This window comes from Chryseobacterium sp. AG844 (assembly GCF_003182335.1).
Lineage (GTDB): Bacteria > Bacteroidota > Bacteroidia > Flavobacteriales > Weeksellaceae > Chryseobacterium > Chryseobacterium cupriresistens.
In genome coordinates this window covers 57,672-115,342 of sequence record NZ_QGTV01000012.1, presented here as the reverse complement: position 1 = coordinate 115,342, position 57,671 = coordinate 57,672, and the positions used below count along the sequence as shown (strand labels likewise).

Genomic DNA, 57,671 nt, shown 5'->3' with positions numbered 1-57,671 from the left:
TGATCAGCATATTGTTCACTCTTTTTATTGTAAAGAAATACAATTCAATTTGATAATTCTGGTTCTTATCAACACATAAAAACACAATTTAAAAAAAGAAAGCTATTCCAGATGAAATATGAACAAATTCTTTTTAAGACACTCCTAATTTTAACAGTTTTAATGGCTGAATGTTATCCATCACAAACAGTTACCGTCCGAGGAATAGCCAGAGATTCTTTAAATAATCTTATAGCAATTAGCGTAAATGATACAATAAGAAAGTTTAGAGACAAAGCATTTGAAAATAAAGATTGGAAAGGGTATGATGCCCTAGCTAATAATAAAAATCTTTTCACAATACCTGATTCTGTGGGGAATTATGTCATAACAGCAAAAGTTTCAGATACGCTGTATTTTTCTAAAGAGAAGCATGTCACCCAAAAATATAAAGTTGCGGATATAATAAGGGATAATATTCAGGTCCTTTTAAAACGGGCACCATGTATTCCTAATAAAGAATGTGATCAGAAAACCCCATCAAAGTTATATATTTTCGTGGGGAAAAAAATAAATGTTACTTCTGTAGACACATCGCAATATTGTGGTGACATGATGGACAGCGAATATAAAGCTGAATATAAAATTGAACAGGAGTTTTCTGAACATTATCCCTCTTCAACAATTATTTTTACATCTTATGACCACAACAGCAAGTATGAATTTGATTTTAGAAACTATGATCATGTATTGATTTTTGTAGGGGAATACTGTGGTGATTTAATTCATTTGAAATATCAGTTTTTTCCTTTATACAAAACAGCTGAAGGAAGATGGGCAACCCCAGTGAAGCCTAAAGCAGAACAGATATACCAACTTGACCAATATACACCTTCTAAAATAGACTTTGATCAATCTGTCAATTTTGATTTGCCTTATAATTTAACTGAAGAGCAAATAGCTCAAGTAAGAACATATAAGTTTCCTGAAAAATATTATGATATTAAGGATCACAAAGCAATTCCAATAATGGGAAGATATGCAGAAGATTTAGTGAAAATCTGGAAGGAGATTTGTGAGAAAAATAAAGAATAGATTAACAAAAAAGAAAGTAAGCTGGGTGCTGGAAGATGGAAGTTATTAATGAACGGAGTACAACTAGAAGTCTAATCATGTAAATTCAGGTTTATTGGGTAAGTTCGGATGTTTTAATCAAAAAAAATAGTAATGATCTGCACAATAGTGACTTCCAGCTTCCCTCACCCTGCTTCCAGCCTATAACAAGGTTAATTATTGTTAAACATATAATCAGAGTGGTCAGCATATTGGTCACTCTTTATATTTGTATTATTTTTGTGCGATGCGTATTTTTAAAATCTTAGCTGTAATTATTATCCTTTTGGGGGGAGCTTATGCTGCTTCCATGTACTATTTTGTGGACGAAAGTAAAAACTTTACGATTGAAAAAGAGATCGATTATCCTGTAGATAAGGTTTTTTCCCAGTTTAATAATCTTCAGAATTTTACAAGATGGAATAACTTTTTTACCAGCTCACCATCCATAGATATTGATTATTATACGCCTTACGAAGGACAGGGAAGTGCCATCAGCTATGCGGATCCTAAAAAGGATACTGATGGAGAAATGTTCATCAGATATGAGAACCTCAATAAAACGTTGAAATACCAGCTTTTTGAAGATAAAAACGAAAATCCGACATTGGTTGATGTTAAATTCAAACCAGTTTCTGCAGAAAAAACAAAAATTATCTGGTATGTTCACACCCCCAAATTAGCGGTCTGGAGAAGAGTGCAAAACTTCTGGACTGAAGACCGTTTTGCTGAAAATATCAACAAAAGTATGGTGAATCTTAAAAATTCTTTAGGAAATAAAGTAGAAAAAGATAACCAGATGGCGGCTATCAAATATGATAGTCTTATGGTGGAAAATGAAGAAGACAAACTTTTGTTGGGAATTAATGTAAGTACTTCAAACAAGAAAGATGCTCTTTACAAAAATATTGTCATGAATTATAATAAAGTCTATAATTTTGTGACGATGGATCTCGGGAAAAGAGACGATGAATTCGGGTACCCGATCCTGATTACTGACGCCGATAATTACAAAGACAAAGAGGTTTCTTATTTCCTCGGAATTCCACTTTCCAAGAAAATCGGAGTGTCTGATAATAATTTCAATTTCAGGTCCGTAAATCCGTCTCAAAATTATGTAATTTACTACAAAGGGAGCTACGAGGGGCGAATTCGGGCCATTCAGCAGCTCATTCAGAAAGCCAAAAAAGACGAGATGCGCTTCGGAGATATCCGTCAGACCTTTATTGAACGTCCTATGGAAGGTCAGGAGGTGAATGTTAAGCTCTCATTATCAGTGTATAAGTGATTTTTTTTTAATTTATTTTTTCTTAAGTTTTTTTAACGGTTTCAGACTGTTCTAACTCGGTTTTTTTTATTAAATTTGAAGATTAATTCTACAAATAAATTTTAATAAATAGATAAACTGTAATAATGGACAGATTTTCATTCCTAAACGCAGCTCATTCTCAATTAATTGAGGATTTATACCAACAGTACTTAAAATTCCCGGACTCTCTTGAACCATCATGGAAAGCTTTCTTTCAAGGCTTCGATTTTGCTTTGGAGAACTACGGAGATGACGATAACACTCAATTTATTCAGGCTTCAGCCAATGCTGCCCCGGCAGTTCAGCAACAGATTTCTCAGGCAGTATCCAACGGAGAAGTTCCTGAGCATATCAAGAAAGAATTTAAAGTAGTAAACCTTATTGAGGCTTACAGAACGAGAGGACACCTTTTTACAAAGACTAACCCGGTTAGAGAAAGAAGACATTATACCCCTACTTTAGACATCGAAAACTTCGGTCTTTCTAAAGAAGATTTAAATACAAAATTCAACTGTGCGGTTGAAACCGGAATGAAAGAGCCTGCTACGCTGGCAGACCTTATCAAGCACCTTGAAAACATCTACTGTGATTCTATCGGAGTAGAATACATGCACATCAACAACGTTGAGGAAAAAGATTTCATCAAAAGATGGCTTCAGGTAAATGAAAACCACCCAAGTCTTTCTGCCAACGAAAAAACAGAAATCTTATTAAAATTAAATCAGGCGGTAGCTTTTGAAAACTATCTTCACACAAAATTTGTAGGACAAAAAAGATTCTCATTAGAAGGAGGTGAAACATTAATCCCTGCTTTAGATCAGCTGATCTCAAGATCTTCTCAGTTAGGAGTAGATGAAGTAGTATTAGGAATGGCTCACAGAGGTAGACTGAATGTTCTTACCAACATTTTCGGAAAATCTTACAAGCAGATTTTCTCAGAATTTGAAGGAAAAGAATTTGAAGAAGATGTATTCTCAGGTGACGTTAAATATCACTTGGGATCATCTAAAAAGATCAAAACAGCTTCCGGAGAAGAAGTGTCTATCAACCTTACTCCGAACCCGTCTCACCTTGAAACGGTTGCTGCCCTTGTAGAAGGTATCTGCCGTGCAAAAGTAGATGACAAATACAAAGATTATTCTAAAGTATTGCCAATCATCATCCACGGTGACGGAGCTATTGCAGGACAGGGAATTGCTTACGAGGTTGCTCAGATGATGACGCTGGAAGGATACAGAACAGGAGGTACTGTTCATATCGTTGTCAATAACCAGGTTTCATTTACAACCAACTATATGGACGCAAGATCTTCAACATACTGTACAGACATTGCGAAAGTTACAGAATCTCCTGTAATGCACGTAAACGCTGACGATGCTGAAGCGGTTGTTCATGCCATCCATTTTGCTGCTGATTTCAGAGCGAAATTCGGTAAAGACGTTTATATCGACCTTTTAGGATACAGAAAATACGGTCACAACGAAGGAGATGAGCCAAGATTTACTCAGCCTAACCTCTATAAAACCATTTCAAAACACCCGAATCCAAGAGAAATTTATAAAGATAAATTGCTTAAGGACAGCATTACTTCAAACGATGTAATCGCTAAAATGGAAACGGAATTTAAGGCTCTTTTAGATAAAGATTTTGATGCTTCTAAAGAGATTGAGAAAAACGTTATGGATGTGTTCATGGCTGAAGATTGGGTAAATTATCCAATTGGTAAGAGAGGAGCAGTTCAGTCACCGGTAGACACAAAATATGATCTGGCGAAACTGAAAGAACTGGCGCTTAAAATGTCTACACTTCCGGCAGACAAAAAGTTCATCAATAAAATTACAAGACTTTTTGAAAACCGTATCAAAGCTATTGAGGCCAACTCATTAGACTGGGCGTTAGGAGAGTGGTTAGCCTATGCAACACTTCTTGTAGAAGGTCACAATGTAAGAATCTCCGGAGAAGATGTGGAAAGAGGTACATTCTCTCACAGACATGCTGTAGTAAAAACAGAAGATACAGAAGAAGAATACATCCCGTTAAGACACGTTTCTGAAAACAGATTTGATGTATTCAACTCTCACCTTTCAGAATATGGTGTACTTGGTTTCGACTACGGATATGCAATGGCTTCTCCAAATACATTAACCATCTGGGAAGCTCAGTTCGGAGATTTCGTGAACGGTGCTCAGATTATTGTTGACCAGTATTTAGCAGCTGCAGAAGAAAAATGGAAAATCCAGGACGGATTGGTGATGTTATTGCCTCACGGTTCAGAAGGACAGGGAGCAGAGCACTCTTCAGCAAGATTGGAGAGATTCCTTACCCTTTGTGCTAATGAAAACATGGTAGTAGCCAATATTACTTCACCTGCCAACTATTTCCACTTATTGAGAAGACAGTTGAAATGGGCGTTCAGAAAACCATTGATCGTAATGAGCCCTAAATCTCTGTTGAGACACCCTAAAGTGGTTTCTCCGCTTGAAGATTTTGCAAACGGTGCATTCCAGCCGGTATTAGACGATCCTGCTGCAGAACCTAAAAAAGTAGAGAAATTAGTTCTTTGTTCAGGTAAACTGTACTTCGAATTATTGGCGAAGAAAGAAGAACTGAACTGTGAAAACATTGCTTTGGTAAGATTCGAGCAGTTATATCCGCTTCAGACAGATGCTATTGAAGCGATCTTCAACAAATATGAAAACAGAAAACAACTGGTGTGGGCTCAGGAAGAACCTGAAAACATGGGGGCATGGTCTTATATCCTGAGAAACTTCAGAGATACAGGAATCCAGGTAGTTGCTCCGGTACCAAGCGGTGCTCCGGCTCCAGGTAGCCACAAAATGTTTGAGAAAAACCAGAATGCAGTGATCAACAGAGTTTTCGACAGAGATGATGCTCCTGCAAAAAGACCCGTTACAGCTTAATTTAAATAATAATCAATTAAAAAATAAAAAATACTCGATATGTCAGTTTTAGAAATGAAAGTTCCTTCACCGGGCGAATCAATTACAGAAGTTGAAATTGCAACTTGGCTTGTAAAAGATGGTGATTATGTAGAAAAAGATCAACCTATCGCCGAAGTGGATTCAGATAAAGCAACTCTTGAATTGCCTGCAGAACAAAGTGGTGTTATCACTTTAAAAGCAGAAGAAGGTGATGTGGTACAAGTAGGTCAGGTAGTTTGTTTAATTGATATGGATGCTAAAAAGCCGGAAGGTGCTGCACCTGCTGCTGAGGCTCCAAAACAGGAAGAGGCTCCGAAAGCTGCTGAACCTGCTAAACAGGAAGCTCCAAAACCTGCTGCTCCGGTAGCTGCGCCACAAACTTATGCAACAGGAGCTCCATCTCCGGCTGCTAAGAAAATCCTTGACGAAAAAGGAATGGATGCTGCTCAGGTTTCAGGAACAGGAAGAGACGGAAGAATTACTAAAACTGATGCTGAATTAGCAGCAGTGCCTGCATTAGGAGGAAGCCCTCTTACTGCAACAGGTTCAAGATCTACTACAACTACTAAACTTTCAGTTTTAAGAAGAAAAATCGCTCAGAGATTAGTTTCTGTGAAGAATGAAACAGCGATGTTAACTACTTTCAACGAAGTTGACATGTCTGAAATCTTCAGATTGAGAAAACTATATAAAGAAGAATTTGCTCAGAAACATGGAGTTGGACTTGGTTTCATGTCTTTCTTCACAAAGGCTGTTACAAGAGCATTACAAATGTATCCTGATGTAAACGCATCTATCGATGGTGATTTCAAAGTAAACTATGATTTCTGCGATATCTCAATTGCGGTTTCAGGTCCTAAAGGATTAATGGTTCCTGTATTGAGAAATGCAGAAAACATGTCTTTCAGCGCTGTTGAAGCAAACATCAAAGATCTTGCTACTAAAGTAAGAGATGGTAAAATTACAGTTGATGAAATGACTGGTGGTACTTTCACCATTACAAACGGTGGTACTTTCGGATCTATGATGTCTACACCAATCATCAACCCTCCTCAATCTGCAATCTTAGGAATGCATAACATCATCCAGAGACCGGTTGCTGTTGACGGACAGGTAGTAATCAGACCAATGATGTATGTAGCCATGTCTTATGACCACAGAATTATCGATGGTAAAGAATCTGTAGGATTCCTTGTAGCGGTAAAAGAAGGTATCGACAACCCTGTTGAAATTTTAATGGGAGGTGACGAAAGAAAAGGCCTTGGATTATAGTTTTTAATAAAATTATAACATAATATATGATCTCGCCTTAAAAAAGGCGAGATTTTTGTATTTATTAAGAAAATACTACAATGATGTTTTCAAAAATGACTTCCAATATCAAAGTTTCAGTAATCCCTGAATATGATAGTAAAAACAGTTATCCATCCGAAAACCGTTACGTTTTTAAATATAATATCACGATAGAAAATGACGGAAGCTTTCCTATCAAAGTATTGAAAAGAAAATGGTTGATTTTTGATGTCGGATTCGGGTACACAGAAATTATAGGCGACGGGGTGATCGGATTGACTCCCGAGATAGGAACCAATGAAAATTTTGCTTATTTTTCCAATGTGATGCTTCGTTCCGGAGTAGGGAATATGAGCGGAAAATACCTGGTTAAAAACATGGAGACACAGGAAACTTTTGAAATTGATATTCCAAAATTCAATCTGTTGTCTGAAGTGTTGAGTAATTAATAACAGATCTTCTGTACCAAGTACAGGTTTTTACAAAGAACCCGGGTTCTATTGTTTGTAGGATGACTAAAGCTTTTTAATTTTTGCTTTCATATACTCATTTACTTCATCATTACTGGTGAGGAAGAGTTTTTCAAATGCCAGTAAAGATATTTTGGCACATACCTCCGCATCAGCTCCTGCTCTGTGATGGGTAAAATCAATTTGATGATATTCTGCTAATGGCTTCAGTCCATATTTAGGAAGATAATTCCATGATTTCTTGGCAAGCTGAATACTGCAAAGATAGTTCAAGTTGGGAGTAAACATTCCGTAATGCTGCAGGCATCCCCTTAAAACAGAGGCGTCAAAGCCTGCATTATGAGCAATCATAAGACTTCCGTACATCATATCCTGAGCTTCATACCATATTTCATCAAAGGTAGGGGCATCTTTTACATCCTCCGGCTGAATTCCATGCACTGCAATGTTAAATTTACTGAAATAGGGAAAACTCGGCGGTTTGATCAGCCAGGTCTTTGTTTCTACAATTTTAGAATCCTGTACGATACAAATCCCCATCTCACACGCTGAACTTTTCTCGTGTGTTGCCGTTTCAAAATCTATTGCACAGAAATCCATTGTCTTAAAATTATAATTTATTGCGGGGTTATGGGTTATTTTTTGTTGTTGGTTCTCTGGTTTAAGGTTTTGAACTTAAGATTAATTAAAGTTATAAATTTTTACTCTAATAAATTCTTAGTTCACGATAGGTAAGAAAGTCGTAATTTTCAATCAATCCCTAATCCCTGTTACCTATTACCTGCAACCTATAACCTCTCATCTGCCACCTAAAAAATGCTTAAAAATCAGCCATTTTGATTGATAAAAATCCTTCTTCTGATGGCTTTGACGAAGTTTCCAAGTTCCCGGAATGTGACTATAAAACGCAAAGTGAGCTCTCAATACAGCCCACAGATGGGAAATGTCATACTTAACTCCAAAATATACTCCGGCAATACCATCTAAACATAATCTGAAAAAAATCACCCAGATTACCTGTGAAAAGGGAAGATTTTTAAGCAGCATAGAAAGATTGTTTCTCATGTTTAAATAAGTTTTCTGCGCACTCTGCTTGTTGAGTGTTCCACCACCTACATGATAAACTTTGGAGTTTCCTGTATAATAAATCTTTTTTCCTGAATTAATAAGCCTCCAGCAAAGATCAATTTCTTCCTGATGGGCAAAAAATCTGGCATCAAAACCATTCTGCTCCCAAAAATCTTTTGAACGGATAAAAAAACAGCATCCTGATGCCCAGAAGATCTCTGTTTCATCATTATACTGGCCTTTATCTTCTTCCAGATCATCAAAAACCCTTCCTCTACAGTACGGATACCCAAGATTATCTATCAATCCGCCGGCAGCTCCGGCAAATTCGAAATAACTTCTGTTATGAAAAGATAAAATTTTGGGCTGTACTGCGGATATAGCTGGATTGTTTTCTAACAATTCCAACACAGGTTCTGTCCAGTTTTCAGTAACTTCTACGTCGGAATTGAGAAGACAGTAATATTCATGTCTGATGGATTTCAGTCCTTCATTATAGCCGCCTGCAAACCCATAGTTCTTATCATTTTTAATAATATGTACTGTGGGAAAATTCTTTTGTAGAAACTCAACAGAATCATCCGTAGAAAGATTGTCTATCACATAGATGTCCGCATTCTGAGAAAATTGAACTACACCCGGAAGAAATTTCTCAAGCCAGTTTCTGCCGTTCCAGTTTAAGATGGCAACTGCCAGTTTTTTCTGCATGTCAACCTATTTTTTTTCGGAATCAAAGTTTTTGATAGAGTCCTGATATTTCCATTTTCTATGTGACCAAAGGTAGTTGTCAGGATATTTGTGTAAAGTGTTTTCCAATAATTTATGAAATTTTCTCACGACCTCATTTTCTGTAAACTTTTCACCATCCGGATATATTCTGTGATAATTAACCTGATAATAACCCCGTTTTACCTTTTTCATTTCACAATAGATGAACACAAGGTCCATTCTTGTGGCAAGCCTGTCATAGCCTATAAAAGCAGGAGTACGTTGATTTAGAAATTCTAATCCGTAAGTGACATGAGCATGGTGAGGCGTTTGGTCAGCGACAAACATATACGCTGAGTCACCGTTGTTTTTAGATCTGAAAATATTCAGAATAACCTCATTGGCTTCCAATGCTTCGTTTCCAAATTTGTTCCGGACTTTCTTCATCTGATTCTCCCAAAAATCACTGTTTACTTTTCTGTAAACCGGGTGGCAGTGCGCCTGAGGAATAATTCTTGCCAGTGCATTGATCCATTCCCAATTGAAAACGTGGCCTGCCAAAAGAATAATATTTTTACCTTCTTCTTTAGCTTCGTGAAATAAATGCTGATTGATGTGCTGCATTCTCACTCTGGATTCTGTTTCAGAAATGCTGAAAGATTTAATCGTTTCTACCAGATAATCTGAAAAGTTAAGGTAGAATTTCTTTCGGATCTTTTTAATTTCTTCTTCAGATTTATCCGGAAAAGAGTTTCTAAGGTTTTGAGTAATAACCTCTTTTCTGTATCCCACAATATAATAATTCAGGAAGAAGATAACATCCGAAAAAACATAGAGTATTTTCAGCGGAAGCTTTGAGATCAGGAATAATATTTTGATTAGAAAATTCATAAAACACGCAAATTTAGTGATAATAAAATTATGGTTCTATTTTTGCTGAGGGATATATGTTATTTTTTTACTTTTATATTATGAAAAAATTGATAATATTCGCTTCTCTGGGATTAAGTGCTTTTGCTTTTTCACAAGAAGTAAAGAATTCGCCTGATAACGGAAAACAAAAAACAGCTCTTATAGTGCCTGCAGAACAGGCAAAATTAGAGGCTCAGAAAAAGGCAGCTGAAGAAAAGGCTAAGCTTCCTAAACCTTATGACCCAAAAGCAGATGCTCAGGCTGATATTAATAAACTGGTTGCTCAAGCTAAGAAAGAAGGAAAGAATGTGATGATCCAGGCTGGTGGAAACTGGTGTATCTGGTGTCTTCGTTTTAATAATTACGTACAGACTACTCCTGAACTGAAGGAATTAGTAGATAAAAACTACGAATATTATCATTTGAATTATTCTCCTGAGAATAAGAATGAGACAGTTTTCGGGAAGTATATCAATGTAAAAGAGCAGCAATTTTATCCATTCTTTATTATTTTAGATAAAAATGGGAAAAAAGTTCATATTCAGCAAAGCGATGTTTTAGAAGAAGGAAAAGGGTATAGCTTGGAAAAAGTAAAAGAATTCTTAGAAAAATGGAAACCTAGTTAAAATATTAACCCCCTTTCAAATTTTGAAAGGGGGTGTTTTTTAATTGCTTTCACATAATTCTACATGTATTGCTCCTCTTCCATTAGCATCATAACATGCCGCACCTCCGGAATAACTAATGCAAGAACTGCATGAACTAACATATACCATAGATCCATCGGAGCAAGAAGATGCGCATGATTTTCCACCTGAAATTGATCTCAATTTTTCACGGGATAATTTTTTGAAATTTTTCATAATGTTTTTATTTTGTTGATTAACAGAAATAAAAGTACAATATTATTTTTAAAATTCTCCATTTTGGGATTAATTACGTTAATTTCTTTATCCAGCTTAATTTTTTCTCTGAATAAGGCGGATATTTGATATTCGGTTCTCCCCAGCTTGCTTTTTCAAGAACTGCTTTTGGGTGTGAAAAGGTTTCGAAACCATATTTTCCATGATAATTCCCAATCCCTGAATTGCCCACTCCTCCAAAAGGAAGATGATCATTGCTTAAATGCATCACGGTATCATTGATACAGCCTCCTCCGAATGACAATTTACGGGTGAAGTTTTCTTTTTCTTCCGAATCATTGGTAAAAAGATAAGCGGCCAGCGGTTTTTCAAGTTCTAAAACAGAATTAAGAGCTGCATTGTAATTTTGAAAACTGATGACAGGCAGGAGCGGTCCGAAAATTTCTTCCTGCATAATGTCATCATTCCAGTCTATATGATTCAGAATAGTGGGTTCTATATAGAGTTTTTCTTCATCAAAATTTCCTCCTGAATAGATTTTTTCTTTATTGATAAGATGTATAAGGCGCTGAAAATTCCTTTGGTTGATAATTCTTGTATATTGTTCAGAGCCATGATCGTATTTGAATTCTTTAATATATTTTCTGAGCATTTCCAGAAACTGCTCCTGAATGGTTTCTTCCACCAGGAGGTAATCGGGAGCTACACACGTTTGTCCGGCATTGAGGAATTTTCCCCACACAATTCTTTTGGCAGCCATTTCGAGATTGGCATTTTTTGTAACAATAGCCGGAGATTTTCCACCCAGTTCCAGGGTTACAGGAGTTAGATGCTCTGCAGCTGCCTTGTACACAATCTTTCCGACTTTCGTGCTTCCGGTAAAGAATATTTTATCAAACCTTAGTTTTAAAAGAGCTGTGGTTTCATCAATACCACCTTCATACACATACAGATATTCAGGCGGAAAGTTTTCATTGATGATTGCTGCCATTGCTTTCATTGTATTCTCTGCTATTTCACTAGGCTTCAGAATACAGCAGTTTCCGGCAGCCATTGCTGCAATAATGGGAGAAAGTGATAGCTGATAAGGATAATTCCAGGCTCCGATGACGAGTACACAGCCAAGCGGGTCAGCGTAAATTTTACTGCTTCCCAATTGGTTGACAAGATTGGTTCTGACTTTTTTAGGCTTTGAAAGGGATTTTAGGTTCTTAAGATAATAATTGATATCATTCAGAATAAAAGACAATTCGGTAGTAAAAGTGTCAAATTTTGATTTTCCAAAATCCTTGTTAATAGCCTCATACAGCATGTTTTCATGAAAAATAATAAGGTTTTTAAGCTTTTCAAGATACATTTTCTGGAAAGCAAGGCTTTTGGTCTGCTGTGTTTTGAAAAAATCTCTTTGCTTCAGTAGAATACTCTCAATTTCCATCGGTGACTTTTATAATATTGAACGTTCTTATTTTCGGGATCGTATAGGTTGGAAATTTATTAATAATATTTAAATATTGATTTGAATAAAATCATCTTATATTATTTTTTAATTAATATAGTGATAAATATTATAAAAATCATTATTTGGTGATAAAAATTTTGTAGTTTTATTTATATAAAATGTAAGGATGAGAAAATTACTCTATTTATTCCCTGTATTCTTTTATTATTTCAGTTACGCACAATGTACAGGCTGCGGTGTTCAAAACCCTACCGATCCCAATTATCATTTTCCTGATAATACAACAGTCTGCTTTACTTCCGATATGACATTCAATAATCCGACGTTCGGGACAAATGCTAAGATTTGCATTGCTTCCGGTGTTACCTTGCAGTTTCAGAATAGTATAAGCGGAGCGGCCAATGCACCTGTAAGCCTTGAAGTGCATGGAACACTCAATTTTAATCAGACCATAACGAGTGTTGCCAATCTCAATGTTCATGTTTATGATACCGGGAATATAGCAGTAGGCGGAGGGAATGGAAATCTCACCATAGACGGACAGATCAATGAAATTGTCAATGAGGGACTTATAGAAATGGGAGTTTTGCAATTAGGGGATAATTCCACCAATAAGATTGATAATTTTGGAAATCTGAATATTAACGGAAACCTGAATATGAGCAGCTCTGCTACCACTTTATTCCGGAATGAAGGAGGCGGATTGATATTTATTGGCGGTAATTACGGGAATAACGAACAGAGTGTATATGTCAATTGTGGAACCATTATCTCTCAGAACGGATTTAATATTAATGGCGGTAAAATTATCAATACTGGAATTTTTACAGTTGGGGGAGATATTAATTTGTCCGGAAGCAGCAGCGAAATTTTTAATTTTGGACTTTTTACCTCTACGGGAAATATGAATAATGCCCCTGCTGATGCTGTTATTTATAATGAAGGAGAACTGGCGCTGAACCAGTATCAAGGGGGAAATGCTGCCATTCAGGGACCTTCTTCATCCACAAAAAAAGGATATATAGTGTTGCAAAATCCTATTCAGGTGGGAAATGTGGCTGTGGGGCCCAATCTTGATTTCAGAAGAACAACAGGTGTTTCTGACCCAGGCACGGTTTTCATGAACAGTAATCCAAGTTTTCTGACGAATGTTACCTATGATTGCGCTTCTACCAACAGCTGTAGTGCGCCTCTGATCATTAATCCCGGATTTTGTCCTGCCATTAATGGAGATTTTCCTCCAATGGCGGTAGATGATACCTATACTATTGCTGCAGGAGGATCTTCTGTGGGAATTGTACTGGGTAACGACTTTGAAACGTATGGCGGAGCACAGGCAACCCTTTCCAATGTTATCTTATCTCAGGTATCCACCTCAAATCCCAATATTTCATTGAATACTACGGATGGACATATTCTGGTAGCTCCGGGAACGCCTCCAGGTAATTATACTTTAGTCTATCAGATCTGTCAGACTGCTTCTCCGTCAAATTGTGACACGGCAACGGTAACCGTTACGATTCAAGGGACTGTACCTTGTTATAAACCTGCAGTTACAGCAGGAACTGTTCTTTCTCCGGATTTTGGAATTACTTCATTAGGCAGGGCAGATAAAGGAGGAAACAACTGGCCGGGTGTACGAAAAGGAGCGTGGGCTGTACTGGAATCAAAAAATAAAGGTTTTGTTCTTAACAGACTTACTGATGCTCAGGTAGCAGCCATTCCACAGGCAGATCTTAAAGAAGGAATGATGGTTTACAATACGACTCAAAATTGTCTGCAGGTTAATATTGACGGAACAGCTGCAGGCTGGAAATGTTTCAATACCCAAACCTGCCCGGATTAACCAAAAACTGAATCGTTATGAAAAAAATAGTCTTAATCATTACAATAGCGGCTTCCGGAATTTTGAATGCACAGGTTGCTTTAGGGAAAACTGTTTTAGAATCGGCTTCATCATCTATTGAATTCGGGAGTGAGAACCGCGGGCTTGTTCTTCCCTGGGTAACTAATACCTCGGGCATTCAGAATCCTGTGAATGGTACTCTGGTTTTTGATACTTCGGATATGAAGGTGAAAGTGTATCAGAATAACCTTTGGAAAGATCTTTCCGTAGATACAACAGGTACTGCGGATACAAGTCTGCAGGATAGTCTGGCAGATCAGCCTGATGCAAAAGTTTCCGTAGGCGCACCATCTTCCGTTTCAGGAATTCTTGTGCTTGAAGACAGTAATAAAGCCATGATTTTACCGAAAGTAGCTTCTCCTCACCTCAATATTATTTCTCCTGCAGCCGGTATGATGGTTTATGATACCCAGAAAAAGCAATTAGCAGTTTTCAACGGAACAGTCTGGTCTTTTTGGGGAGAATAATTCTACATGATATTTCGTACCGCAATTTTTACAGGATGATACAACAGCAGCCCAATTGCAGTAATAAGAGCCAGCCAGAACAGACCCGTGAAAATTTCCATATTGGAAAGAAGAATAGACTGAGCGGTTATTTTAGCTTTAAAAGCACCGGCTGTCATGGATAAAGAATCGTTAACCTGTAGTTTGGAAATATTGGCTCCAAAGATTTGATTCCACTGGTTATAGAAGACAGGATTCGTATCTGTGAGATTAGCGCTAAGACTGTCGGAATGTTTTAATGTTAAAAATAACATCAGATTTTGCATCAAAGCATAACCGATAGCGGTTGTCCAGAAACGGGTGGTGGTTCCCAGCGCGGTAGCATTGGATACATATTCTTCCGGTGTTCCTGAAATTAAAAAGAAAACAAGCGGCGTAAACAATAATCCTTGAGCAGCTCCCTGTAGAAATAAGGGCGGACAGATGGTAGAAAGGGTAGTGTCAGGATAAAAAGTATAGGTAAACCATGCACAGTCAATGGCCAGTAAAAGAAATCCTGTAAAGAAAACAAACCTTGAGGAAATTCCCCGAACCAGACAGATTCCTGACAACAAAATACCCAAAAGAGTTCCTGCCACATTCCAGTACTGGATGTTCACAATATAATCCCAGGGCCATTTCCATACGGTAGCCATGATGCTGTAGACATTATTCAACCCGGAACGGATCAGATAAAAAATGAAAAACAGGATCATTCCCGCAATGACATTTTTGGAACTGAAAACTTCGAAATGGAACAACGGTCTCTTGGAATTTCTTTGTTTCAACATAAATAAACCTCCGGAAAGAAGAAATATAAACAGACACATGATAATGGTATCAGACTCGAACCACATCAGTCTTTTACCATAAATAATGGCATAGCCGCCAGCCTGCAGGCATACCCAAAGAAGAAACCAGCTTGTAATATCCAATTGATACAAAGGTTTTTTAGGAAAAAAACGGTTTCTGTTGAACAGAGCAATACCGATGATCAGTACAAACACATGGAAGTAGACCATCATCAGAACCATATGTTGGAAATCATAATCTTCAATACTTGATTTTAACAGGGAAGTCGTAATAGTTCCTCCGGTCAGCATAATCGTATACATAAAAAGATATGCTAAGACTTTGGCGTGCTTTGTTTTTAATTCTGCAATAATTAAAGGCAGGAAAATAGCACCTTCCAGCAACCCGAAAATTCCTTCCAAAAACCGGATCACCAGTATAATATGATAATCATTGGTGACTGATAAAACATAAAGAATAATCACGGAAATGGAAGCCATCAGCAAAACATAGTATTTCACGCTGAAATAGGCCATAAACCTCTGTAATACTAAAAGGGTAACCACAAATGTCCCGTACATCAAAATCATTAAATACTGGATGTCATCTGAATCGACATCCATAAAAGAAGATGTGAAGGCGCTGTTCGAATGTAAAAGCGACAACAACATCAGGTGGGGAAACAATGCCAGTATAAGAAGTGGCAGTTTCAGCCATTGTGGTACCCATTTATGATAAACTGTATTATGTTGCATAATTTTTATGGTGGATAAAAAGCAAAAAATCGTTTTTCTGCTGTTTAATCTGAATGAAAAATGCGAAAAGACAAAGGGCAAAAGGGTGTAAAAGTAAAAGGTAAAACGGCCAATATGCTCGAAGAAAAAATTGGCAGATTTGCTATTTTGCGGTTTGCCTTTTCGCTAAAAAAATAATTTAATTTGAAAATTTGAAAATGAGAGAATTTGAAAATGGTAATAACACATGATATTTTTATACTCTATAACCCTAAAATGCTCCCACTTTCAAACTTAAATCTTCTTCGCGCTCACCAGAACATTCATTCCGGAAAGCAGCTTTTCATTGTTTTTGTTATTATCCAGAATAATTTTTACAGGAAATCTTTGTTCTATTTTCACAAAATTTCCGGTGGTATTATCCGGTTTTACCAAAGAAAACTGAGAACCTGATGCAGGAGAAACGGAAAGAATTTTCCCTTTAAACTCAACATCGGGATAAGCATCCGCAGTAATAATTACTTCCTTGCTCTGATCAATCTGTCCAAGTTGTGTTTCTTTGTAATTGGCAATGATCCATTTCTCTTTGCTGACAATCTGTACCAAGGCCTGGCCTTCTTTAATCAATTGCCCTTCCTGAATGGTCTTCTTTCCGACCCATCCGTCATAAGGAGCCATAATTACAGTATAAGAAAGATAAAGCTTCGCATTGTTAAGATTGGCAGAACTCTGCTGGATCTGGCTTTTTACGGGAGCCACTTTGGTTTGTTGTTCGTTCGCTCCGGCTTTTACTGCATTTTTCTGCTGTTCCAATGCTAAAAGATTGGCTTTTGATTGTTCATAAGAAGCTTTTACATTTTCAAATTCCTGTTCGGTAGCAGCATCTTCTGCCAAAAGGTTTTTATATCTTTTAAAATCCTGTTCCGTTCTCCAGATATCAATTTTTGCAGAGGCAATTTTAGCATCAATAATCTTTGTATCACTTTCTTTGGTGCTGACACCGCTTTCAATGGTACTGATGGTTGCCCTATTAGCGTGAAGATTCGCTTCAGCCATGTGTACCTGATTGACAAACTCTCTGTTGTCGATGACAATTAAAGTGTCGCCTTTATGTACAAACTGATTTTCGTTAAACCGTATCGTTTTGATGAAACCTGATACCTTACTGGATACAGGCGTGATATATTGCTCAATCTGTGCATCATTCGTTGTCACATTCTTTCTCGAAAAAAGATAAAAACTTATCATTCCCGTGATACCGCTAATGATCAGAATCCAGGCCAGTAAAGTAATGGACTTGTTGATTCTTTTTTCCTTTTGTGTCAATTGTTTCTGTGCCATAGTTTTTATAAGTTCCCAATCGTATATTGGAGTTGGTAGTATTTAAGTTGTCTGTTGATTTTAACGGAAATAAGATTAGATTCAGCTTCCAGATAAGCATTGTCTGCGTCTATCAGTTCAGTGATGAGACTTAGCTTATTGGCATATTTTGTTTTTACAATGCGGTAGTTTTTCTTAGCCTGATTAATCGCTTCTTCAGCAATTTTTACCTTCTGGTCTGTCTCTTCAAACTTTTTATAAGCCTCATAAACATTGTGTCTTACATTTTCCTCGTTTTCTTCAATCTGAAGTTTGGCAAGATCAATATTTTCCCGTGCTTCCTGCATTCTGTATTTATTTTTGTACAGATTTTCGATAGGATAGGTAAGATTTACCCCCACCATTCCCAAACGATACGCATAAGGTTCCGGGGGGAAAAACATCATGTTCGGATACTTTAGGAAATATTCTCCGCCAGCGGTAATTTTGGGTAAATAATTGGCTTTGGTAATCTTTTGATCCAGTTCCTTAAGAGAAAGATTCTTATGGGTGATTTCAACAGACTCATTTTTGTTTAAAGCTGTTTCTGTAAGCTCATCAACATAAGGAATAGCAGCATTGTCTGAAATAAGATCTTCTGTATTGACGTGCATTTCCTGATTTTCCGGAAGCGAAAGAATTGTTTTCAGTTTGTGCTCTGCAATCTGAATATCGTTATCCAGTTCCGTCCAGCTCATTTTATGGTTGGATAGCTGTAGTGAAGTTCTTAAGACTTCATTGACCGTTACAACACCATTAGCTTTCAATGCTTTTACCTGCCTGATGTTGACGGAATCTTCCTTCATTTTATCATTAATAAGGCTCTGCTGCTCTTTTAAATGATGGATCTGTAGAAAAGCCGTAATGATGGACATTTTAAGCTGTCTTTCGTCAAGATGGGTTTTTAAAGCAGAAATTTCAGTGTCAATAGCCGCTTTCCTTTCTGTATTTTTAATTTTTCCTCCCATGTACACCGGAATGGAAGCGGATAATGTAAAATCATACATTCCATTAATCACATCGTACTTGGTCGCTTTATTAAATACGCCATTCTGATGCTGGAACAGGTTGGTTACCTGATTATAGCTCGTATGAAATTCAATATCCGGGAGTTTCTCCATCTTGAGGTCTTTCTCTTTGGTCACGGACATTTCCTGTTTCAGATGACTGATCTGTATGTTTTTATTATTTTTCAAACCAATCTCTACAGCTTGCTGTAAGCCGAGATGCTGGTAATCGATCATCTGTGAATGTAAAAAACTGCTCAATAATAAGCACAACGCAATGCACATATACCGGCATGCGTTAAATATGATATTCATAAATTAATTAAAGGATTTTTGCTAAAATGATTTTGATGCAGCAAAGTTACGATGAGAAGCTACAGACCCTATTTGTGAAAACAGAAAAATATTTGCTCATTTACGCCAATTTAAAAATTCTTCTTACCTTTAGAGTATGAACGACAGCCATTTTAAAGCGGTAGAAGAAGATGATGCCGAATTTTACATCTATCATGTGCTCACAGGAAATGTTACCACAGAGATTCATTATCACAGTTCAGCACAATTAGTCTATGCAGAAGGCGGTATTGTGCATGCTTTTACGGATCAGAAACACTGGTATCTTCCTGCCAGATGCTTTATGTGGATTCCTGCCGGTACACCGCATTATATTTTTTCAACCAGCCCCAAAGTCGATTTGTATAACTTTTATTTTAAGAAAGAAGAAAATGAAAGTGGCTTTTTTGATGAAATCAATATTTACTCTGTCAATAATCTCCTTCGTGAGATGATTTTCTATACTAAAGACTGGGATGGAAAAATCACAAAAAATGATACCTCAAAATATTATTTTCTCAAAGCTCTTAAAGGAGTTTTACAGGAAAAGAAACATAAACATCTGGCATTTCCGATACAACACCCTTTTCCAAAAGATGAAACATTGCTGAAGATTGCAAGATATATTCATGCTAACCTTGAGAAACCCCTCACGATTGAATCTACGGCAAAAGAATTCGGAATGAGTACAAGAACCCTTTCCAGGAAATTTAAAGAGATTCTGGGCATGAATTACGTTCGCTTTCTGAGAGCGTTGCGAATTACCCGTTCCCTTGAACTAATGCTGGAAGGGAAATACAATATGTATGAGATTGCCATGATGGTAGGGTACAACAGCCTCTCGTCTTTCAGTAATATCTTCAAAAAGGTAATCGGAATGGCACCTACGGAGTATCAGCATAAATTGAGAGGGGATAAGTAGTGAGTTGGAGGGTTTGAGGGTTTGAGGGTTACGGGGTGCGTGTTACGAGGTAACGGGTTTTATAGTGCGGGATAAACTTTCTTGCCTGTTCTTACAGGTAAGGTTGCGAAAAGCTTATGTAACGAGTAATAGCAGTTAAGCTTTCCTACATTCCCCTTCTCTGAAGGGGTGGATTTTTGCAAAGCAAAAAGACGGGGTAGTTCAATAAAAAACCACCTCAATAAATTGAAGTGGTCTTGTATTGTGAGAAATTCTCAGTTGCTTATTAAGCTTCTTCAGTTTTAGCTTCTTCTTTTTTAGGAGCTGCTTCCACTGGAGCATCAGATACGATATCAAACTCGTAGTTGTATTCAACATTTCTGTGAAGTCTGATAAGAGCTGCGAATTTACCAGTTCTCTTGATCGTGTTACCAGGAATCTTGATGTATTTTTTCTCTACAGAAACACCAGCTTTTTCTAAAGCAGCAGATAAATCAGCATTGTTGATAGATCCGAATAATTTGTCACCAGCACCTACTTTTGCAGGGATCGTGATAGAAGTTTTCTTCAATTGCTCAACTACAGCGTTAGCAGCAGCGATTAATTTAGCTTCTTCTTCTTTTCTAGCTTCTAATGTAGCTTCTAAAGCAGCTTTGTTTTTAGGGGTAGCTAAAAGAGCAATTCCTTGAGGAATTAAGAAGTTTCTAGCATAACCTGGCTTTACATTTACTGTATCAAACTCAAGTCCTAAGTTTTCTACGTCTTTTTTTAGGATAATTTCCATTGTTGTTGTCCTTTTTTAGATTTTAGGTTGTATCTAAAATCAAGTTAGAATTAATGATGTATTCAGCAACAAAAGAAGAGGAAAAACCTCTTCTCTTATTTATTTTTGTCTTATTTCAATAAGTCAGCTACGTATGGTAGTAAAGCAAGGTGTCTTGCTCTTTTGATAGCAGCAGAAACTTTTCTTTGGTATTTTAAAGAAGTTCCGGTGTATCTTCTTGGTAAAATTTTACCTTGCTCGTTTACAAATTGTAATAAGAAATCAGCATCTTTGTAATCAACGTGCTTAATTCCGTATTTTTTGAATCTACAATATTTCTTTTCAGATTTTGTATTGATATCAAGCGGAGTAAGGAATTTTACTTCTGATTCTCCTCCTGCTGAGGCTTGTTTAGCCATTTCATCTATTGCCATGTCTTGTCTTTTTTAAAAAATAGGGTTAATAATTAAGCTTTAGCTGCTTTTACTTTAGCTCTTCTTGTTACAGCGTACTCTACAGCGTGCTTGTCAAGTTTTGTAGTAAGGTAACGGATTACTCTTTCGTCACGCTTAAATGCTAATTCTAAATCAGCAACTACAGTACCTTCTCCTTTAAATTCGATTAAAGTATAGAACCCATTCTTTTTCAATTGAATCGGGTAAGCTAATTTTTTTAATCCCCAGTTTTCTTTAGCAACGATTTCGCAGTTCTTTTCTTTGATTAGATCTACATACTTGTTCACTGCTTCCTCTACCTGTGCCTCAGATAGAACGGGAGTTAAAATGAAAACAGTTTCGTAATTGTTCATAATGTTAAAAAATTTGTTAATTATTTCGAGGTGCAAAAGTAGAAAATATATTTCTTATATGCAAGAGGATTGGAGAAATAGTTAGCGATTCCTTAGAATGTCTATTCATCTTTTTATGGATTTCTGGATTCAGTTTCATCATTGGATCTGATTTCCGTCAGAAAATTCACCTTCAAAACATCATACAAAGAATGTCTGCTTACTAATATGGAAGCAATAGAGGATACCATTCCGGCAAGCATAAGGTGGAATATCAATGAATGTCTGTCTGTCATTTCCAGCACAATAATCGCTGAAGTAAACGGGGCTCTTGTAATTCCGGTAAGGAAAGCAACCATTCCGCCCAGAATCACCACATTGGTTTCGTTGGGTGTTAAATGAATAATTCCTGAAATAACAGAACCTATACTTGCTCCCGCAGTAAGAGCCGGAGCAAAAATTCCGCCGGCACCTCCGGAAGTAAAGGAAAGGGCAGGCCCCAGCATTCTCAGAATGGGAACATACCAGTCTTCATGTTTATCTTTAGTAAAAAGGACACGCTCCATAATTTCTTTTCCTGATCCCAGAACTTCTCTGTTGATGAAATAGGCGATTGAAGCAATAATTAAAGCACAGATAATCAGGAAAACTACATTCGCCCTATCTGTCTTTAGTTTTTTCTTCTTCCAGCTATTGATTTTAAGCATGGTAACAGCTAGCTGGCTGGCCATAATACCGGCGGTACCTGCCACCAGCATGATCGGAAACATCACCATTAACGAAACGTCATTGGTTTTTGGATATCCTAAATATAAATAAGATCCCGCTAATGTTTGAGCGGTAAGACCTGCAATGATTACTGCTGTAAATAAGGCTGTTTTAAAGTAATTGATATGGGTTTTTGACAGCTCTTCCACAGCGAAAACAATTCCTCCCAACGGAGTATTGAATGCTGCTGCAAGTCCTGCTGCCGCTCCCGTCATAATCATGTTTTTTTTGGAAATCTTTGGCCACCATTCGGGAAGATATTCATTCACTTTTCTGAAAACAGAGCCGGCAATCTGGATGGTAGGTCCTTCACGTCCTACAGCGCCTCCTCCGATGACAAGAATAACGGAGGAAAGGATTTTGAAAAATATAATCTTAATACTTAAAAGATTCCGGATTTTCCTATGTTCTTTCGGATTGGCCAGTTCTACAGCCGCCATCACCTGAGGAATCCCGCTTCCTTTGGCATTGGGAGCAAATTCTTTCACCAGCCACCAGGAAAGTACAAATCCAACAGGTGCAATAATAAAGATCATCCATGCATGCCAGTCGAAAATAAAATTCATGAGATGTTCACCCCATGCAAATATCTGGGCGTACATGACAGCAAAAAAGCCTGTTATGACAGATCCTATCCAAAAGGGAATGGCCTGAAGCAGATTATGCTTCAGCTGTTCGTTCCGGATATTGTCGAAGGAATTTTTAAGAGATTTTTTGATGAGGGCGAAAATTTTCAGCATTTGTTAATTTAGAAGTGTAAAAGTACGTGATTTTTACAGATTTTATATTTCTTCCAGAAATTTTGAAACCATCTCAGCATTTTCAACGGTAAGTTCCTTGGGTAAACCGAAACTTATCATATTGTTTTTAACTACAAGTTTAAAATCTTCATCGGGAAATGATTTTATCACTTCTTTTCTCCTGTTGTCTAAAAATAACATGGTTTTGTATGGATCATTTCCGATCACATAAAAATCTTTAAAACCCTTATTATCTTTAAAATTAATGTTAAAATGACTGAAAATTCCAGCTACTTTATCCGCGAGGCTTTTTTTATTGACAGAAATGAATCCAAAATCGTTGTCCGTTTTTTTTAATCCCCAAATCTGCAGGGTATCAGGTTGGTTGTCCGCACGTGCTCCTCTGAAAGTGGTTCCACCTTTATTGACAATAAAAAGATAAAAAGAATAGGCTTTATTCTTATCTGTTACAAAATAGCAAATCTTAGGTATAAATAACGGAGACAGGTCATCTTGCTCCGATTTGAACTGGTTATAAGGAGAGTTTTCAATATCAATCACAGAAATATCATACATTGCAAAAAGCTTGTCATACACTTCAGAAATTAATTTCTCTTCTTCATTTGAAAAATCAAAAAGCTTGGTTATCATATCTTAATTTAAGTTGGATTGGAGTAAATTGTTTGTTTTAAAATTAATACTAATAACTTAAGCTTCCAAGAAAGTCATTATAATATGAAATGAATTGGGTTGAATTGCTGATATTTCATTAAAATTGAATTTTGTTTGAATTGTTTTCAAAATTAAAAATTGAATAGTGTCAGTTTTCAGTAAAATAAAGAAGGTTTAAATCAAATAAAAGAAATTCCAACTTTCGTCAGGACTTTATGTATTGAATGAATGTCAGTTTTAATTAATTTTTCCTGGCCATAAGATCTTCTATTTTCTTAATCATATCAGAACTGTTGTTGTTTTGAGGGTTTAGCTCAAGAGATTTTTTATAATTTTTTAGTGCCAAAGGATAGTTTTTGGCATTGAAATATCCTTCTCCCAGGCTATCGAAAGCATTTCCGGATTGTGGATGTTCCTTTGCATTGAGTTCAAAAACTTTAATTGCTTCTTCAATTCTTGAATTTCCCATTAAAATATAGCCGATATTATTCAATGTTCCATCAAAATCCCACTTTGGATTTTTCGTCTTAATGGCATAGTAGTTTTTTTCTGCGTTTGGATTGTTATTTTGGGCAAATCCGGCAATAATAGATTCTTCAGCAAGAGAATAAGCGTCCGTAAGATTCTTATCAATGATGGCTGCAACATGATTGACAATATAATACTGTGCCGGGAAAAAATTATATCCGTTTGACATCACAATAATAGCCATGTTGTTTTGTGGGAAAATCCTATAAGCACTGACGTTTCCACCGGAAAAACCATAAGACGGAATATCATTCGCTTTACTGATCTCCCATCCATAAGCAAAAACATCTTTTTTGTTGCCGTAATCAAAGGGTTTCCACATCATTTCTTTTGTCTTTGGATTCAATAAATCATTGTTGATGAGATGACTGCTCCATTGTAAAAAGGCAGGAAGGGTAATGGCTAATCCATTTCCGGAATGAGATCTTACACCGTTGTCAAATGGCGTTTTTTCGTATTGTTTTTTCTCGTTGTTGTAGTTGTATTTCTGAACCCTGTTGGGAATCTGCTCAAGGGAATTTGATGAGAAATAGACCTGATTTTTTGTATCAGAAAATTGATTATTAATGATAAAATTATCGAAAGACTGTCCTGTAATCTTTTCAATGATCATGGTGAGCAGCATGTAATTCGTTTGATTGTATCTGAATTCATTTCCTATTTTAAACTCCATTTTTTCTTTGGAAAGACGTTCAATCACTTTTGCATTAGAATCATCAACAGGAATATCTTCGAAAGCAATGAAATTTGGAATTCCGGAAGAATGGGTCAACAGGTTTTTCACTTTTACGTCCTGCCATTCTTTAGGGAAATTTTCAACATATTTGGAGACATTATCCTCTAAAGACAGCTTTCGCTGCTCAATCAGTTGGAAAATGCCGACATTGGCCGTTAATTTTGAAGTAGAATATATCCTGAACATTGAAGTTGGACTTACTTTTTTTAGATCTTCCAGATTTTCTGTTCCATAATATTGCTCAAAAATTACTTTGCCATCTTTTATAATTCCGAGAGCTAATCCCGGTATTTTATTGTTTTTCATGGCTTCTTTTACATAGCTGTCAATTATTTTAGACTGTTTGGTTTGCTGAGAAAAAGCGGTCGTAGAAAATTGTAATGCAAATACTGCTAAAAGGATATGTTTCATTTTGAGATAATTCAGGTTGTTGTTTTTATATAAGACAATTGAGCGATTTGCTCCATTACATCGTTTGTAAACTGTTTGTATAAAACGTTACAGCTTTTTCCAATAAAAAAACCTCCGAATAAATTCGAAGGTTTAATATTTAAAATCAACAAAATTACTCATTGCTGATTACTCATTACTTATATCTCTGTGTTCAGATCCCAGTTTTCAAGGTAGTCGTGAACGTGCTTCAGCATCATTCCTCCTAAAGATCCGTCTACCACTCTGTGGTCATAAGAGTGAGACATGAACATTAAGTTTCTGATAGCGATTACGTCACCATCAGCTGTTTCAAGAACTGCAGGCTTCTTAACGATTGCTCCGATGGCTAGAATAGCTACCTGAGGTTGTGGAATAATCGGAGTTCCCATAAGGTTTCCGAAACTTCCTACGTTAGAAATTGTATACGTAGCTCCCTGAGTGTCTTCTGGTCTCAATTTCTTGTTTCTTGCTCTGTACGCTAAATCGTTGATGGCTTTTGCAAGACCGGAAAGTGATAACTGATCTGCATTTTTTATCACAGGAACAATAAGGTTTCCGTCCGGAAGGGCAGTAGCCATACCAATGTTGATGTTTTTCTTCTTGATGATGTTTTCACCATTTACAGAAACGTTGATCATTGGGAAATCCTGGATTGCTTTCACTACAGCTTTTACGAAAATAGGCATAAACGTAAGTTTTTCACCTTCACGTTTTTCGAATACAGCTTTGTTTTTATTTCTCCATTTTACAACGTTGGTAACGTCTGTTTCAATGAAAGAAGTAACGTGTGGAGCAATTTGTTTTGCTTTCACCATGTTTTCAGCGATGATTTTTCTCATTCTGTCCATTGGAATGATCTCATCACCTGCACTTACCGGAATAGTAGCTGCCGGAGCTGATACTGCCGGTTGTGGAGCAGAAACTGTCTGTACCGGAGCGGCCTGCTGAGCTGGCTGGCTTCCTCTGTTGGCAACATAAGCTAATATATCTTCTTTGGTAATTCTTCCTTCCAAACCGCTTCCTTTGATAGATTTCAGTTCAGTTTCAGAAATTTTTTCCTGTTGTGCGATAGATTTTACAAGTGGAGACAGATAAAGATCTCCCGAGAATTCTACGTTTGAAACAGCTACTGTTTGCAATGGCTCTTCAATCGCTTTTAAAGTTTCAGCATCCGGAGCAGCCGCTGGAGTTTCAGTTTTTACTTCTTCTGAAGTTGTACCTTCTCCTTCAATTTCTAAAATAGCAATGGCTTCACCTACTTTTGCAACTTCATCTTTTTGCTTTAAAATTTTCACAATTTTCCCCGAAACTGGTGTCGGTACGTCTGAATCTACTTTATCTGTTGCAATTTCTACTACGGAGTCATCCTCCTTTACGTTATCACCTTCATTGAATAACCATGTGATAATTGTCGCTTCCATAACACCTTCTCCCATGGAAGGAAGCAATAATTTGTATTCTGCCATTTTTGATTTTTAGATTTTGACAAATATATAAAAAAAATCGGTTTTTTTAAGAAATATATAATCTTAGCTGAATTCGATATAAATATTTTCTCCCACATTCAGTCCAAAAAGGCTTTTAGCACCGTTTTTCTTGCTTCCTTTGTAGATAGTAAGCTCCAATAACTGACTATCATTGAAGATCGCTGCAGACTGTCCGTGGAATTCGGTCTCCCTTTTCCAGTCTGAAACAACTTCTGTATGGCTGGAAAATATTCTTGAAAGGCTTAAATTTCTGAATTTTATGGTAAAACTGTTGTAACCTTTACTGATATTCTCAAAAAAATCTTTATTGATATTTGATATTATATTTCCGAAATTATCAATATAGGTCACTTCACCAATAATCATTCCTTCCGATTCATTATAAACCGCCCGCGGGAACATCAGCTGTTTTGCTGTGCTGATTTTTCTTCCTATCACTTCAGGAAGTCCGCCATTGGCAAGATGCACTGCTGCAGGAACAAAAATGTCCGTAGAAGTAAAGTTGATAACGTCGTCAAAACGATTGTTCAGCGTAAGTTCGTAGATGGCTTCCGGTTTTATATCAAAAAATATAAGGCTCAAAAGGCCGTTGTCTGCCGCCAGGAAGTAAGATCCGTCTGCTTTATAGAGGATATTCTTTCTTGATTTGCTGTAAAAACTGTCTACAGAAAGAATGTGAATGCTTCCTTTGGGAAAATATTTATAAGCATTTCTTACAATATATGAAGTCTGTATAAGATTGAATGCCTGGATTTCGTGGGTGATATCAATAATATTAACCTCAGGGTTTAGAGACAGAATTTTGCCTTTCACAGCAGCAACTCTGTAATCTAAATTTCCGAAATCCGAAGTAAGGGTAATAATTGACATGAGCAATTTATAGAATAGTGTAGTATTGCAAAGTTATTTAAAATAAAAAGAAAGCCCGAAAGATTGTTGAAAAGAATTTGATATAAATTTGAAAAAAAGCTTTAATTTTAAAATCTAAAAATAAAAATACTGCATGTTTGAATTAACATATGATTTGGAAGATATCGATGCGAAAATCTTCTATGGAGTTAATAACCAATATTTCAACTTAATAAAATCAAGCTTTCCAACCATTAAAATTACAGGAAGAGATCATTTTATCTTTGCCATGGGAAATCAGGAAGCTTTAGACATACTGAAGCAAAAACTGGATGATATTGTCAGTTTTATCTCCAAAAACAATTCAATAGGACTGAAAGATGTTGAAAATATATTGAATATTAAAGACGAAAACGAGAAACAACTGGTATTCGACCAGGATATTATCGTAAAAGGAGTCAACGGCAAAGTAATTAAGGCAAAGACGACCAATCTTAAAAAGCTGGTAAAAGAAACAGAGAAAAAGGACATGGTTTTCGCCATTGGACCTGCAGGGACAGGAAAAACATATACCAGTGTTGCGTTGGCAGCGAGGGCTTTAAGAGATAAAGAAGTGAAAAGAATTATTCTTACCAGACCGGCTGTAGAAGCAGGAGAAAGTCTTGGATTCCTTCCTGGTGACCTTAAAGAAAAGCTGGATCCGTATTTACAACCTTTGTACGATGCACTTCGTGATATGATTCCCCATGAGAAACTGGAAGGTTTCATGGAGAAGAAAGTGATTGAAGTAGCACCATTGGCCTTCATGAGAGGGCGTACACTGGATGATGCTTTTGTGATTTTGGATGAAGCACAGAACACCACTCATGCTCAGATGAAAATGTTTCTTACCAGAATGGGAATGAATGCCAAGTTCATTATCACGGGAGATCCAAGTCAGATTGACCTTCCGAAAAACCAGCAGTCCGGACTGAAAGAGGCCATGAGAATTTTAAATGGAGTAAAAGAAATAGGATTTGTACACCTTACAGAAGAAGATGTGGTAAGACACCCGGTGGTAAGAAAGATTATCCTTGCCTATAACGACGAAGAGAAAAGACTAAGAAACGACTAGTAAAATGAGTAAAAGTTTCTGTTAACCTTTTATTAACCTTAAATTAGTTGGTTAAAATTTGTTAATTTGAAAAAAATAGTTAGTTTTGCACACCTTAAATGTAAAACTAACTAAACATGAAAAAACTTTTACTTGTTGCAGCAGTCGCTGCTATGGGAATTTGTGCCAACGCACAGGAATTTAGATTTGGTCCAAAAGCCGGTTTCGCAATGTCTACTATTAAACTAGACGATAAGCAAGATGATCTTGACGGAAGAAAAATGTCTCCTAAATATACTTTCTATATTGGTGGAATGGCTGAGTACAAATTCAATGATAACTTTGCAGTTCAGGGAGAAGTTTTGTATTCACCACTTGGAGCCAAGGAGAAAATTGATGGAGTAAATGCTGGAGGAATGTATTTTGGTGAATCAACTAAAGTAACTTTTGGAACTCTTTTGGTTCCTGTTTCTGCAAAATACTTTATTACAGAAGGATTCTCTGTAGCTGCAGGTCTTAACGTAGGAATTATCCTTACTGCTAAACAAAAGACTGTAATAGGTTCAGATTTCCTTGACGTAGAAATGGAAGGAGATACCGGTGATGTAGATATTAAAAAAGATATCAAGTCTTTAAATCTTGCCCCTTTCTTAGGGGTTGAATATATGCTGGAAAACGGACTTTTCTTTGATGCAAGATACAGCTTAGGAGTATCCAACCTATCCAATGACAACAGCGGAGGTACTGTAAAGAATAGTTTTGCTCAGGTAGGTGTAGGTTTCAAATTCGGAGGAAATTAATTCTGAAAAATTTACTTTTAAATGATATTAAAAGCAGGACAAATTTTGTCCTGCTTTTGTGTTATAAGGCAATTTTATTCTAATGATGAAAATAATTAGTATTTTTGCAGGGTAAAATTTAAACTTAAAAAAATGAAAAAACTATTATTACTAGGTGCTTTTGCACTTTTAGGAGGTGTTGCTCAGGCACAGGAAGGTTTCAAATTGGGTGGACATATTGGAGTGCCTGTATCTGATGCAAGTGATGTATCTTCATTTACATTAGGAGTGGATGCAGCTTATATGTGGAATATTGCCAAAGGTTTCGACCTTGGGGTAACAACAGGATATTCTCATTTCTTTGGAAAAGATAACTTTGATGATTTCGGATTTGTTCCTGTAGCTGTTTCAGGGAAATATAAGTTTAAAGGAGCTCCTGTTTTTGTAGGATTAGACCTTGGATATGGTATTTCTACAAAGGATGGGGTAGATGGAGGTTTCTATGCACAGCCTAAATTTGGATACCAGATGTCCAAAGGAGAGTTGTATATCGGATATCAGTCTATCAGTAACACACGTGATTATGGTTGGTACAAACATAATTGGAACGTAGGAGCTGTAAACTTAGGATTTAATTTCTTTTTGAAATAAGAAAAAGCAATTGCATATGAGAACTCCGGCCGAAGGCCGGAGTTTTTTGATTATATTATCTATAGACTGTGCAGATTTTTTATCAGAACTTTTGTTATAGGGGCTGTGACAACCAAGAAAAAGAAAAAATAATCTCAAATAATAAACGTTTGTTTAAATTTTAAGAGTTAATAGCTTTAAAATAAGAAGTTTAAGTTAATGTGCTTTAGCATTTCACCAGAATTTATGGGCTTTTGCTAAAAAATACAAAATTTAAAAAACTAAATATATTAAGCTCTTGTTGAAAAAAAGTGATTTTTTTATTCATAAAATTGTGAAAAACTTAATAACATCTCTTAACTAGGATTTATTTTTATAAAACCCTATATTTTAGTAATGATATTAATCACATTAACAAATTTTAATATTACTGGGGACCACTGTAAATTTGCCCTCAGAAAGTATTAAAATTTTTTACAATGAAAAAAATATTATTAGCGGGTGCTGTTGCACTTTTTGGTTTATCAAACGCTCAGATTGCTAAAGGAACTACATATTTATCAGGATCTGTTGGTTATTCTCAAGAAGAAACTAACAACGGTAACATTAAAAAAGAAAACTTCAACGTATTACCTACAGTTGGATATTTCGTAAACACTAACCTAGCAATCGGTCTAGGAGTTGGTTACCAAACTGAAAAGAACACTGTAACTACTACAGCAACTTTACCAAACACTACAATCGTAAACGACAAAGTAACTAAAACTCCAGCTTTTGTTGTTGCTCCATTCGTAAGAAAATACTGGACTTTATCTGACAAGTTATATTTCTTCGGACAATTAGCAGTGCCTATGCAGTTTGGAAAAACTGAAACTGAAGACAACACTGTAACTACTACTGGAAATACAGTTGTTACAAACTCTACTTCTACTGAAGCTAAATACACTAAAATCGGTGTTACTGTGAAGCCAGGTTTAGATTATTTCTTAAACAAAAACTGGTCTATCGAAGCTACTATCGGTGAGTTCGGTTATAGCAACTACAAGCCAAAAGATGGTGATGCTACAAACAACTACAACTTCGGATTGAATTTATCTTCTGTAACTTTCGGAGTTAAATATGTATTTGCAAAATAATAAACAAAGCATATAACAATAGAACCCTGAGATTTTCTCGGGGTTTTTTTGTATTTTTGGAAACATTTTTTTATATAATAACCATGAAGAAATTATTATTAGCAGGTGCTGTGGCACTTTTCGGGCTTTCTAATGCCCAAATGACTAAAGGAGACTGGGTGATCAGTGGGAACACCGGGATGGGTTTTAACAACACTACAACTACTGTAAAAGTAGGAGGGAACTCTGTTGACGGACCTAAAGTAAACTCATTTTCAATTACACCTTCTGTAGGGTATTTTGTTATTGATAAATTAGCAGTTGGTATCGACTTAGGGTATTTTAATACTACTACTAAATATCAAGGTGTTAAATCTACAAATTCTACGTTCTCTGTAATGCCTACAGCTACTTATTATTTTACCAATTCCAGCAAGCTTGTACCATTTTTAGGTGCAGGTATTGGATATGCATCCAATAAGACGAAATATTCTTTTTATAATAGCAATATCAATAATGAAGGCGTTGATCCTTTATTAATGCAGGATACAGAGAATACTACGGATGGTTTGGCGTGGGGAGTAAAAGGAGGGGTAACTTATATGGCGACTCAGTCTTTAGGAATCAATTTGGGTATTTCCTATGATCAGTTCTCAAACAAAGAAACTATTATGAATACTGATGTTAAAACGAATATCAAAACTTTCGGGGTTAACGTTGGTTTCTCTTATTTTATCAAAGGAAAGGCTCAGAAATCTGATAAATAATCAGCTTATTTAAAGATAAAAAAACAAAAAAATCCGACTCAAATTTTGAGTCGGATTTTTATATTTTAAATATGTTCTTTTGTTATTTTCCAAACATTCCACCCATTCCAGGCATATTCGGCATTTTGCTCATCATCTGCATCATTTGTTTTCCCTGAGGTCCCTGCATCATCTTCATCATTTTACCCATCTGATCAAACTGCTTCATCAATTGGTTCACATCTTCGATTTTTCTTCCTGCTCCTTTAGCAATTCTGGCTTTTCTCTGAGTATTGATGATAGAAGGTCTTCTTCTTTCTTCAGGCGTCATAGAATAGATGATGGCTTCAATGTGTTTGAATGCGTCATCACTTATTTCTACGTCTTTAATCGCTTTTCCAACCCCAGGAATCATTCCCATCAGATCCTTCATATTACCCATCTTCTTGATCTGGTTGATCTGTTTAAGGAAATCGTCAAAACCAAACTCGTTTTTAGCAATTTTTTTGTGAAGTTTTTTAGCTTCTTCCTCATCAAACTGCTCCTGAGCTCTTTCTACTAAGGAAACAACGTCTCCCATTCCCAGAATTCTGTCCGCCATTCTTTCCGGATAGAAAAGATCCAAAGCTTCCATTTTTTCTCCTGTAGAGATGAACTTAATTGGTTTCTCAACAACAGAACGGATCGTTAAAGCCGCTCCACCACGAGTGTCACCATCTAATTTTGTTAAAACAACTCCGTCAAAGTTCAAGGCATCGTTGAATGCTTTTGCTGTATTTACAGCATCCTGACCAGTCATTGAGTCAACTACGAAAAGAGTCTCCTGCGGTTTGATGAAATAATGTACGGATTTGATCTCGTTCATCATCTGCTCATCAATAGCTAGACGACCTGCTGTATCCACGATCACAACATCATGACCGTTTGATTTTGCGAAATTGATCGCGTTTTCAGCAATGGTAGATGGATTGGTAGCGCCTTCTTCAGTATAAACAGGAACTTTGATCTGTCCTCCCAATACTTTCAGCTGGTCAATCGCAGCAGGACGGTAAACGTCACATGCTACCAATAATGGTTTTTTATTTCTTTTTGTCTGTAAATAATTAGCAAGCTTTCCTGAGAAAGTGGTTTTACCAGATCCCTGAAGACCGGCAATAAGGATTACAGTAGGTTTTCCTGAAAGATTAATTCCTTCCTGAGAACCTCCCATCAGGTCTACCAGCTCATCATGAACAATTTTCGTCATCAGCTGTCCCGGAGTAAGGGAAGTAAGAACGTTTTCTCCTAATGCTTTATCCTGAACTCTCTTTGTAAGATCTTTCGCAACTTTATAGTTAACGTCGGCATCTACCAATGCTCTACGGATCTCTTTTACGGTTTCCGCCACATTGATTTCAGTAATTTTTCCTCTACCGGAAATATTGTGTAATGCCTTGTCTAATTTATCCTGTAAACTATTAAACATATTTATTGTAAATTATAGGTTTGCAAAAATAAGGAATTTTTAGGATATCCAAAGTGTTTGAACACGTAATATTATATATACACGTAATATTATTACAAATAAGAAAAATGATAAATATCAAATCATAGTATAATACGATAGAAAAAGTCTATTTTTGCGATCAATTAAAATATAGAATGAAAATTAATCCCAATATTCTTGTTGTCGTTTTATTCTTTCTGACCTTCCTGGTGCATTTTTCCCTTTGGAAATTTGTTTTTCACCTGGATGAGATAGTGGTCATTAAATTTTACCTTTTTCTAAGTGTCATGTTTATGATGATGATCACTCTTATTATCTTAATCAATAGAGTAGCACCGGAATTTTTGGGATTGTCTGTTATTGGTTTGATCCTTTTAAAATTCGGTTTAATGTACTTAATCAGAAAAAAACTGAACTTTGAAGTGATTCCCGGCTACAAATTCCATTTTATCATGCCTTATTTTGTCCTGACAGCACTGCTTACGTACTATGCAATCAAGCTGATTAATCATGATAAAAAACAGTAAAATTATTTATTGAAACTAGAAAAAATATCATATTTTTGCACAACGAAAAAAACCTATCAATGTTTAAGAAATTCGCAGTTTTATTCTACAGTATTTTTGTATTAAACTTAGTGTCTGCACAGCACGGAGAGGCTGCTGCTGGGGCAGCTCCTGCTCAAGAGCTTTCAGAGAAAGACAAAGTAAGCAAAGAAAACAAAGAGTTCATCGATCATCACTTATTGGATGCACATGATTTCACATTGATGGTTGATAAAGAAGGTCACCACATCGGTTTTCCTCTTCCTGTTATTATTTATGATAACGGTTTCCACTCTTTCATGAGTAACAAAGAAGGGTTCATGCACGGGGAGCCTACTGAAGTAGATGGTTCTTTTTATGTATTGCACCACGAGAAAATCTATAAGACTGATGCTGCTGGAACTTTAACACTTGGTGAAGACGGTCATCCTACGAATGTAAAGCCTTTAGATCTTTCTATTACAAAAAGTGTATTGATTATTTTATTAGTGTCAATCTTTATGTTTGTATTGTTTGTTGGAATGGCTAAATCTTATAAGAAGTCAGTAGTTCCTACAGGAGCAGCAAGATTCTTAGAGCCATTAATTATCTTTGTAAGAGACGAAGTTGCTATTCCTAATATCGGGCACAAGTATAAGAGATTCATGGGTTATTTATTAACAGTGTTCTTCTTTATTCTTTTCCTTAACGTTCTTGGATTAATGCCTTTTGGAATCAATGTTACAGGTAATATTACAATGACATTCTTCTTAGCTATCCTTACATATCTGATTACGACATTCTCAGCGAATAAAGATTACTGGAAACATATCTTCTGGATGCCAGGGGTGCCAGTTCCAATGAAACTGATCATGCTTCCAATCGAATTATTAGGAACAATCACTAAACCATTCGCTTTGATGATCCGACTTTTCGCCAACATGACTGCAGGACACATCGTAGTAATGAGTTTGATCGGGCTGATCTATGTATTTAAGAATTTTATCGCAGGTGTTGCATTCCCTTTCCTTACATTGGTGATTTATTTACTTGAAGTATTGGTAGCATTCCTACAGGCTTATATCTTTACAATGTTATCAGCACTGTTTATCGGAATGGCAGTAGAAGAGCACGAGCACGAACATCATGCAGCTCACTAATTGAAATTATAAATTAAAGTAAAACAAATTTTTTAAAATTATATATTATGGAAATCCCTAAAATTGTAGGTGCTGGTATCGTAGTACTAGGTGTAGGTATCGGTCTTGGTAAAATCGGAGCTGCTGCTCTTGAAGCTATCGCTAGACAACCTGAGCAATCTGGAAAAATCCAAACAGCTATGCTTATCGCAGCTGCACTTGTAGAAGGTGTTGCGTTTGCTGCTCTATTCGCAGTAAACTAATTAAATTCAAACCATTATCTGTGACGGTTGGTTACAGATAGTGGTTCTTTAAAAAAAGTAATAATTATTTATACATTTATATAATGGAATTAATTCATCAGTTTTCATCAGGACTATTTATTATCCAGTCTGTTATTTTTCTAGCACTATTATTTTTGTTAGGTAAATTCGCTTGGAAGCCTATTTTAAATTCTATCAATGACAGAGAAACATCTATTGTTGACGCTCTTAATCAAGCTAAATTAGCTAGAAAAGAAATGGAAACTTTAAAAGAGGATAACGAAAGAATCATTCGTGAAGCTAAAATTGAAAGAGATGCGATCCTTAAAGAAGCCAGAGAAATTAAAGACAGAATCGTAGGGGAAGCTAAAGATGCTGCTAAAGCTGAAGGAGACAAAATGATCGAAGCTGCTAAACAGACTATCAACGCTGAGAAAAATGCTGCAATGGCAGACATCAAAACTCAGATTGGTACTTTATCTGTAAACATTGCCGAGTCTATCTTGAAGCAAAAGCTAGATAACAGCGAAGCTCAAAACGAATTAGTTCAAAATTATTTAAACAAATCAAACCTTAACTAAGAATGCTTACATCTAAAGTAGCTAAAAGATACGCACAAGGTTTACTTGACTTCACCAACGAAGCTGGGCAAACGGCTACTGTATTTTCTGAAATGAAAGATGTAGTAAAGGTAATGGCTGGATCTAAAGATTTAAACAGATTTTTCCTTACTCCTTACATCGATTCTAAAAAGAAAATAGAAGTAGCAAACGAAATATTCAAAGGTTTATCTGTTTCTTCTCAAAACCTGATCAGATTGGTTATTAAACACGGACGTGAAAGCCAATTGAAAAATATTGCTCAGGAATTTATCAACAAAGTAGAAGACCTTAGTGGTGTACAAAGAGTAACGCTTACTACAGCAACTCCGCTTTCAAAAGAAAACCTTGACCAGATTTTAAGATCTACAAATCTTGTAAATGCTGATTCAAACTTTGATCTGAAAGTAAATGTGAAGCCTGAAATTCTTGGAGGATATATTCTGAGAGTAGGTGACCAGCAGGTAGATGCGTCTGTGAAGACAAAATTGAACCAAGTTAAAAAAGATTTCCAATTAAATTAAGAAAAACAACCATACAATGGCAGAAATAAATCCGGCAGAAGTATCTGCGATCTTAAAACAGCAATTGGCCAACTTCGATACTCAATCCAACGTTGAGGAAGTAGGTACAGTTTTAACCATCGGTGATGGTATTGCTCGTGTATACGGGTTAGAAAACGTACAATACGGAGAGTTGGTGAAATTTTCTAGTGATGTAGAAGGTATTGTACTTAACCTTGAAGAAGACAACGTGGGGGTTGCTCTACTTGGTGAAAGTAAATTAGTAAAAGAAGGTGATACAGTAAGAAGAACAAACAGAATCTCTTCTATCAAAGTAGGAGAAGGTATGTTAGGAAGAGTAGTAGATACTCTTGGTAACCCAATCGATGGTAAAGGTCCTATTACTGGGGATTTATACGAAATGCCATTGGAAAGAAAGGCTCCTGGAGTTATCTTCAGACAGCCGGTAACTGAGCCTTTACAGTCTGGTATCGTGGCAATTGATGCGATGATCCCTGTAGGAAGAGGACAAAGAGAGCTTATCATTGGTGACAGACAAACAGGTAAAACTACTGTTGCTATCGATACGATCATCAACCAAAAAGAATTCTTTGATGCTGGTCAGCCAGTATATTGTATATATGTTGCTATCGGTCAGAAAGCTTCTACTGTAGCACAAATCGTTAAAACACTTTCTGATAAAGGAGCTTTAGCATATACGGTTATCGTTGCAGCTAACGCATCAGATCCGGTTCCAATGCAGGTATATTCTGCAATGGCAGGAGCTTCTATCGGTGAGTTCTTCAGAGACACTGGTAGACCGGCGCTTATCGTTTATGATGATTTATCTAAACAAGCTGTTGCTTACCGTGAGCTTTCTCTACTATTGAGAAGACCACCGGGCCGTGAAGCTTACCCTGGAGACGTTTTCTACCTTCACTCAAGACTATTGGAAAGAGCTGCAAAAGTAATCGCTGATGATAACATTGCTAAGCAAATGAATGATTTGCCGGAGTCTCTTAAGCCAATTGTAAAAGGTGGTGGTTCATTAACAGCCCTTCCGATTATCGAAACTCAGGCTGGTGACGTTTCTGCGTATATCCCTACAAACGTAATCTCTATTACAGACGGACAGATCTTCTTGGAGTCTGATCTATTCAACTCAGGGGTTCGTCCTGCAATCAACGTAGGTATCTCTGTATCAAGGGTAGGAGGTAACGCTCAGATCAAATCAATGAAAAAAGTATCTGGTACATTGAAACTTGACCAGGCTCAGTATAAAGAATTGGAAGCGTTTGCTAAGTTCGGTTCTGACCTTGACGCTTCTACTTTAGCAGTAATTTCTAAAGGAGAAAGAAACGTAGAAATCCTTAAGCAGCCGGTAAATGCACCACTTCCTGTAGAAAGTCAGGTAGCTATCGTATATGCCGGAACAGAAAACTTAATGAGAAACGTTCCATTGAACAAGATTAAAGAATTCCAACACGAATACATCGAGTTCCTTAGATCTAAGCACCCGGATACAATGGCTGCTATCAAAGCTGGAAAAATCGATAACGATATTACAGGTGTTCTTAAGCAGGCAGCTAACGATTTAGCTTCTAAATACAACTAAAAAATTCAATGTTTAAGGTTTGAAATATAGCGTTTTAAACCTTAAACTTTAGACCTTAAACTTTGAACCCAAATTAATGGCAAACTTAAAAGAAATACGAGGCAGAATTACGTCAATTTCATCTACGATGCAGATTACACGTGCTATGAAGATGGTTTCCGCAGCGAAACTTAAAAAAGCACAGGATGCAATCGTGATGTTAAGACCTTATTCTGAAAAATTACAGGAGCTTATCCAGAATGTAAATTCTAGCTCTGATCCTGATCAGATTTCTGTATATGCTCAGAAAAGAGAGGTTAAAAGAGTACTATTCATCGCTGTTACTTCAAACAGAGGTCTTGCGGGAGCTTTTAACTCTTCTATCGTAAAAGAGCTTAACCTTCAGTTTCAGAACAACGCTCAGTACGAGATTGAAGTTCTTCCTGTAGGTAAAAAAGTATATGATGCTGTGAGAAAAAGCCGTAAGGTATATACTAATGGAAGTACTGTATATGATAATCTGAACTTTGATGCAGTTGCTCATATCACTGAAGGGGTAATGACAAGCTTCAGAGAAGGTAAATTTGACGAAGTTTATGTTATCTATAACAAATTCGTTAATGCTGCTACTCAGGAAGTTACTACAGAACAGCTTCTTCCTATCTCAATGCCGGAAAATACTGAGCCGCAGGTTGAAACGGATTATATCTTTGAACCTAACAGAGCTGAAATCCTGGATAACCTGATTCCAAAGTCTATCAAAACTCAGGTTTTCAAAGCTATCTTAGATTCAGTAGCATCTGAGCACGGAGCGAGAATGACTGCAATGCATAAAGCAACAGACAATGCTCAGGCTTTAAAGAATGATCTTGTGATCTTCTACAACAAAGCAAGACAGGCTGCAATTACCAACGAAATTCTGGAAATTGTTTCCGGAGCAGAAGCTTTGAAAAATTCATAAAGAATTATTTTTACTATACCCATAAAAGCACCGAAATTATCGGTGCTTTTTTGTTTGTGGAAGGCTGAAACGGATATTTACCGCTTAAAAATATCGTTTCTGTTGAAAAATGAGTCGTTGTTCCAATTATTTTTTTTATTTGAAAATAGCGGTATTTTATTGTGTCAGTTTCTGTTCCGAAAATTCCTCCATCGAAATAATCTATCCCGGATTCAGGTTATTTTTATTTTACATATCTTTGTACCTAATAAAATTTATACAATCTCTAAATGGACTCGGACATAGTCAGGCTTTTGCTGGCCTTATTTCTTGTTTTACTCAATGGCTTCTTCGTAGCCGCAGAATTTTCAATTGTTAAAGTTCGTTACTCTCAAATTCAGCTAAAAGCTGCAGAAGGAAACTCTATGGCTAAGCAGGCAGAACATATCATCAAGCATCTTGATGAATATCTTTCCGCTACACAATTAGGAATTACATTGGCTTCCCTTGCCCTTGGTTGGGTAGGAGAAAGTGCTTTGCACCATGTGGTTGAAAGCCTCTTTCATTCGTTTAATATAGACTTGACACAAACAACGATTACCACCATTTCAGTGGTAACCAGTTTTGTATTAATTACCATCATGCACATCGTTTTCGGTGAGCTTATTCCAAAATCAATCGCGATCAGAAAATCTGAAGCCACTACAATGGCAACAGCAGTTCCGTTGAGAGTTTTTTACACGATTTTTAAACCGTTTATCTGGTTGATGAATTCCATGTCAAATGGTTTCTTAAGACTGGTGAAAATTCACCCGGCTTCGGAACAGGAAATTCACTCTACAGAAGAACTTCAGCTTTTGGTAAAGCAAAGTGCAGACAGCGGAGAGATAGAAGAAGAGAACTATGAGATCATCAAAAATGCATTTGATTTTACAGATCATTCTGCAAAACAGATCATGGTTCCAAGACAGAATATTACCTCTATTGATTTTGAAGAAGATATCAATGATATTATCAACAAAATAATGGATAGCGGTTACTCTCGTATTCCAGTTTATATTGATTCTATTGATAATGTGATCGGAATTTTCTACACCAAAGAAATTATAAGAGAATTTGTGAAGAGAAAAGGAGATCTGGATCATGAAGATCTTAAAGACTTAATGCGTGACGCCTTCTTCGTGGTGGAAAGTAAAAAAGTTTCAGACCTACTGAAGACTTTCCAGCTTAAAAAACAGCACATCGCCATTGTTATTGACGAATTTGGTGGAACTGAAGGAATTATTACACTGGAAGATATTCTGGAAGAACTGGTAGGAGAAATTCAGGACGAAGAAGACGATGAAGAAAAAATCGTTGATAAAATAGCGGATAATACCTATTGGGTACAGGCTACACAGCCTTTGGAGGAAATCAATGAATTTCTTCCCAGAAAACTTCCTCTTTCCGAAGAAAGCGAGTACAACTCACTGGCTGGATTTATTCTTTATGAGCTCGAAGAAATCCCTGAAGAAAACCAGGAGTTTGATCTTGCAGACTATCACTTTAAAATTCTGAAAATGAATAACAAGAGTGTTGAACTGGTGGAACTTGTTTATCAGGAACCTAATGCGATTGATAATCTGGCAGACAAAATAGGAGAAGTTTAAAAGAATAAAAATGAATTTTTATAACAGCATAAAAGATTACGAAAATCCAAAACGTCAGTACGAAGAAGAAGTACTTGTTCTGGATGATACGGATGAAGTTTATAAACTGGTACTGCATAACGATGATATCCATACATTTGATTATGTGATAGACTGTCTGATCGAAATATGCAAGCATACGCTGGAACAGGCAGAGCAATGCACGATCCTTGTTCATTATAAAGGCAAATGTACCGTAAAAACAGGCTCAATGGATGTTTTGAAGCCTATGCATGAAAAATTAATTTCGCGCGAATTAACAAGCGAAATCGTATAAAATAAAAAACTGGCAAATGAATTGCCGGTTTTTTTTATTAAATCCCAAAAAGAAAGTTGAGTAATACCAATTAATCATAAAGACCTGCCGGTTTCCGGAATGTATTTTAATCTTTAAATACTTTAATCTTTTAATTTCTCAATACTCTTACATTGTCATATTTTATCTAAAATAGTATATTTGTACCAACTATAAAGAAACAAAAAAACAATGCTTGTAATAGGAATTGCCGGTGGTACAGGATCCGGCAAAACTACAGTTGTTGATAAGATACTTCAGCAGCTTGATATTGAAGGAATGAATATCCTCTCTCAGGATAATTATTATCACGACAACCAGGGTCTTACATTGACGGAAAGAGAAGCTCTGAACTACGACCACCCAAAATCAATAGACTTTGACTTACTGATAAAACATGTAAAAGCTTTAAAAAACAATGAGCCGATTGAACAGCCGATTTACAGCTTTGTTACACATTCCAGAACAGGAGATCATGTCACTGTAGAACCTAAAAACGTATTGGTAGTAGAAGGAATTCTTGTTTTGACCAACAAAGAATTACTGAAAGAATTTGATCTGAAGGTATTTGTTCATGCAGATTCTGACGAAAGACTGATCAGGAGGATCAGGAGAGATACCCAGGAAAGGGGAAGAGATCTGAGCGAAGTATTGCACCGTTATCAGACCACATTGAAACCAATGCACCAGGAATTCATCGAGCCGTCTAAAAATGAGGCCGATCTTATTATCCCCAATATGAAACAGAATTCCGTAGCCATTGATTTTTTAACTACTGTTATTAAAAACTCGTTGAAAAAACATTAAAAAATGGAAGAAAACAACCTTATCAAAGACATTCAGCCGAAATCTGAAACATTCAAACTTATCCAGAAATATGTTTTGAACAAGTATACCATTACGATCTGTCTGTTTTTGGTATGGATGATTTTTTTCGATAAAACTTCATTTCTTGTTATTAATGAACTGAATGGTGAGATTCATAAATATGAAGAGCAGCTGGATTACTATAAGAAAGAGTACGAAAAAAATGATGCTTTTTATAAAAAACTGATGAACAACAAGTCAGAAAAAGAAAAATACGCAAGAGAAAATTATTTTATGAAAAAACCGAATGAAGAAATTTTCATTCTGGTGGTAGACAGCACAAAAGTGGCTAAAAAGTAATAAAAGTTGAATAGAATTTCGTTGATGATGAAATGTGTTTTTAGTTTTTAAAAATTCACTTGCAAAGCAAAATTCACCATTAACAATTCACAAATAAAAAACTAATGTCAAATACAGATATACTTTCAAACTGGGAAAACCTGGTCAAAAAACAACTTAAAACAGAGGATATCTATCCCGTTTTAGAAAAACAGAATCTGGAAGGAATAGAAGTGAAGCCTTTTTACACTGAAGTTCAGAAGCCTTTGGTAAACCTGCCAAGAGTTGAAGAAAGTACCCATCTGGTTGCAAGATACCACGAAAGTCTGGAAGAAGAAGTATTTGCATTTATGCTGGATCAGAATGTAGAAAATCTGGATCAGAAAACCATTTTTGTGAATAATAAAGATCTTGCAGGGCACATTAGTCCTAAAGAAGAAGACCAGTATTTTTCACTGATTGATGTTTTTAATGAAAAAGAAGGAAGTATTGATGATCAGCTGGTAAAAGAATTACTTTCAAAAGATTTTAGAAGAAATATCTGCGTAGATATCTCACTGCATCAGAATGCCGGAGCCGCTATCTATCAGCAGCTTGCAATTGCCCTTGCAAAAGCTAAGGAGTTAGCAGAAGTTTATGGAGCTGAAATTTTAAATAAACTGATTTTCAGAATAGCTGTTGGAGGAAGTTATTTCTTTGAAATGGCTAAGCTGAGAGCTTTTAAGATTATTTTCAACCAGCTTTCAAAAGAATACGGGCTGGATGTAGTTCCTTACATCTTTGCTGAAACTTCGTTACGAAATAAAGCTGTTTCAGATAATGAAAATAACCTGATCCGTTCTACGTTGGAGCTTGCTTCTGCCATGATTGGCGGAGTAGACGCTGTTTTCTCAAACAATTATCTTGTAGACAGAAGTACGGATAACTCGGAAGAGATCTCTTTCAAACAACAGATAGTTCTGGCCTATGAAAGTATCATCAACGTATTTGAAGATGCTTCCAACGGAAGTTATTATGTTGAAGATATCACCCGGCAGTTTGCAGAAAAAGCATGGGCTTTATTTGTTGAAATTGAAGAAGCAGGAGGATATCTTGAATTGTTGAAACAGGGTGTTATTCAGAAAAAAATCTATGATCATGCGATTGAAGAGCAGCAATGGATTGAAGAAGGGAAAATAAAGCTGATCGGAGTGAATCTGTACCCTAAATTAGACGTTAAAAAGTCTATCACGGATCTTTACAGCGAAAAAGAAATAAAAGCCGTCCGCTGGGCTGAGATGTTTGAGTAATGAAAGAAAAACTGATAGATTTATTTGAATATACCTATCATTTCAACGCTGAGATGATTAAAGCTATTTCTGAAAACAGAGAGCTTATTGACGATAAAACGATCAGTTTGATCAATCATACCCTTAATGCGCAACAGATCTGGAATGCCCGGATATTAGGAGAGGAAACCTTTGAAGTATGGCAGATCAATCCCTTCGAATCCCTGGAAGAGATTAATCATAAGAATTTTCTTAAAAGTATTAACATTATCAGTAATCTTGATTTGGATAAAAGAATAGAATATCAGAATTCAAGAGGGACAAAGTTTGAAAACACTATTTTTGAAATGCTTTTTCATGCCGTCAATCACTCCACGTATCACAGAGGACAAATCAATTCTTTGCTTAAGCAAAACGGTATAACTCCGGTAGCTGCTGATTATATTTTTTATAAGAGATAATTTGATCATGTCTAACAAGATTTTGTGTAGATTTATGAAACACAAAATGCAAATGTTATGAAAGAAAATGAGATAAGTTTTTATATCAGAAAATCTATATTTTCTGTTTATAATGAACTTGGACCAGGTTTATTGGAAAAAGTTTATGAGAAGGTTCTGGTTTGCGAATTGGAAAATAATGGTTTAAAAGTGAAGACTCAGGTTCCGATGAAGGTTAAATTTAGGGATATTATTATTGATTCTGGTTTTGTTGCCGATATAATTGTTGAAGATAAAATTATTATAGAAGTAAAAGCCGTAACGGAAATAGCAAATATTCATCATCAACAGTTGTTAACCTATTTAAAGTTAACAGGATTGAAATTAGGAATTTTGGTAAACTTTAATACTGATTTTATCAGTAAAAGTATTTTTCGGAAAGTAAGAGGGAATTTAGACTAATATTCCAAAATGGACCACAGATGATTGCACATATTTTTTTTAACTTTTAATGATTATGCGTATTCTGCTACGTAAAATGAAACATTAAGCATCTATGGTGATTTTTTATGCGGTTAAGAATGAATAAATTCAAATATTTAAAATTACGTAAATAAATAAAACATAAACATCTGTGAAAATCCGTGTCATCTGTGGTTAAATTAATAAATAAGGAAATCCAAAACTACATCAATGCAAATCTGAATACAGATTTACACACATTACTGTTGAAAAAATCCCCTTTTCCGGAGGTTTCCATGCAGGAAATCGTACAGCAGATCAAAGGAAAACAGGTGGCAGAAAGGAAATTTCCGTTTCTCCTGAAAGAAGGAATTCTTTTTCCTCCACAGCTTAATCTGGAACAGTCATCATCAGAAAAAACAGCTCTTTATAAATCTGAAATTCTGAAAGGAAAGAAATTTATTGATCTTACAAGCGGTTTTGCTATTGATGCTTATTATCTCTCCCAAAATTTTGATGATATCACCTTAGTAGAGCAAAATACCGAGCTTTTAAATATTGTTGAAAATAACTGGAACATCCTGGACCGTCAGGCAAAATTTGTCAACAGAAAACTCGAAGATTTTCTGAATGAGAATCAGGAACACTTTGATGTCATTTATCTTGATCCGGCCCGAAGAGACGAGCAAAAAAATAAAGTTTTTCTTTTGGAAGACCTGTCACCTGATATTCTTGAAATTCAGGAAAAATTACGATCTATTTCCGGTCAGGTAGTTGTTAAACTGTCACCTCTTATTGATCTTAAATATCTTGTCTCTGTGCTGCCCGGTATTACAAGAATTGATGTTATTGCCCTCAAAAATGATGTGAAAGAAGTTGTCGTATTTCTTTCCAACGAAAATATGGATAAGATCATCTGTAATTGTGTGAACCTTGAAAGCGGAGAAGAGACTTTTACATTCAGATATGGGGAAGAAGAAACTGCGGAATCGGAATATTCCGAACCGGAAAAATACATTTATATTCCCAATCATTCTATTTTGAAGGCGGGAGTCTTTAATTTGATTTCCCTGAAATTCGGATTGAAAAAACTTCATCCCAACAGCCATCTTTACACTTCCTCCGAAAAGATTGAAAACTTTCCGGGAAGGATTTTGGAAATGGAATCTGTTGATTCTAAAAGTATTAAAAAGAAAGGGCAGTTTAATATCATTGCAAAAAATTACCCTTTAAAACCTGAACAAATCAAAAAGAAATACGGTTTAAAAGACGGAGGAGATCAGTATCTTATTTTTACCCAATCCAAAAAAGGGAAAATAATATTAAAATCAGTATAAAAATGTTGCCGAAAAAAGCAGGATTTCTTACTTTTGGGCAATCAAAAATTGAAGCATGTAATCGCTTGCTGTTTGGAGGGTCAGAATAGATTGAAAATAGTGCGGTTCCATATTATCTTTTAAAAAAAATAATTTTACATATGAAAAAATTAGTTATCTGTTTAGCGATTGCAACGGTAGCGGTAAGCTGTAAAAAAGTTCCGCAAGGAGGAAACAAAGCTACTTTGAAACTTGAAGAAGGAGTAGAAAGATATTCTGACGCTCCTCAGGGAGAAGCTCACGGACATGAAGCTGCTGCAGCAGAGCATAAAGAAGAAGCTCCTGCAAAACCTGAAGAAGCTGCTGCTCCAAAAACAGACAGTACTGCTGCTGCAAAACCTGCTGAAGCTGATAAAGCTCCAAAAGCTGAACACTAATTAGAAGTACAAAATATATAAGTGCCCTGTTTCTGCAGGGCATTTTTTTATTAAAAAGAGGGCTATTGGGTTCATTAGCATGAGATTGGGAAAATCCTTTCTTTTTGTTTGTCCCTGCCAGGCATTTTTTTTAATTTTAACAAAATAAATTTTTACAATGCAAGAGACATTAAATTACATCAACGAAAACAAACAGCGTTTCGTGGATGAATTATTTGAGTTATTGAGAATTCCTTCTATTTCTGCGGATCCGGCGTATAAAGATGACGTTTTGAAATGTGCAGATGTAGTGGCGGCACACCTTAAGAATGCTGGAGCTGACAATGTTGAAGTTTGCCAGACAAAAGGATATCCAATTGTTTTCGGGGAGAAAATTTTAGATAAAAGCTTACCAACAGTATTGGTATACGGACACTACGATGTTCAGCCGGCAGATCCGTTGGAATTATGGACAAAGCCGCCATTCGAGCCTTATATTGAAAAAACTGAGCTACATCCTGAAGGGGCAATTTTTGCCAGAGGTTCTGCTGACGACAAAGGGCAGTTTTTCATGCATCTGAAGGCTTTTGAAGCCATGATGAAAACCAATGCTCTTCCTTGCAATGTTAAATTTATCTTAGAAGGAGAAGAAGAAGTGGGTTCTGTAAGCTTGGGAGAGTGGGTAAACGAGAACAAGGAGAAATTAGCTTGTGATTGTATCTTAATTTCCGATACCCATATCTACAGCAACGAACAACCTACTGTAACAACTGGTTTAAGAGGTTTAAGCTATGTAGAAGTAGAAGTGGAAGGTCCAAACAGAGACTTGCACTCAGGTCTTTATGGTGGAGCGGTTCCAAATCCTATCCATGTTCTTTCAAGAATGATCGCTAATCTGATTGATGAAAACGGTCATATCACTATTGATGGGTTCTACGACAATGTTGAAACAGTTTCAGATGAAGAGAGAGCCGAAATGAATAAATTGAAAGACAATCCGGAAGAATTCAAGAAATCAATCGGGTTAAGCAATATCGAAGGTGAAAAAGGATATACTACTTTAGAAAGAACTTCTATCCGTCCTACTTTAGACTGTAACGGAATCTGGGGTGGTTATACAGGAGAAGGGGCAAAAACAGTAATTCCTTCAAAAGCTTTTGCTAAAATTTCAATGCGTCTGGTTCCTTACCAGACTCCTCAGGAAATCACGGAAAAGTTCACGAAATATTTTGAAAAAATCGCTCCGGATACGGTAAAAGTAAAAGTAACTCCTCACCATGGAGGAATGCCGTACGTTTTACCAACCAATACAAAAGAATTTGCTGCTGCGAAACAGGCAATGGAATCTGCGTTTGGAAAAGAGGTGCTTCCATACAGAGGAGGAGGAAGTATTCCGATTACAGCCATGTTTGAGCAGGTTTTAGGAGCTAAGTCTGTATTGATGGGATTCGGATTGGATTCTGATGCGATCCACTCTCCAAACGAGCATTATGGGCTGTTCAATTTCTATAAAGGAATTGAAAGTATTCCATTGTTCTTTGAGAATTATTCAAAGTAATTGATCAATAATACGATATCATAAGGTATTTCTGGAAAGAGATACCTTATTTTTTTGCTTTATATTATCCTGTTATCAACTGCCGGCAAAGCCTTTTTAAGAATTTGAAAAATTAAATTCACTGAAAATAAAAGGGTTAATTTTTATTTGCAATAAGTTATTTCACTATTCATCGAAAGTTTATATTTTTAATACAAAACTTGATTTACTATGAAAAAATACTACTCAGTTGCAATTTTGCTATCTTCAATATGCATTTTAGCCCAGCAGACCATTTCCTTTGAGTCTAATGAAGGGTTTAACACCGGAGATATCAATGGGCAGACAGGCTGGATCAGTACCCCCACAGGAGGTATACCGCAAAATGTTACCCATCAGACCATCAGCATGGATAAAGCCAGTGATGGTAGCCGTTCCCTTAGAATCGTAAAAGAAAATACATATGGAACTCAGAATGATCCGATCATAGGAGGGTTTTATAATCTTCCGGCACCGTTGGCTTCCAACAATTTTTCTGTGTCATTCGATATCAACATGTCACAGTTCAACGGCTCTGATTTTGGTTTTCAGGGCGTAAACAGTATTGATGACCAGTCTGTGGTGAGATTGGATTTTGAAAAAACAGGATCGGTAAAGATTTTAAACACGGTTTCAGGTATACAGAATCTGATTTCCCTGCCTTCAATCTGGATACCTAACACCTGGTTTCGGTTAAAAATAGTAGGAAGTGCCACAGATGTGCGGTATTACCTTAATAATGTGCTGATCTACACAGGAACAGCCGCCAATTCTTTAAATATAGACCAGCTTCGTTTCGTTCATAATAATTCATTGGGATCAGCTTATATCGATCATATCAAAATTAATAGTGAACTGGGGGTAATGGCGGTACATGATTCTAAAGTAAACACTAAGGAAATTGCGGTTTATCCTAACCCCGCCCATGATTTTATCAATATTAATACAGCCACCAAAGTAAAAAGTATTGACCTCTATGACGAGACAGGAAAACTCATAAAGACGGAAATAAACAACAGTAAAATAGAGGTAAAAGGCTTAAGTGCAGGAATATATAGTGTCAATGTTAAAACCGAAGGAGGAAATTTTACAGAAAAAGTGATCATCCGATAAATTATTTCTTACCTCTGGAAACATGGGATCTTTTTAGCGTTTTAATGTATTCATGGATGATTTTTCGGAATTGATCTTCTTTCTTGGATTTAATATCTTTACTCTTTTTGATTAAAAATATTATGTTAATTTGTTAATATGTGTAAAAAATTAACGTGTTTTGCTTTTTAGGTTTAAAACGTATATATTTGCTTTAAACTAAAAAAATATCATGAAGAAACTTTACATTTTCGCAATTTCGTTGATTTCAATATCATCTTTTGCCCAGCAGACCATTTCTTTCGAAGCCAGCGAAGGATATACAGCAGGAAACATTAATGGACAGCAGGGTTGGGTTACGACCAACGACGGAGGAGTACCGCCGGTATATATAACAACCCAATTGGTGTCATCTGAAATAGCAAGCCAGGGATCAAATAGTTTTAAAATCACTCCGGATCCAGCGTATGGGCCGCAACAGAGCCCGGTAATGGGTGGCTTTTATACCTTTACGACACCACTGATATATAACAGCTTTACACAGTCATTTGATGTAAGGCTTACCCAAAAAAGTACATCCAGTTCAGATTTTGTTTTTAGAACAGTAAGTACAACAGGAGCTGGAGGAATTGTTACCTATATCAATTTTTCTTATGACGGAAGTATTTTACTCGCTACAGCAGGATCTGGTAATCTGGTTAATACCAACCAGACCTGGAATGCCAATACCTGGTACAGGGTAAAAATAGTTTCTACGGCTACAGGAATCCAATATTTCCTGAACGATGCTCTGATCTATACAGGACAGCCATTCAGCAACAATAATATTAACAGAATGGATTTTGTACATGACAACTATGGAGGTTCGGCCTATATCGATAATATCAAAATCAATAATGAAGCAGCGTTATCTACGAAAGATGCCGTTAAAAATGATGTGAAACTGTCCATCTATCCAAACCCGGCAACTGATGTTATAAAAATCACAACTTCTAACAAAATCAAACATGTTGAAGTATATGATATGTCAGGAAAAAGAGTGGATGTAACACTCAATGGAGATCAGGTAAACGTTAGAAATCTACCTGCCGGAGCATATTTATTGAATGTGGAAACAGAAGGAAGAAACTTTACAGAGAAGTTCATCAAAAAATAATTACTGATAAATCTTAGTATCAGCAAAACGCTCCAATTGGAGCGTTTTTGTTATTTTAGAGAATTAAAAATTTTAATCATATGTCAGATCATAAAACAGCTTATATAACAGGCGGAACCAAAGGAATAGGTTTCGGGATTGCGAAAATTTTACTTGAAAACGGCATTTCTGTAGCATTTTCAGGAAGGAAAAGAGAAGATGTGATGAAGGCGGAAGAAGAACTTAAGCGATATTCAGAAAATGTTTTGGGAATTGTTTCTGATGTAAGAAGTCTCGAAAGCGAACAGGAAGCTGTAAAATATACCGTTGAAAAGTTCGGAAGGCTGGATTATGTTATTGCTAATGCAGGATTAGGGATTTTTAAGCCCGTAGATGAACTTACCGCAGCAGAATGGAATGATATGATAGAAACCAATCTTACAGGGGTTTTCTATACTTTAAAAGCCTCTGTAGAAGAGTTGAAAAAGACAGAAGGCTACTATATTACCATTTCCAGCCTTGCAGGTGCCAATTTCTTTGAAAACGGGACTGGATACAATGCTTCCAAATTCGGAGTGGTAGGTTTCACTCAGGCTGCCATGATCGATTTAAGAAAATATAATATTAAGTCTACTGTAATTATGCCTGGATCAGTAGCCACTCATTTTAATGGAAATATTCCGTCTGAAAAGGATAATTGGAAGATTCAGCCCGAAGATATGGGGAATCTTGTACTGGATATTTTAAAGATGAACCCAAGGGTTTTGCCGAGTAAAATAGAGTTTAGGGCAACAAAACCAGCGAAGTAACTACATCTAATGTATTGAATAATAATTTACTAAGTATTATGCATGCATAATATATTTTTTATTTATATTAGCAAAAATTAATTCAAACAAAATCTCTGCATAAACCGTCACAATTTTATGCATCAAAAGGGAAAAAATAAAATAGACACATGAAACCTTAAGGTTACATATGACCAATAAAAAAATTAAGAACAACATATGAAAATATTAGTTTGTATTAGTAGTGTTCCGGATACTACTTCCAAAATTAACTTTACAGCAGACAAATCTGCTTTCGACAAAAACGGAATTCAGTGGGTAATCAATCCTCTAGACGAATTTGCGTTGACAAAAGCGGTTAAACTTCAGGAATCTCAGGGAGCAACAGTAACGGTAATCAACGTAGGTGATGCTGCTACAGAGCCTGTAATCAGAAAAGCTTTGGCAATTGGAGCTAATGATGCGGTAAGAGTAAATCTTGACCCGAAAGACAGCTATTCTACAGCAAAAGAAATTGCAGCTGTAGCTCAAAACGGAGGATATGATCTTATCCTTTGCGGAAAAGAATCCATCGATTATAACGGAGGTTCTGTTCCGGGAATGGTAGCTCAGCTATTAAACCAGCCTTTCGTAAACGCTTCTGTAGGACTAGACGTGAACGGAAGTGAAGCTACAGCAGTAAGAGAAATTGAAGGAGGAAAAGAAACTATTTCAGTAAAATTACCGGCAGTTATTGCAGGTCAGAAAGGATTGGTAGATGAGAAAGATCTTATCATCCCAAATATGAGAGGAATTATGTCTGCAAGAACAAAACCTTTGCAGGTAGTAGAGCCTTCTTCTTCAGAAGTAAAAGTTCAGGGAGTATCTTATGACAGCGTTCCGCCAAGAGCTGCAGTGAAAATGGTTTCTCCTGATAATCTGGATGAATTGGTAAGATTACTTCACGAAGAAGCTAAAGTAATCTAATCTTTAAATTTTTCAATCTTTAAATTTTAAATGTAAAACAATGGCAGTATTCGTATACGCAGAAAATATAAACGGAGTTTACAAAAAAGCAGCTTTCGAAGCAGTTTCTTATGCTAAAGCTATCGCTGATAAGGCGGGAGATACCGTTACGGCAATCTCTGTAAACCCAACTGATTCTTCAGATTTATTATACAAATATGGAGCATCAAACGTTATCAATATCAAAGACGAAGGTCTTAAAAATTTCTCAGCAAAAGCATTTGCACAGGCTGTAAGTGAAGTAGCAGACGGAAATATTATCGTTTTCCCTCACACTACTGACGCTTCTTCCGTAGCTCCTATGCTTGCTGTAATGAAGAACTATTCTTTAATTACCAATGCATTGGAAGCTCCAGAAAGCCTTTCTCCTTTCCAGGTAAAAAGAAGAGCATTCTCAGGAAAAGGTTTCATGCATGCAAAAGCAGAAGGAAACGGAGTAATCGTTACTGTTTCTCAAAACGCTTTCGGTGTTAAAGAAAATGCAGTGTCAGGTTCAGAAGAAGTGAAGAACTTATCTGTTGCTAATGAAGATACTAAAGTGATTTCTCATGAGCAGAGTTCAGGTAAATTAGACCTTAAAGAAGCTGAAGTTGTTGTTTCTGCAGGTAGAGGTATGAAAGGACCTGAAAACTGGGGAATGATTGAAGATCTGGCAAACGTTTTAGGAGCAGCTACAGCATGTTCCAAGCCGGTTTCTGATATCGGATGGAGACCTCACACAGAACACGTAGGACAAACAGGTAAAGCAATTTCTCCGAATCTTTATGTTGCAGTAGGAATTTCAGGAGCGATTCAGCACCTTGCGGGAGTTAACTCTTCAAAAACTATCGTAGTAATCAACAGTGATCCTGAAGCACCGTTCTTCAAGTCTGCTGACTACGGAGTAGTAGGAGATGCTTTCCAGATTATTCCTGCACTAACAGAGAAAATTAAAGCAATTAAAGGATAAGAAAGTGAATTGTGAATAGTCAATTCGCTTTGCTTGTCAATTTTTTAATAAAATAATTCACTTGCGAAGCAAAATTCACTATTGACGTTTGACAATCATCAACAATACAGATAAAAGCTCGGCTTTCCGGGCTTTTATTTTTGCGTAAAAAAGTGAAAACACAACAAAAAATTAATCTATATTTGTAGCTATGGATTATAAGCAGCTAATTATTCGCGGAATATCGTACAGCCAGACCCAGTCGGGGGCGTACGCATTGTTACTGGAGCATGAAGAAACACACATAAAATTACCTGTTGTTATAGGAAATTTCGAAGCTCAGTCTATCTCTCTCGGATTGGAGAAAGATATTCATCCACCGCGTCCTCTTACTCATGATTTATTTACAAAATTTATAGTTTCTGCCAATTATGAGTTGGTTTCTGTCATTATCTATCAGATTGTAGACGGAGTTTTCTTTTCAAATATCAACTTTAAAAATAAAGTAACCGACGAAGAACTGATTCTTGATGCGAGAACTTCTGATGCCGTTGCAATGGCTGTAAGATTTGATGCACCTATATTTACAACGCAGCAGGTTTTAAACGAAGCAGGAATTCTACTGGAATTGGAAGACGTTTCAAAAGAAGAACAGTCTTTCTCAGAAACTGTACAGACAGAAGATAACTTAAAATCTCTTTCAATGGAAGAACTTCAGAAATTATTGGATGAAGCCGTTAAAGAAGAAGACTATGATACCGCCCTTGAAATCCAGGAAGAAATCAAGAGGAGGAAAAAGAAAATTGACTAAAGAGATACTTTTTATATAAACTATGAATTTAAAATTACGACTGACTGTTCTGAACTTTCTTCAGTTTGCAGTTTGGGGAGCTTATCTAACTTCTATGGGAAATTATTTAGGTTCTATAGGATTAGGCTCCAAAATAGGACTTTTCTATGCAATGCAGGGAATTGTTTCTATTTTTATGCCTGCAATTATGGGGATTATTGCAGATCGATGGATACAAGCACAAAGACTACTTGGAATCTGTCATTTACTGGCTGCTGTTTTTTTGATTGCCGCTGGATATTATGGAATGTCAGCTGGAAACGATGTTGAGTTTTCCAAATTATTTACTTTGTACAGCTTGAGTGTAATGTTTTACATGCCTTCGATTGCGTTGTCAAACTCTGTGGCTTATACAGTTCTTGTTAATAATAACTTTGATACTATTAAGGCTTTCCCTCCAATTCGTACTTTTGGAACTATTGGATTTATCTGTGCGATGCTATTTGTAGACTTTACAGGTTATCAGAATAATTATTCTCAGTTTTTTGTTTCTGGTATTTTAGGAATTATTTTATTCCTGTATTCATTTACGCTACCTGCATGTCCTGTTAATAAAAGCAATGAAAAAAGAAGCTTATATGATGCTTTGGGATTAAAGGCTTTTAGTTTGTTTAAAGATAAAAAAATGGCAACATTTTTTATCTTTTCAATGTTATTAGGAGTTTCTCTTCAGATTACTAATGGTTATGCAAATCCGTTTATAACAAGTTTTAAAGATATTCCTTCTTTTAAAGAAACATGGGGTGCTAATCATGCTAATGCATTGATTTCCTTGTCCCAGGTTTCTGAGACAGCATGTATTTTGTTAATTCCATTCTTCTTAAAAAGATTCGGAATTAAAAAAGTAATGCTAATGGCCATGTTCGCATGGGTTTTAAGATTCGGATTATTTGGATTTGGAAATCCTGGTGGTGGTGTATGGATGTTTATTCTGTCCATGATCGTCTATGGTATTGCATTCGATTTCTTCAATGTATCAGGTTCCCTCTTTGTGGATAAAGAAACAGATAAGAGTATACGATCAAGTGCACAAGGAGTTTTTATGATGATGACAAACGGTTTCGGTGCAACAATTGGAATGCTTCTAGCACAGGAGATTGTAAACCATTATGTATTTTCTCAAACCGATCCTTTGCTGCAACTAAAAGGATGGGAAATGTCCTGGTATATTTTTGCAGGATATGCTTTAGTCGTTGCAGTATTATTTGCTTTTATTTTCAAACACAAGCACAATCCGGAAGATGTATCCTCAGTGAAACATTAATTGAAACTTATTTTTTATTAAAATATTAAATTGCATTTTTGAAAAAAGATGCAATTTTTTTATATTCAAATATCCTTTTATCAAATAAAGCTTTGCAGAAGAAAATTATGGACTTCAGATTGATATGGAATAGTAAATGTTAATTTTTAATTTGATAATAAATTGTATTTTTCTTTATATAATAATTAAAAATATTGAATCATTTTTATGACTAACAAGTGTTCGGGTACCGAATTTCTATTTTTAAAATACCCTATTTAAAAGTGTGTTTTTTTTTGTATTTTGGCACTTTAGTAAATATGAAAAATATTCAGTTATTAGGATTACTATTAGTAATTGTAGGTAGTTTTCTACCCTTGGTACATGTACCTGTAATAGGGAACTGGAACTATTGGAAGCTTGATCATTATCTGGCTATCGCATGCTGGATTTTCTCCGCATGTGCAGTTTTTGGGATCGTAAACAATAGTGCAAAGATTGTAAGGTTCTTTGGTATTCTCCTTATTCTTCTATTCGGATTTACCTTAGTTGCTGTGAAAATGCAGTCGCTGCAATACTTTAGCTTTTTACCATTCAAATCCTGGCAGGAAACTTTTGCAGGGATCGTTAAGCTGAAATGGGGCTGGGCAGTTGAGTTTTTAGGTGCTTTTCTGATGGTTTTTGCAGGAGGAAATAAAAAAGTAAATAACAGAACACAAATATAATATGAACTTTTTAAAAATATTTTCAGCAGGAATTTTGTTGACGACCGCTGTACAGGTGCATGCTCAGGCAACAGAACAGAAAAAACCGGATAATCCGCCTAAATGTACTAACATAAAAGAAGGAAAATTTCTAAGACCCAATTATCCGGAAGCAATATGGCATATGACCATTAAAGATAATGTTCAAACCGAATATTTCAATAATGGAAAAGATTATATCAAATCGACATTGGTTTTTGTGGATGACTGCAATTATAAAGCAATCGTGATAGAGAAATCTGATAAAAATGATCCTGCACAGATAGGAGATGTCTTCAATAATAAAATAGTCGCCACTCAGGATAATCTTCTGAAAGTGAATACCAAAATTGAAGGGACTCAATTTGACGTGGTATACATAAAAGTGAAATAAATTCTAACTATAAAAACGGGATTTTTATTCCGTTTCAGCTAAATAAAAATTATATACATGAAAGAAGTATTCATTGTTTCCGCGGTAAGAACACCTATGGGGAGTTTTATGGGAAGCTTATCAACAGTTCCGGCTACAAAACTGGGAGCAACTGCTGTAAAAGGAGCATTAGATAAAATTGGTTTAGATCCTAATATTGTTCAGGAAATCTATATGGGGAATGTTCTTCAGGCAGGAGAAGGCCAGGCACCGGCTCGTCAGGTTGCTTTGGGAGCAGGTCTTTCAATCAATACACCTTCCACTACAGTTAATAAAGTTTGTGCTTCAGGAATGAAGGCTGTAACAATGGCAGCTCAGGCGATCAAAGCTGGTGATGCAGAGGTAATTGTTGCAGGTGGTATGGAAAACATGTCTTTAGTTCCTCATTATTACAATGCAAGAGTGGCTACAAAGTTAGGCGATATCAAAATGCTTGACGGAATGGTACTTGACGGTCTTACAGACGTATACAACAAAGTACATATGGGAGTATGTGCAGAAAAATGTGCTGTAGACTATAATATTACAAGAGAAGATCAGGATAACTTCGCTGTGGAATCTTACAAAAGATCTGCAAAAGCTTGGAGCGAAGGTAAATTTAACGAAGAAATTGTACCGGTTTCTATCCCTCAGAGAAAAGGAGAACCTGTAATCTTTGCTGAAGATGAAGAATATAAAGCGGTTAACTTTGACAGAATTTCAACACTTCCTACCGTATTCAAAAAAGAAGAAGGAACAGTAACTGCTGCTAACGCATCTACTTTGAACGATGGAGCTTCTGCATTGATCCTTGTTTCTAAAGAAAAAATGGAAGAACTTGGGTTGAAACCTCTTGCAAAAATAGTTTCTTATGCTGACGCAGCACAGGAGCCTGAAAACTTTACAACAGCTCCGGCAAAGGCGTTACCAATCGCTCTTAAAAAAGCAGGATTAGAGATTTCTGATATCGATTTCTTCGAATTCAACGAAGCTTTCTCAGTAGTAGGATTAGCCAACAACAAAATCTTAGGATTAGATGCAGATAAAGTAAACGTAAACGGAGGTGCCGTAGCATTAGGACACCCACTGGGAAGTTCAGGTTCAAGAATCATCGTTACATTAATCAACGTATTGAAGCAAAATAATGCGAAATACGGAGCTGCTGCTATCTGTAATGGTGGTGGCGGTGCTTCTGCAATTGTGATTGAAAATTTATAATTGATAAGTATATAACCGCATTTTGTGGTTTAAAATATAAAAATCGGGGTCTTTAAACTCCGATTTTTTAGTTACAGGGCTGAACTTTATAATTCCAGTCAGATAATTTATCGACATAGATATAGGAGGTTGTATACCTTCAACAGATACGGTCTAACCTTTGATGGTATCAAATGTGATTAAAACTTTGCTGAGCTATTTCAATACTTTACAATTATTATTTTCAAAATAATATTAAAAACCGTAGAATATTCCGTAGTTTTTCTATTTTTGTGCTACTAATATATATTTGAAATGTCTGAAACTGAGAATCGACAGCCTAAAAACATAAAGAATAATCCGAAAATTATGAAAGCCTGGGCTGTATATGACTGGGCAAATTCTGTTTATTCCCTGGTGATTACCTCTACCATTTTTCCCATTTATTACTCTATCCTTACTACTGCTTACGAGAAAAAAGAATACGTGGCAGAAACAAAAACATGGATTGATGTTCCGGTAAGACATATGATCAAAATTTTTGGAGAAGAATATCAGCCTGACGCTGTTTACGGGTATTCTCTTACCATATCGTTCTTTATTGTTGTATTGCTGTCCCCGTTTTTGTCTTCTCTGGCCGATACGATTGGAAATAAAAAGTCTTTCCTGCAGTTCTTCTGCTATCTTGGCGCAACATCTTGTATGGGATTGGCCATGTTTACTGGAATGCATAACGTATTTCTTGGGCTGCTTTTCAGTATTACGGCCAGTGTAGGTTTCTGGGGGAGTTTGGTATTTTATAACTCGTTTCTTCCGGATATCGCAACACCAGACAGACAGGATGCGCTTTCTGCAAGAGGATATG

Annotated in this window: 59 protein-coding genes (1 of these 59 only partly in view); 42 read left to right on the top strand and 17 right to left on the bottom strand. The window is 36.2% G+C overall.

Going from position 1 to position 57,671, the window contains the following annotated elements:
- Positions 1–111: 111 nt before the first annotated feature.
- The 5 genes from DEU40_RS13430 (at position 112) to apaG (ending at position 7,085) form a co-directional block, all read left to right on the top strand.
- Positions 112–1,074: a hypothetical protein gene (locus DEU40_RS13430; protein WP_110010294.1), complete on the top strand. Its 963-nt coding sequence runs from the start codon at positions 112–114 to the stop codon at positions 1,072–1,074.
- Positions 1,075–1,339: 265 nt separating this feature from the next.
- Positions 1,340–2,380, top strand: coding sequence for an SRPBCC domain-containing protein (locus DEU40_RS13425; protein ID WP_110010293.1), 1,041 nt, complete (start codon positions 1,340–1,342; stop codon positions 2,378–2,380).
- Between the two features lie 125 nt (positions 2,381–2,505).
- Positions 2,506–5,322, top strand: a complete 2,817-nt coding sequence (locus tag DEU40_RS13420; RefSeq protein WP_110010292.1) for a 2-oxoglutarate dehydrogenase E1 component — start codon at positions 2,506–2,508, stop codon at positions 5,320–5,322.
- A gap of 39 nt (positions 5,323–5,361) precedes the next feature.
- Positions 5,362–6,615, top strand: coding sequence for a 2-oxoglutarate dehydrogenase complex dihydrolipoyllysine-residue succinyltransferase (gene odhB, locus DEU40_RS13415; protein WP_110010291.1), 1,254 nt, complete (start codon positions 5,362–5,364; stop codon positions 6,613–6,615).
- Positions 6,616–6,695: 80 nt separating this feature from the next.
- Positions 6,696–7,085, top strand: a complete 390-nt coding sequence (gene apaG, locus DEU40_RS13410) for a Co2+/Mg2+ efflux protein ApaG (RefSeq protein WP_062675055.1) — start codon at positions 6,696–6,698, stop codon at positions 7,083–7,085.
- Between the two features lie 66 nt (positions 7,086–7,151).
- Here the strand turns inward: apaG and DEU40_RS13405 are convergent, their stop codons facing one another.
- The 3 genes from DEU40_RS13405 to DEU40_RS13395 all read right to left on the bottom strand — a co-directional run bounded on the left by DEU40_RS13405 (position 7,152) and on the right by DEU40_RS13395 (position 9,773).
- Positions 7,152–7,706 (bottom strand): 3'-5' exonuclease, encoded by a 555-nt coding sequence (locus tag DEU40_RS13405; protein ID WP_062675053.1) that lies wholly within the window; start codon positions 7,704–7,706, stop codon positions 7,152–7,154.
- Positions 7,707–7,904: 198 nt separating this feature from the next.
- Positions 7,905–8,882 (bottom strand): glycosyltransferase family 2 protein, encoded by a 978-nt coding sequence (locus DEU40_RS13400; protein WP_110010290.1) that lies wholly within the window; start codon positions 8,880–8,882, stop codon positions 7,905–7,907.
- 6 nt (positions 8,883–8,888) lie between these two features.
- Positions 8,889–9,773 (bottom strand): lysophospholipid acyltransferase family protein, encoded by an 885-nt coding sequence (locus DEU40_RS13395; protein WP_110010289.1) that lies wholly within the window; start codon positions 9,771–9,773, stop codon positions 8,889–8,891.
- Between the two features lie 80 nt (positions 9,774–9,853).
- On the opposite strand from DEU40_RS13395, the gene DEU40_RS13390 reads away from it, so the two are divergent.
- Positions 9,854–10,420: a thioredoxin family protein gene (locus DEU40_RS13390; protein ID WP_110010288.1), complete on the top strand. Its 567-nt coding sequence runs from the start codon at positions 9,854–9,856 to the stop codon at positions 10,418–10,420.
- Positions 10,421–10,459: 39 nt separating this feature from the next.
- On the opposite strand, the gene DEU40_RS22850 is transcribed toward DEU40_RS13390, so the two are convergent.
- Together DEU40_RS22850 and DEU40_RS13385 are read right to left on the bottom strand one after the other, a co-directional pair.
- A complete protein-coding gene (locus tag DEU40_RS22850; protein ID WP_409193520.1) occupies positions 10,460–10,657 on the bottom strand; it encodes a bacteriocin-like protein in 198 nt (65 codons plus the stop codon).
- 73 nt (positions 10,658–10,730) lie between these two features.
- The gene (locus DEU40_RS13385) at positions 10,731–12,092 is read right to left on the bottom strand and encodes an aldehyde dehydrogenase (protein WP_110010287.1); all 1,362 of its coding nucleotides are present in this window, start codon (positions 12,090–12,092) and stop codon (positions 10,731–10,733) included.
- A 190-nt stretch (positions 12,093–12,282) separates the two neighbouring features.
- On the opposite strand from DEU40_RS13385, the gene DEU40_RS13380 reads away from it, so the two are divergent.
- Both DEU40_RS13380 and DEU40_RS13375 read left to right on the top strand, forming a co-directional pair.
- On the top strand, positions 12,283–13,962 hold the full coding sequence (locus tag DEU40_RS13380; protein WP_110010286.1) for a hypothetical protein: 1,680 nt from the start codon (positions 12,283–12,285) through the stop codon (positions 13,960–13,962).
- 17 nt (positions 13,963–13,979) lie between these two features.
- Positions 13,980–14,489 carry a hypothetical protein gene (locus DEU40_RS13375; RefSeq protein WP_110010285.1) on the top strand — a complete coding sequence of 170 codons (510 nt, stop codon included), beginning with the start codon at positions 13,980–13,982 and terminating at the stop codon, positions 14,487–14,489.
- 2 nt (positions 14,490–14,491) lie between these two features.
- On the opposite strand, the gene DEU40_RS13370 is transcribed toward DEU40_RS13375, so the two are convergent.
- The 3 genes from DEU40_RS13370 to DEU40_RS13360 form a co-directional block, all read right to left on the bottom strand.
- Positions 14,492–16,054 (bottom strand): MFS transporter, encoded by a 1,563-nt coding sequence (locus tag DEU40_RS13370; RefSeq protein ID WP_146207852.1) that lies wholly within the window; start codon positions 16,052–16,054, stop codon positions 14,492–14,494.
- 273 nt (positions 16,055–16,327) lie between these two features.
- Complete coding sequence (locus tag DEU40_RS13365) at positions 16,328–17,374, bottom strand: HlyD family secretion protein (protein ID WP_110010283.1); 1,047 nt, start codon at positions 17,372–17,374, stop codon at positions 16,328–16,330.
- Between the two features lie 5 nt (positions 17,375–17,379).
- Positions 17,380–18,636, bottom strand: a complete 1,257-nt coding sequence (locus tag DEU40_RS13360) for a TolC family protein (protein WP_110010282.1) — start codon at positions 18,634–18,636, stop codon at positions 17,380–17,382.
- A gap of 214 nt (positions 18,637–18,850) precedes the next feature.
- Here DEU40_RS13360 and DEU40_RS13355 point away from each other — a divergent pair, with 214 nt between their 5' ends.
- Positions 18,851–19,654, top strand: a complete 804-nt coding sequence (locus DEU40_RS13355; RefSeq protein ID WP_110010281.1) for a helix-turn-helix domain-containing protein — start codon at positions 18,851–18,853, stop codon at positions 19,652–19,654.
- Between the two features lie 265 nt (positions 19,655–19,919).
- On the opposite strand, the gene rplI is transcribed toward DEU40_RS13355, so the two are convergent.
- The 8 genes from rplI to DEU40_RS13315 form a co-directional block, all read right to left on the bottom strand.
- The gene (rplI, locus tag DEU40_RS13350; protein ID WP_047429787.1) at positions 19,920–20,417 is read right to left on the bottom strand and encodes a 50S ribosomal protein L9; all 498 of its coding nucleotides are present in this window, start codon (positions 20,415–20,417) and stop codon (positions 19,920–19,922) included.
- Between the two features lie 110 nt (positions 20,418–20,527).
- A complete protein-coding gene (rpsR, locus tag DEU40_RS13345) occupies positions 20,528–20,830 on the bottom strand; it encodes a 30S ribosomal protein S18 (protein ID WP_002979091.1) in 303 nt (100 codons plus the stop codon).
- A 32-nt stretch (positions 20,831–20,862) separates the two neighbouring features.
- Positions 20,863–21,204: a 30S ribosomal protein S6 gene (gene rpsF / locus DEU40_RS13340; protein WP_034695444.1), complete on the bottom strand. Its 342-nt coding sequence runs from the start codon at positions 21,202–21,204 to the stop codon at positions 20,863–20,865.
- A 113-nt stretch (positions 21,205–21,317) separates the two neighbouring features.
- A complete protein-coding gene (locus DEU40_RS13335; protein WP_110010280.1) occupies positions 21,318–22,691 on the bottom strand; it encodes a chloride channel protein in 1,374 nt (457 codons plus the stop codon).
- A 42-nt stretch (positions 22,692–22,733) separates the two neighbouring features.
- On the bottom strand, positions 22,734–23,342 hold the full coding sequence (locus tag DEU40_RS13330) for a hypothetical protein (protein ID WP_110010279.1): 609 nt from the start codon (positions 23,340–23,342) through the stop codon (positions 22,734–22,736).
- A 262-nt stretch (positions 23,343–23,604) separates the two neighbouring features.
- Positions 23,605–25,038: a serine hydrolase domain-containing protein gene (locus DEU40_RS13325; RefSeq protein ID WP_110010278.1), complete on the bottom strand. Its 1,434-nt coding sequence runs from the start codon at positions 25,036–25,038 to the stop codon at positions 23,605–23,607.
- A 179-nt stretch (positions 25,039–25,217) separates the two neighbouring features.
- Complete coding sequence (locus DEU40_RS13320; RefSeq protein ID WP_110010277.1) at positions 25,218–26,525, bottom strand: dihydrolipoamide acetyltransferase family protein; 1,308 nt, start codon at positions 26,523–26,525, stop codon at positions 25,218–25,220.
- Between the two features lie 63 nt (positions 26,526–26,588).
- Complete coding sequence (locus tag DEU40_RS13315) at positions 26,589–27,416, bottom strand: S-adenosyl-l-methionine hydroxide adenosyltransferase family protein (RefSeq protein ID WP_062675025.1); 828 nt, start codon at positions 27,414–27,416, stop codon at positions 26,589–26,591.
- Between the two features lie 133 nt (positions 27,417–27,549).
- Here DEU40_RS13315 and DEU40_RS13310 point away from each other — a divergent pair, with 133 nt between their 5' ends.
- The 5 genes from DEU40_RS13310 (at position 27,550) to DEU40_RS13290 (ending at position 31,779) form a co-directional block, all read left to right on the top strand.
- Complete coding sequence (locus DEU40_RS13310) at positions 27,550–28,509, top strand: PhoH family protein (protein WP_002979097.1); 960 nt, start codon at positions 27,550–27,552, stop codon at positions 28,507–28,509.
- 116 nt (positions 28,510–28,625) lie between these two features.
- Positions 28,626–29,288: a porin family protein gene (locus DEU40_RS13305; RefSeq protein ID WP_110010276.1), complete on the top strand. Its 663-nt coding sequence runs from the start codon at positions 28,626–28,628 to the stop codon at positions 29,286–29,288.
- A 132-nt stretch (positions 29,289–29,420) separates the two neighbouring features.
- A complete protein-coding gene (locus DEU40_RS13300) occupies positions 29,421–29,918 on the top strand; it encodes a hypothetical protein (RefSeq protein ID WP_110010275.1) in 498 nt (165 codons plus the stop codon).
- A gap of 458 nt (positions 29,919–30,376) precedes the next feature.
- Positions 30,377–31,033 (top strand): outer membrane beta-barrel protein, encoded by a 657-nt coding sequence (locus tag DEU40_RS13295; protein WP_110010274.1) that lies wholly within the window; start codon positions 30,377–30,379, stop codon positions 31,031–31,033.
- Positions 31,034–31,116: 83 nt separating this feature from the next.
- Positions 31,117–31,779: an OmpW family outer membrane protein gene (locus DEU40_RS13290; RefSeq protein ID WP_110010273.1), complete on the top strand. Its 663-nt coding sequence runs from the start codon at positions 31,117–31,119 to the stop codon at positions 31,777–31,779.
- 82 nt (positions 31,780–31,861) lie between these two features.
- Here DEU40_RS13290 and ffh read toward each other — a convergent pair whose 3' ends face one another.
- Positions 31,862–33,223: a signal recognition particle protein gene (ffh, locus tag DEU40_RS13285; RefSeq protein ID WP_110010272.1), complete on the bottom strand. Its 1,362-nt coding sequence runs from the start codon at positions 33,221–33,223 to the stop codon at positions 31,862–31,864.
- 176 nt (positions 33,224–33,399) lie between these two features.
- Here ffh and DEU40_RS13280 point away from each other — a divergent pair, with 176 nt between their 5' ends.
- The 28 genes from DEU40_RS13280 to DEU40_RS13145 form a co-directional block, all read left to right on the top strand.
- Positions 33,400–33,771: a hypothetical protein gene (locus DEU40_RS13280; RefSeq protein WP_110010271.1), complete on the top strand. Its 372-nt coding sequence runs from the start codon at positions 33,400–33,402 to the stop codon at positions 33,769–33,771.
- 59 nt (positions 33,772–33,830) lie between these two features.
- The gene (atpB, locus tag DEU40_RS13275; RefSeq protein ID WP_110010270.1) at positions 33,831–34,928 is read left to right on the top strand and encodes a F0F1 ATP synthase subunit A; all 1,098 of its coding nucleotides are present in this window, start codon (positions 33,831–33,833) and stop codon (positions 34,926–34,928) included.
- 47 nt (positions 34,929–34,975) lie between these two features.
- Positions 34,976–35,170, top strand: coding sequence for an ATP synthase F0 subunit C (atpE, locus tag DEU40_RS13270; RefSeq protein WP_002979108.1), 195 nt, complete (start codon positions 34,976–34,978; stop codon positions 35,168–35,170).
- An 83-nt stretch (positions 35,171–35,253) separates the two neighbouring features.
- On the top strand, positions 35,254–35,751 hold the full coding sequence (locus DEU40_RS13265) for a F0F1 ATP synthase subunit B (RefSeq protein ID WP_047429825.1): 498 nt from the start codon (positions 35,254–35,256) through the stop codon (positions 35,749–35,751).
- 2 nt (positions 35,752–35,753) lie between these two features.
- Entirely contained in the window at positions 35,754–36,293 is a 540-nt protein-coding gene (atpH, locus tag DEU40_RS13260) for an ATP synthase F1 subunit delta (RefSeq protein ID WP_110010269.1), read from the top strand.
- Positions 36,294–36,309: 16 nt separating this feature from the next.
- Complete coding sequence (gene atpA / locus DEU40_RS13255) at positions 36,310–37,887, top strand: F0F1 ATP synthase subunit alpha (RefSeq protein ID WP_110010268.1); 1,578 nt, start codon at positions 36,310–36,312, stop codon at positions 37,885–37,887.
- A gap of 76 nt (positions 37,888–37,963) precedes the next feature.
- Entirely contained in the window at positions 37,964–38,827 is an 864-nt protein-coding gene (gene atpG, locus DEU40_RS13250; RefSeq protein WP_110010267.1) for an ATP synthase F1 subunit gamma, read from the top strand.
- Between the two features lie 269 nt (positions 38,828–39,096).
- Complete coding sequence (locus DEU40_RS13245; protein ID WP_110010266.1) at positions 39,097–40,455, top strand: hemolysin family protein; 1,359 nt, start codon at positions 39,097–39,099, stop codon at positions 40,453–40,455.
- Between the two features lie 10 nt (positions 40,456–40,465).
- On the top strand, positions 40,466–40,771 hold the full coding sequence (locus DEU40_RS13240; RefSeq protein ID WP_099049883.1) for an ATP-dependent Clp protease adaptor ClpS: 306 nt from the start codon (positions 40,466–40,468) through the stop codon (positions 40,769–40,771).
- A 210-nt stretch (positions 40,772–40,981) separates the two neighbouring features.
- Complete coding sequence (gene udk / locus DEU40_RS13235) at positions 40,982–41,596, top strand: uridine kinase (RefSeq protein WP_002979122.1); 615 nt, start codon at positions 40,982–40,984, stop codon at positions 41,594–41,596.
- 3 nt (positions 41,597–41,599) lie between these two features.
- Entirely contained in the window at positions 41,600–41,956 is a 357-nt protein-coding gene (locus tag DEU40_RS13230) for an FtsB family cell division protein (RefSeq protein ID WP_002979124.1), read from the top strand.
- A gap of 104 nt (positions 41,957–42,060) precedes the next feature.
- The gene (locus DEU40_RS13225; protein WP_110010265.1) at positions 42,061–43,224 is read left to right on the top strand and encodes a methylmalonyl-CoA mutase family protein; all 1,164 of its coding nucleotides are present in this window, start codon (positions 42,061–42,063) and stop codon (positions 43,222–43,224) included.
- Positions 43,224–43,664: a DinB family protein gene (locus DEU40_RS13220; RefSeq protein ID WP_110010264.1), complete on the top strand. Its 441-nt coding sequence runs from the start codon at positions 43,224–43,226 to the stop codon at positions 43,662–43,664. The genes DEU40_RS13225 and DEU40_RS13220 overlap by 1 nt, the downstream gene beginning before the upstream one ends.
- A gap of 57 nt (positions 43,665–43,721) precedes the next feature.
- On the top strand, positions 43,722–44,105 hold the full coding sequence (locus DEU40_RS13215; protein WP_110010263.1) for a GxxExxY protein: 384 nt from the start codon (positions 43,722–43,724) through the stop codon (positions 44,103–44,105).
- Positions 44,106–44,296: 191 nt separating this feature from the next.
- Positions 44,297–45,442: a class I SAM-dependent methyltransferase gene (locus DEU40_RS13210; protein ID WP_110010262.1), complete on the top strand. Its 1,146-nt coding sequence runs from the start codon at positions 44,297–44,299 to the stop codon at positions 45,440–45,442.
- Positions 45,443–45,582: 140 nt separating this feature from the next.
- Positions 45,583–45,858 carry a hypothetical protein gene (locus tag DEU40_RS13205; protein WP_110010261.1) on the top strand — a complete coding sequence of 92 codons (276 nt, stop codon included), beginning with the start codon at positions 45,583–45,585 and terminating at the stop codon, positions 45,856–45,858.
- Positions 45,859–46,015: 157 nt separating this feature from the next.
- A complete protein-coding gene (locus DEU40_RS13200; protein WP_110010260.1) occupies positions 46,016–47,395 on the top strand; it encodes a dipeptidase in 1,380 nt (459 codons plus the stop codon).
- Positions 47,396–47,605: 210 nt separating this feature from the next.
- Entirely contained in the window at positions 47,606–48,526 is a 921-nt protein-coding gene (locus tag DEU40_RS13195; RefSeq protein WP_110010259.1) for a T9SS type A sorting domain-containing protein, read from the top strand.
- 211 nt (positions 48,527–48,737) lie between these two features.
- Positions 48,738–49,661, top strand: a complete 924-nt coding sequence (locus DEU40_RS13190) for a T9SS type A sorting domain-containing protein (protein WP_110010258.1) — start codon at positions 48,738–48,740, stop codon at positions 49,659–49,661.
- An 80-nt stretch (positions 49,662–49,741) separates the two neighbouring features.
- Positions 49,742–50,449 carry an SDR family oxidoreductase gene (locus DEU40_RS13185; protein WP_110010257.1) on the top strand — a complete coding sequence of 236 codons (708 nt, stop codon included), beginning with the start codon at positions 49,742–49,744 and terminating at the stop codon, positions 50,447–50,449.
- A 198-nt stretch (positions 50,450–50,647) separates the two neighbouring features.
- Complete coding sequence (locus DEU40_RS13180) at positions 50,648–51,394, top strand: electron transfer flavoprotein subunit beta/FixA family protein (RefSeq protein ID WP_047429867.1); 747 nt, start codon at positions 50,648–50,650, stop codon at positions 51,392–51,394.
- A gap of 40 nt (positions 51,395–51,434) precedes the next feature.
- A complete protein-coding gene (locus DEU40_RS13175) occupies positions 51,435–52,382 on the top strand; it encodes an electron transfer flavoprotein subunit alpha/FixB family protein (RefSeq protein ID WP_110010256.1) in 948 nt (315 codons plus the stop codon).
- Between the two features lie 190 nt (positions 52,383–52,572).
- Positions 52,573–53,172 carry a bifunctional nuclease family protein gene (locus DEU40_RS13170; RefSeq protein ID WP_110010255.1) on the top strand — a complete coding sequence of 200 codons (600 nt, stop codon included), beginning with the start codon at positions 52,573–52,575 and terminating at the stop codon, positions 53,170–53,172.
- Positions 53,173–53,194: 22 nt separating this feature from the next.
- The gene (locus DEU40_RS13165; RefSeq protein ID WP_110010254.1) at positions 53,195–54,475 is read left to right on the top strand and encodes an MFS transporter; all 1,281 of its coding nucleotides are present in this window, start codon (positions 53,195–53,197) and stop codon (positions 54,473–54,475) included.
- Between the two features lie 299 nt (positions 54,476–54,774).
- The gene (locus DEU40_RS13160) at positions 54,775–55,179 is read left to right on the top strand and encodes a hypothetical protein (protein ID WP_110010253.1); all 405 of its coding nucleotides are present in this window, start codon (positions 54,775–54,777) and stop codon (positions 55,177–55,179) included.
- Position 55,180: 1 nt separating this feature from the next.
- The gene (locus tag DEU40_RS13155) at positions 55,181–55,591 is read left to right on the top strand and encodes a hypothetical protein (RefSeq protein WP_110010252.1); all 411 of its coding nucleotides are present in this window, start codon (positions 55,181–55,183) and stop codon (positions 55,589–55,591) included.
- A gap of 57 nt (positions 55,592–55,648) precedes the next feature.
- Complete coding sequence (locus DEU40_RS13150; RefSeq protein WP_110010251.1) at positions 55,649–56,827, top strand: acetyl-CoA C-acyltransferase; 1,179 nt, start codon at positions 55,649–55,651, stop codon at positions 56,825–56,827.
- 294 nt (positions 56,828–57,121) lie between these two features.
- Positions 57,122–57,671, top strand: the beginning of a protein-coding gene (locus DEU40_RS13145; protein WP_110010250.1) for an MFS transporter. 941 nt of this gene lie beyond the right edge of the window; only the first 550 of its 1,491 coding nucleotides appear in the window; the start codon lies at positions 57,122–57,124; the stop codon falls past the right edge of the window.

Bases quoted from the DNA above. Each gene is read 5' to 3' on its own strand.
- DEU40_RS13430 (WP_110010294.1), top strand. From the start codon at position 112: ATGAAATATGAACAAATTCTTTTTAAGACACTCCTAATTTTAACAGTT.
- DEU40_RS13425 (WP_110010293.1), top strand. From the start codon at position 1,340: ATGCGTATTTTTAAAATCTTAGCTGTAATTATTATCCTTTTGGGGGGA.
- DEU40_RS13420 (WP_110010292.1), top strand. From the start codon at position 2,506: ATGGACAGATTTTCATTCCTAAACGCAGCTCATTCTCAATTAATTGAG.
- odhB (WP_110010291.1), top strand. From the start codon at position 5,362: ATGTCAGTTTTAGAAATGAAAGTTCCTTCACCGGGCGAATCAATTACA.
- apaG (WP_062675055.1), top strand. From the start codon at position 6,696: ATGATGTTTTCAAAAATGACTTCCAATATCAAAGTTTCAGTAATCCCT.
- DEU40_RS13405 (WP_062675053.1), bottom strand. From the start codon at position 7,706: ATGGATTTCTGTGCAATAGATTTTGAAACGGCAACACACGAGAAAAGT.
- DEU40_RS13400 (WP_110010290.1), bottom strand. From the start codon at position 8,882: ATGCAGAAAAAACTGGCAGTTGCCATCTTAAACTGGAACGGCAGAAAC.
- DEU40_RS13395 (WP_110010289.1), bottom strand. From the start codon at position 9,773: ATGAATTTTCTAATCAAAATATTATTCCTGATCTCAAAGCTTCCGCTG.
- DEU40_RS13390 (WP_110010288.1), top strand. From the start codon at position 9,854: ATGAAAAAATTGATAATATTCGCTTCTCTGGGATTAAGTGCTTTTGCT.
- DEU40_RS22850 (WP_409193520.1), bottom strand. From the start codon at position 10,657: ATGAAAAATTTCAAAAAATTATCCCGTGAAAAATTGAGATCAATTTCA.
- DEU40_RS13385 (WP_110010287.1), bottom strand. From the start codon at position 12,092: ATGGAAATTGAGAGTATTCTACTGAAGCAAAGAGATTTTTTCAAAACA.
- DEU40_RS13380 (WP_110010286.1), top strand. From the start codon at position 12,283: ATGAGAAAATTACTCTATTTATTCCCTGTATTCTTTTATTATTTCAGT.
- DEU40_RS13375 (WP_110010285.1), top strand. From the start codon at position 13,980: ATGAAAAAAATAGTCTTAATCATTACAATAGCGGCTTCCGGAATTTTG.
- DEU40_RS13370 (WP_146207852.1), bottom strand. From the start codon at position 16,054: ATGCAACATAATACAGTTTATCATAAATGGGTACCACAATGGCTGAAA.
- DEU40_RS13365 (WP_110010283.1), bottom strand. From the start codon at position 17,374: ATGGCACAGAAACAATTGACACAAAAGGAAAAAAGAATCAACAAGTCC.
- DEU40_RS13360 (WP_110010282.1), bottom strand. From the start codon at position 18,636: ATGATCGATTACCAGCATCTCGGCTTACAGCAAGCTGTAGAGATTGGT.
- DEU40_RS13355 (WP_110010281.1), top strand. From the start codon at position 18,851: ATGAACGACAGCCATTTTAAAGCGGTAGAAGAAGATGATGCCGAATTT.
- rplI (WP_047429787.1), bottom strand. From the start codon at position 20,417: ATGGAAATTATCCTAAAAAAAGACGTAGAAAACTTAGGACTTGAGTTT.
- rpsR (WP_002979091.1), bottom strand. From the start codon at position 20,830: ATGGCAATAGATGAAATGGCTAAACAAGCCTCAGCAGGAGGAGAATCA.
- rpsF (WP_034695444.1), bottom strand. From the start codon at position 21,204: ATGAACAATTACGAAACTGTTTTCATTTTAACTCCCGTTCTATCTGAG.
- DEU40_RS13335 (WP_110010280.1), bottom strand. From the start codon at position 22,691: ATGCTGAAAATTTTCGCCCTCATCAAAAAATCTCTTAAAAATTCCTTC.
- DEU40_RS13330 (WP_110010279.1), bottom strand. From the start codon at position 23,342: ATGATAACCAAGCTTTTTGATTTTTCAAATGAAGAAGAGAAATTAATT.
- DEU40_RS13325 (WP_110010278.1), bottom strand. From the start codon at position 25,038: ATGAAACATATCCTTTTAGCAGTATTTGCATTACAATTTTCTACGACC.
- DEU40_RS13320 (WP_110010277.1), bottom strand. From the start codon at position 26,525: ATGGCAGAATACAAATTATTGCTTCCTTCCATGGGAGAAGGTGTTATG.
- DEU40_RS13315 (WP_062675025.1), bottom strand. From the start codon at position 27,416: ATGTCAATTATTACCCTTACTTCGGATTTCGGAAATTTAGATTACAGA.
- DEU40_RS13310 (WP_002979097.1), top strand. From the start codon at position 27,550: ATGTTTGAATTAACATATGATTTGGAAGATATCGATGCGAAAATCTTC.
- DEU40_RS13305 (WP_110010276.1), top strand. From the start codon at position 28,626: ATGAAAAAACTTTTACTTGTTGCAGCAGTCGCTGCTATGGGAATTTGT.
- DEU40_RS13300 (WP_110010275.1), top strand. From the start codon at position 29,421: ATGAAAAAACTATTATTACTAGGTGCTTTTGCACTTTTAGGAGGTGTT.
- DEU40_RS13295 (WP_110010274.1), top strand. From the start codon at position 30,377: ATGAAAAAAATATTATTAGCGGGTGCTGTTGCACTTTTTGGTTTATCA.
- DEU40_RS13290 (WP_110010273.1), top strand. From the start codon at position 31,117: ATGAAGAAATTATTATTAGCAGGTGCTGTGGCACTTTTCGGGCTTTCT.
- ffh (WP_110010272.1), bottom strand. From the start codon at position 33,223: ATGTTTAATAGTTTACAGGATAAATTAGACAAGGCATTACACAATATT.
- DEU40_RS13280 (WP_110010271.1), top strand. From the start codon at position 33,400: ATGAAAATTAATCCCAATATTCTTGTTGTCGTTTTATTCTTTCTGACC.
- atpB (WP_110010270.1), top strand. From the start codon at position 33,831: ATGTTTAAGAAATTCGCAGTTTTATTCTACAGTATTTTTGTATTAAAC.
- atpE (WP_002979108.1), top strand. From the start codon at position 34,976: ATGGAAATCCCTAAAATTGTAGGTGCTGGTATCGTAGTACTAGGTGTA.
- DEU40_RS13265 (WP_047429825.1), top strand. From the start codon at position 35,254: ATGGAATTAATTCATCAGTTTTCATCAGGACTATTTATTATCCAGTCT.
- atpH (WP_110010269.1), top strand. From the start codon at position 35,754: ATGCTTACATCTAAAGTAGCTAAAAGATACGCACAAGGTTTACTTGAC.
- atpA (WP_110010268.1), top strand. From the start codon at position 36,310: ATGGCAGAAATAAATCCGGCAGAAGTATCTGCGATCTTAAAACAGCAA.
- atpG (WP_110010267.1), top strand. From the start codon at position 37,964: ATGGCAAACTTAAAAGAAATACGAGGCAGAATTACGTCAATTTCATCT.
- DEU40_RS13245 (WP_110010266.1), top strand. From the start codon at position 39,097: ATGGACTCGGACATAGTCAGGCTTTTGCTGGCCTTATTTCTTGTTTTA.
- DEU40_RS13240 (WP_099049883.1), top strand. From the start codon at position 40,466: ATGAATTTTTATAACAGCATAAAAGATTACGAAAATCCAAAACGTCAG.
- udk (WP_002979122.1), top strand. From the start codon at position 40,982: ATGCTTGTAATAGGAATTGCCGGTGGTACAGGATCCGGCAAAACTACA.
- DEU40_RS13230 (WP_002979124.1), top strand. From the start codon at position 41,600: ATGGAAGAAAACAACCTTATCAAAGACATTCAGCCGAAATCTGAAACA.
- DEU40_RS13225 (WP_110010265.1), top strand. From the start codon at position 42,061: ATGTCAAATACAGATATACTTTCAAACTGGGAAAACCTGGTCAAAAAA.
- DEU40_RS13220 (WP_110010264.1), top strand. From the start codon at position 43,224: ATGAAAGAAAAACTGATAGATTTATTTGAATATACCTATCATTTCAAC.
- DEU40_RS13215 (WP_110010263.1), top strand. From the start codon at position 43,722: ATGAAAGAAAATGAGATAAGTTTTTATATCAGAAAATCTATATTTTCT.
- DEU40_RS13205 (WP_110010261.1), top strand. From the start codon at position 45,583: ATGAAAAAATTAGTTATCTGTTTAGCGATTGCAACGGTAGCGGTAAGC.
- DEU40_RS13200 (WP_110010260.1), top strand. From the start codon at position 46,016: ATGCAAGAGACATTAAATTACATCAACGAAAACAAACAGCGTTTCGTG.
- DEU40_RS13195 (WP_110010259.1), top strand. From the start codon at position 47,606: ATGAAAAAATACTACTCAGTTGCAATTTTGCTATCTTCAATATGCATT.
- DEU40_RS13190 (WP_110010258.1), top strand. From the start codon at position 48,738: ATGAAGAAACTTTACATTTTCGCAATTTCGTTGATTTCAATATCATCT.
- DEU40_RS13185 (WP_110010257.1), top strand. From the start codon at position 49,742: ATGTCAGATCATAAAACAGCTTATATAACAGGCGGAACCAAAGGAATA.
- DEU40_RS13180 (WP_047429867.1), top strand. From the start codon at position 50,648: ATGAAAATATTAGTTTGTATTAGTAGTGTTCCGGATACTACTTCCAAA.
- DEU40_RS13175 (WP_110010256.1), top strand. From the start codon at position 51,435: ATGGCAGTATTCGTATACGCAGAAAATATAAACGGAGTTTACAAAAAA.
- DEU40_RS13170 (WP_110010255.1), top strand. From the start codon at position 52,573: ATGGATTATAAGCAGCTAATTATTCGCGGAATATCGTACAGCCAGACC.
- DEU40_RS13165 (WP_110010254.1), top strand. From the start codon at position 53,195: ATGAATTTAAAATTACGACTGACTGTTCTGAACTTTCTTCAGTTTGCA.
- DEU40_RS13160 (WP_110010253.1), top strand. From the start codon at position 54,775: ATGAAAAATATTCAGTTATTAGGATTACTATTAGTAATTGTAGGTAGT.
- DEU40_RS13155 (WP_110010252.1), top strand. From the start codon at position 55,181: ATGAACTTTTTAAAAATATTTTCAGCAGGAATTTTGTTGACGACCGCT.
- DEU40_RS13150 (WP_110010251.1), top strand. From the start codon at position 55,649: ATGAAAGAAGTATTCATTGTTTCCGCGGTAAGAACACCTATGGGGAGT.